The organism is Nodosilinea sp. FACHB-141 (assembly GCF_014696135.1).
Lineage (GTDB): Bacteria > Cyanobacteriota > Cyanobacteriia > Phormidesmidales > Phormidesmidaceae > Nodosilinea.
This window is the reverse complement of sequence record NZ_JACJPP010000011.1, coordinates 687,050-744,720: the sequence shown is the minus strand read 5'-3', so window position 1 is coordinate 744,720 and position 57,671 is coordinate 687,050. Positions and strand designations below refer to the sequence as shown.

At 54.7% G+C, this 57,671-nt stretch carries 42 protein-coding genes and 3 pseudogenes (1 of these 45 cut by a window edge); 26 read left to right on the top strand and 19 right to left on the bottom strand.

Features of this window, described 5'->3' with window-relative positions; translation table 11 throughout:
- Positions 1-105: 105 nt before the first annotated feature.
- Positions 106-957 (top strand): glycosyltransferase family 2 protein, encoded by an 852-nt coding sequence (locus tag H6F59_RS11825; protein WP_190699341.1) that lies wholly within the window; start codon positions 106-108, stop codon positions 955-957.
- Positions 958-1,003: 46 nt separating this feature from the next.
- On the opposite strand, the gene H6F59_RS26745 is transcribed toward H6F59_RS11825, so the two are convergent.
- A complete protein-coding gene (locus H6F59_RS26745; protein ID WP_277882414.1) occupies positions 1,004-1,138 on the bottom strand; it encodes a hypothetical protein in 135 nt (44 codons plus the stop codon).
- Between the two features lie 259 nt (positions 1,139-1,397).
- Between H6F59_RS26745 and H6F59_RS11820 the strand changes: the two genes are divergently transcribed.
- From H6F59_RS11820 to cphA, 4 genes are all read left to right on the top strand, one after another.
- Complete coding sequence (locus H6F59_RS11820; protein ID WP_190699338.1) at positions 1,398-2,306, top strand: glycosyltransferase family 2 protein; 909 nt, start codon at positions 1,398-1,400, stop codon at positions 2,304-2,306.
- Between the two features lie 123 nt (positions 2,307-2,429).
- Positions 2,430-3,596, top strand: a complete 1,167-nt coding sequence (locus tag H6F59_RS11815; RefSeq protein ID WP_190699335.1) for a cysteine desulfurase family protein — start codon at positions 2,430-2,432, stop codon at positions 3,594-3,596.
- Positions 3,597-3,616: 20 nt separating this feature from the next.
- On the top strand, positions 3,617-4,360 hold the full coding sequence (locus H6F59_RS11810; protein WP_190699332.1) for a DUF1995 family protein: 744 nt from the start codon (positions 3,617-3,619) through the stop codon (positions 4,358-4,360).
- Positions 4,361-4,556: 196 nt separating this feature from the next.
- A complete protein-coding gene (gene cphA, locus H6F59_RS11805) occupies positions 4,557-7,247 on the top strand; it encodes a cyanophycin synthetase (RefSeq protein ID WP_190699910.1) in 2,691 nt (896 codons plus the stop codon).
- Between the two features lie 85 nt (positions 7,248-7,332).
- Here the strand turns inward: cphA and H6F59_RS11800 are convergent, their stop codons facing one another.
- Together H6F59_RS11800 and H6F59_RS11795 are read right to left on the bottom strand one after the other, a co-directional pair.
- Positions 7,333-8,358 (bottom strand): lipopolysaccharide assembly protein LapB, encoded by a 1,026-nt coding sequence (locus H6F59_RS11800; protein ID WP_190699329.1) that lies wholly within the window; start codon positions 8,356-8,358, stop codon positions 7,333-7,335.
- Positions 8,359-8,398: 40 nt separating this feature from the next.
- On the bottom strand, positions 8,399-9,175 hold the full coding sequence (locus tag H6F59_RS11795; protein WP_190699326.1) for an RNA polymerase sigma factor: 777 nt from the start codon (positions 9,173-9,175) through the stop codon (positions 8,399-8,401).
- Positions 9,176-9,463: 288 nt separating this feature from the next.
- On the opposite strand from H6F59_RS11795, the gene H6F59_RS11790 reads away from it, so the two are divergent.
- Positions 9,464-10,039 carry a glyoxalase-like domain protein gene (locus tag H6F59_RS11790; RefSeq protein WP_190699324.1) on the top strand — a complete coding sequence of 192 codons (576 nt, stop codon included), beginning with the start codon at positions 9,464-9,466 and terminating at the stop codon, positions 10,037-10,039.
- A gap of 96 nt (positions 10,040-10,135) precedes the next feature.
- On the opposite strand, the gene H6F59_RS11785 is transcribed toward H6F59_RS11790, so the two are convergent.
- Entirely contained in the window at positions 10,136-11,197 is a 1,062-nt protein-coding gene (locus tag H6F59_RS11785) for a hypothetical protein (protein WP_190699321.1), read from the bottom strand.
- Between the two features lie 601 nt (positions 11,198-11,798).
- Here H6F59_RS11785 and H6F59_RS11780 point away from each other — a divergent pair.
- The 3 genes from H6F59_RS11780 (at position 11,799) to devC (H6F59_RS11770) (ending at position 15,316) form a co-directional block, all read left to right on the top strand.
- Positions 11,799-12,812, top strand: coding sequence for a FecR domain-containing protein (locus H6F59_RS11780; protein ID WP_190699318.1), 1,014 nt, complete (start codon positions 11,799-11,801; stop codon positions 12,810-12,812).
- Between the two features lie 158 nt (positions 12,813-12,970).
- The gene (locus H6F59_RS11775; RefSeq protein WP_242021393.1) at positions 12,971-14,143 is read left to right on the top strand and encodes an efflux RND transporter periplasmic adaptor subunit; all 1,173 of its coding nucleotides are present in this window, start codon (positions 12,971-12,973) and stop codon (positions 14,141-14,143) included.
- Positions 14,144-14,152: 9 nt separating this feature from the next.
- Positions 14,153-15,316 carry an ABC transporter permease DevC gene (gene devC / locus H6F59_RS11770; protein ID WP_190699315.1) on the top strand — a complete coding sequence of 388 codons (1,164 nt, stop codon included), beginning with the start codon at positions 14,153-14,155 and terminating at the stop codon, positions 15,314-15,316.
- A gap of 201 nt (positions 15,317-15,517) precedes the next feature.
- Here devC (H6F59_RS11770) and H6F59_RS11765 read toward each other — a convergent pair whose 3' ends face one another.
- The gene (locus H6F59_RS11765; protein WP_190699312.1) at positions 15,518-15,697 is read right to left on the bottom strand and encodes a hypothetical protein; all 180 of its coding nucleotides are present in this window, start codon (positions 15,695-15,697) and stop codon (positions 15,518-15,520) included.
- On the opposite strand from H6F59_RS11765, the gene devC (H6F59_RS11760) reads away from it, so the two are divergent.
- The 4 genes from devC (H6F59_RS11760) to H6F59_RS11745 all read left to right on the top strand — a co-directional run bounded on the left by devC (H6F59_RS11760) (position 15,696) and on the right by H6F59_RS11745 (position 19,915).
- Positions 15,696-16,868 carry an ABC transporter permease DevC gene (gene devC / locus H6F59_RS11760; protein ID WP_190699309.1) on the top strand — a complete coding sequence of 391 codons (1,173 nt, stop codon included), beginning with the start codon at positions 15,696-15,698 and terminating at the stop codon, positions 16,866-16,868. The two genes, H6F59_RS11765 and devC (H6F59_RS11760), sit on opposite strands and share 2 nt — an antisense overlap.
- The gene (locus H6F59_RS11755; RefSeq protein WP_190699307.1) at positions 16,865-17,647 is read left to right on the top strand and encodes a DevA family ABC transporter ATP-binding protein; all 783 of its coding nucleotides are present in this window, start codon (positions 16,865-16,867) and stop codon (positions 17,645-17,647) included. Before devC (H6F59_RS11760) ends, H6F59_RS11755 begins: the two co-directional genes overlap by 4 nt.
- Before the next feature lie 108 nt (positions 17,648-17,755).
- Positions 17,756-18,247 carry a T3SS (YopN, CesT) and YbjN peptide-binding chaperone 1 gene (locus H6F59_RS11750; RefSeq protein WP_190699304.1) on the top strand — a complete coding sequence of 164 codons (492 nt, stop codon included), beginning with the start codon at positions 17,756-17,758 and terminating at the stop codon, positions 18,245-18,247.
- Positions 18,248-18,862: 615 nt separating this feature from the next.
- Positions 18,863-19,915, top strand: a complete 1,053-nt coding sequence (locus tag H6F59_RS11745) for a glycosyltransferase 61 family protein (protein ID WP_190699302.1) — start codon at positions 18,863-18,865, stop codon at positions 19,913-19,915.
- Positions 19,916-20,162: 247 nt separating this feature from the next.
- On the opposite strand, the gene H6F59_RS11740 is transcribed toward H6F59_RS11745, so the two are convergent.
- A complete protein-coding gene (locus H6F59_RS11740; protein WP_190699299.1) occupies positions 20,163-21,419 on the bottom strand; it encodes an aldehyde dehydrogenase family protein in 1,257 nt (418 codons plus the stop codon).
- 4 nt (positions 21,420-21,423) lie between these two features.
- Positions 21,424-21,834: a hypothetical protein gene (locus H6F59_RS11735; RefSeq protein ID WP_190523664.1), complete on the bottom strand. Its 411-nt coding sequence runs from the start codon at positions 21,832-21,834 to the stop codon at positions 21,424-21,426.
- A gap of 244 nt (positions 21,835-22,078) precedes the next feature.
- Here H6F59_RS11735 and H6F59_RS11730 point away from each other — a divergent pair, with 244 nt between their 5' ends.
- Positions 22,079-22,732 carry a hypothetical protein gene (locus H6F59_RS11730; protein ID WP_190699297.1) on the top strand — a complete coding sequence of 218 codons (654 nt, stop codon included), beginning with the start codon at positions 22,079-22,081 and terminating at the stop codon, positions 22,730-22,732.
- A 33-nt stretch (positions 22,733-22,765) separates the two neighbouring features.
- Here the strand turns inward: H6F59_RS11730 and H6F59_RS11725 are convergent, their stop codons facing one another.
- A complete protein-coding gene (locus H6F59_RS11725) occupies positions 22,766-23,581 on the bottom strand; it encodes an FkbM family methyltransferase (RefSeq protein WP_190699295.1) in 816 nt (271 codons plus the stop codon).
- Positions 23,582-23,847: 266 nt separating this feature from the next.
- On the opposite strand from H6F59_RS11725, the gene H6F59_RS11720 reads away from it, so the two are divergent.
- Positions 23,848-24,594, top strand: coding sequence for a hypothetical protein (locus H6F59_RS11720; RefSeq protein ID WP_190699293.1), 747 nt, complete (start codon positions 23,848-23,850; stop codon positions 24,592-24,594).
- A 210-nt stretch (positions 24,595-24,804) separates the two neighbouring features.
- Positions 24,805-26,118 carry a hypothetical protein gene (locus H6F59_RS11715; protein WP_190699292.1) on the top strand — a complete coding sequence of 438 codons (1,314 nt, stop codon included), beginning with the start codon at positions 24,805-24,807 and terminating at the stop codon, positions 26,116-26,118.
- Between the two features lie 34 nt (positions 26,119-26,152).
- Here H6F59_RS11715 and H6F59_RS11710 read toward each other — a convergent pair whose 3' ends face one another.
- The 4 genes and pseudogenes from H6F59_RS11710 to H6F59_RS11695 form a co-directional block, all read right to left on the bottom strand.
- Positions 26,153-29,797 (bottom strand): CAAX protease, encoded by a 3,645-nt coding sequence (locus tag H6F59_RS11710; RefSeq protein ID WP_190699291.1) that lies wholly within the window; start codon positions 29,795-29,797, stop codon positions 26,153-26,155.
- A 210-nt stretch (positions 29,798-30,007) separates the two neighbouring features.
- Positions 30,008-30,538: pseudogene (locus tag H6F59_RS11705) on the bottom strand (Uma2 family endonuclease); the annotation flags it as partial.
- A 292-nt stretch (positions 30,539-30,830) separates the two neighbouring features.
- Positions 30,831-36,662, bottom strand: a complete 5,832-nt coding sequence (locus H6F59_RS11700; protein WP_190699290.1) for a non-ribosomal peptide synthetase — start codon at positions 36,660-36,662, stop codon at positions 30,831-30,833.
- On the bottom strand, positions 36,659-39,988 hold the full coding sequence (locus H6F59_RS11695) for a non-ribosomal peptide synthetase (RefSeq protein WP_190699289.1): 3,330 nt from the start codon (positions 39,986-39,988) through the stop codon (positions 36,659-36,661). The genes H6F59_RS11700 and H6F59_RS11695 overlap by 4 nt, the downstream gene beginning before the upstream one ends.
- Before the next feature lie 476 nt (positions 39,989-40,464).
- Here H6F59_RS11695 and H6F59_RS11690 point away from each other — a divergent pair, with 476 nt between their 5' ends.
- The 8 genes from H6F59_RS11690 (at position 40,465) to H6F59_RS11655 (ending at position 49,060) form a co-directional block, all read left to right on the top strand.
- Positions 40,465-40,692 carry a hypothetical protein gene (locus H6F59_RS11690; RefSeq protein WP_190699287.1) on the top strand — a complete coding sequence of 76 codons (228 nt, stop codon included), beginning with the start codon at positions 40,465-40,467 and terminating at the stop codon, positions 40,690-40,692.
- A 292-nt stretch (positions 40,693-40,984) separates the two neighbouring features.
- Positions 40,985-41,836, top strand: coding sequence for an STAS domain-containing protein (locus H6F59_RS11685; protein ID WP_190699284.1), 852 nt, complete (start codon positions 40,985-40,987; stop codon positions 41,834-41,836).
- 13 nt (positions 41,837-41,849) lie between these two features.
- On the top strand, positions 41,850-42,266 hold the full coding sequence (locus tag H6F59_RS11680) for an STAS domain-containing protein (RefSeq protein WP_190523641.1): 417 nt from the start codon (positions 41,850-41,852) through the stop codon (positions 42,264-42,266).
- Positions 42,253-42,651, top strand: a complete 399-nt coding sequence (locus H6F59_RS11675; protein ID WP_190699903.1) for an anti-sigma regulatory factor — start codon at positions 42,253-42,255, stop codon at positions 42,649-42,651. Before H6F59_RS11680 ends, H6F59_RS11675 begins: the two co-directional genes overlap by 14 nt.
- Positions 42,652-42,665: 14 nt before the next feature.
- Positions 42,666-43,673, top strand: coding sequence for an ATP-binding SpoIIE family protein phosphatase (locus H6F59_RS11670; protein ID WP_190699283.1), 1,008 nt, complete (start codon positions 42,666-42,668; stop codon positions 43,671-43,673).
- Entirely contained in the window at positions 43,670-45,799 is a 2,130-nt protein-coding gene (locus H6F59_RS11665) for an ATP-binding protein (protein WP_190699270.1), read from the top strand. The genes H6F59_RS11670 and H6F59_RS11665 overlap by 4 nt, the downstream gene beginning before the upstream one ends.
- A 9-nt stretch (positions 45,800-45,808) precedes the next feature.
- The gene (locus tag H6F59_RS11660) at positions 45,809-47,824 is read left to right on the top strand and encodes a response regulator (RefSeq protein WP_190699266.1); all 2,016 of its coding nucleotides are present in this window, start codon (positions 45,809-45,811) and stop codon (positions 47,822-47,824) included.
- Between the two features lie 429 nt (positions 47,825-48,253).
- The gene (locus H6F59_RS11655; RefSeq protein ID WP_242021392.1) at positions 48,254-49,060 is read left to right on the top strand and encodes a carbonic anhydrase; all 807 of its coding nucleotides are present in this window, start codon (positions 48,254-48,256) and stop codon (positions 49,058-49,060) included.
- 296 nt (positions 49,061-49,356) lie between these two features.
- On the opposite strand, the gene H6F59_RS11650 is transcribed toward H6F59_RS11655, so the two are convergent.
- Positions 49,357-51,057 (bottom strand): NAD(P)H-quinone oxidoreductase subunit 4, encoded by a 1,701-nt coding sequence (locus H6F59_RS11650; protein WP_199325733.1) that lies wholly within the window; start codon positions 51,055-51,057, stop codon positions 49,357-49,359.
- A gap of 152 nt (positions 51,058-51,209) precedes the next feature.
- Here H6F59_RS11650 and H6F59_RS27625 point away from each other — a divergent pair.
- Positions 51,210-51,326 (top strand): annotated as a pseudogene (locus H6F59_RS27625) (BrnT family toxin); the annotation flags it as partial.
- A 19-nt stretch (positions 51,327-51,345) separates the two neighbouring features.
- Positions 51,346-51,520: pseudogene (locus H6F59_RS27620) on the top strand (BrnA antitoxin family protein).
- Positions 51,521-51,859: 339 nt separating this feature from the next.
- Here H6F59_RS27620 and H6F59_RS11640 read toward each other — a convergent pair.
- The 6 genes from H6F59_RS11640 to H6F59_RS11615 form a co-directional block, all read right to left on the bottom strand.
- On the bottom strand, positions 51,860-52,018 hold the full coding sequence (locus H6F59_RS11640) for a hypothetical protein (RefSeq protein WP_190699941.1): 159 nt from the start codon (positions 52,016-52,018) through the stop codon (positions 51,860-51,862).
- A 128-nt stretch (positions 52,019-52,146) separates the two neighbouring features.
- On the bottom strand, positions 52,147-52,596 hold the full coding sequence (locus tag H6F59_RS11635) for a surface-adhesin E family protein (protein WP_199325732.1): 450 nt from the start codon (positions 52,594-52,596) through the stop codon (positions 52,147-52,149).
- Between the two features lie 3 nt (positions 52,597-52,599).
- Positions 52,600-53,319 (bottom strand): hypothetical protein, encoded by a 720-nt coding sequence (locus H6F59_RS11630; RefSeq protein ID WP_190699263.1) that lies wholly within the window; start codon positions 53,317-53,319, stop codon positions 52,600-52,602.
- A 147-nt stretch (positions 53,320-53,466) separates the two neighbouring features.
- Positions 53,467-55,086, bottom strand: coding sequence for a 2-isopropylmalate synthase (locus H6F59_RS11625; RefSeq protein ID WP_190699261.1), 1,620 nt, complete (start codon positions 55,084-55,086; stop codon positions 53,467-53,469).
- A gap of 330 nt (positions 55,087-55,416) precedes the next feature.
- The gene (locus H6F59_RS11620; RefSeq protein WP_190699257.1) at positions 55,417-56,355 is read right to left on the bottom strand and encodes a hypothetical protein; all 939 of its coding nucleotides are present in this window, start codon (positions 56,353-56,355) and stop codon (positions 55,417-55,419) included.
- Between the two features lie 621 nt (positions 56,356-56,976).
- On the bottom strand, positions 56,977-57,671 hold the 3' portion of the coding sequence (locus tag H6F59_RS11615; RefSeq protein WP_190699254.1) for an ArsB/NhaD family transporter. 643 nt of this gene lie beyond the right edge of the window; 695 of the gene's 1,338 nt are visible here — the last part of the coding sequence; its start codon lies beyond the right edge, outside the window — the gene reads right to left on this strand; the stop codon is at positions 56,977-56,979.

Sequence of the window (57,671 nt, the reverse complement as noted above, 5' to 3'; positions counted from 1 at the left end):
CAGACGGTTAACCGTTGTTCTTGGGTAAAAGACTTACAAAACGGCTTAAATACGTAACTACGGAGCACTGCGATCGCGGATTGTCCTCCCACCCTGAATCGTCCCATGAAAATAAGCGTTATCATTCCCTGCTTCAACGCCGCACCGTTTATTGGGCAGCAGCTAGAGGCTCTAACTAAGCAGACCGTTGCTCCCTATGAGGTGATCGTGGCCGACAACGGCTCTACCGACAACAGCCGCACTGTAGCTGAGGAATACCGCGATCGCCTACCGAACTTAAAAGTGATTGATGCGGCGGAGATGCAGGGCGCTTCCTACGCTCGCAACGCTGGAGCTAAGGCCGCCACCAGTGCCTACCTGGCCTTTTGCGATGCCGATGACATCGTCAGTGAGGGGTGGCTTGAGGCCCTGAGCCGAGCCTTCACCAGTCACGGCTTCTTAGCCTGTCGCCTCGACTACGAAAAACTCAACAACGATACAGCCAATACCTCACAAACCGACGGCCTGCAAAACTTTAGAACGCCCTTTTATCCCTTTGCCGGGGGTTGCGGGTTGGCCGTTCGCAAAGACATTCACGAGTTGGTGGGCGGGTTTGACGAAACCATTCCCCACCTAGAAGACGCCGATTACTGCATTCGGGTGCAGATGGCCGGTCATCCCCTGGTGTTTGTGCCTGACGCGGTGGTGCACTATCGCTACGCTACGGATGCCCAGCAGTCTTTTTTTGAGGCCCGCCAGGCGACCTACCGCAAGGCCTACAACTGGGGCTATGGGCTAGCTACGCTCTATCTGCGCTATCGCAATCAGGGCATGCAACTGTACGGGCTACCGCCGCGCTTAGTATTAATCCCGCTGTGGGGTCTGCGAGTTTTAGGGTCTGGGTTCAAGTCCCACAACAGCGTTTGGCGGTTGGGCTGGCACATGGGCGTGGTCAATCGGCTACTGGCTGGGTCGTAGCCCGTCTCAACGTTTGTTTTGATCGCCCTGGGCGCATAGCTTCGCGTTAGTGAGCCTTGCCGGGGCGATCGCCCTGGCAATTTTCATTTAGGATGTCTTGCCCAACCCCTGGTGCAACCGCTATAGGCAAGTGCACCGCCCCAATTTTTGCTAGCCGTGTCTTGGGCACAGTGGTCGCCATATCCACGTCCATTACTCTGGACGTTCTAGGCCATCGCTGTTCATTTAACTTTTTAACCAGCCGCTAAAGCCGCTAGTTGGGCATCTCTGTCTTCTAGCAGATGGGGTTCACGGAGGCGCGAAAGTAGGATTGCGAATTAAAGCCGGTTACTTATTGGCCCGGTGTTATGCCTGCCTAAGGCCAAATAAGGATGACCGAGGGACGTGGAGCACTATGATCGCGAGTCGCCTGCCTACCTAAATTATGGCTAACGAAAACTATGAAAATAAGCGTTATTGTTCCTTGCTTCAATGAGGCAGCGGTTATTGGGCAGCAGCTGGAGGCTCTGGCGAAGCAGACCGTTTCTCCTTATGAAGTGATCGTGGCCGACAACGGCTCCACCGACAGCAGCCTTGCCGTAATTGAGGAATACCGCGATCGCCTACCACGCCTAAAAGTGATTGATGCGGCGGGGGTAAAAGGCGCTTCTCACGCCCGCAACGCAGGGGCCAAGGTGGCCAACAGTAACTACCTGGCCTTCTGCGACGCCGATGATGTCGTCGATCAAGGGTGGCTTGAGGCGCTGGAACAAGCTTTCGCTAGCCACGGTTTTCTAGCCTGCCGACTTGACAACGAAATGCTCAATCCGGGCGCTGTCAACACTCCACAAAACCAGGGTCTGCAAAACTTTAGAACGCCCTTTTATCCCTTTGCTGGCGGCTGCGCGTTGGCCGTCCGCAAAGACATTCACGAATCGGTGGGCGGGTTCGATGAAGCGATTTCTCACCTAGAAGATGCCGACTACTGCATTCGTGTGCAGATGACAGGCCACGCCCTGACCTATGTGCCCGAGGCGGTGGTGCACTACCGTCACGGCGCGGGTACTAAGCAGTCGTTTGTGGAGGCCCGCCAGGCAACCTACCGCAAAGCCTATAACTGGGGCTATGGGCTAGCTACCCTTTACCTGCGCTACCGCGATCAGGGCATGCAACTGCACGGTCTGGCGCCACGCGCAGTGCTGATTCCGCTGTGGGGGTTGCGGGTTTTAGGGACTGGCTTCCGATCGCACAGCAGCCTCTGGCGGTTAGGCTGGCACATGGGCGTAGTCGACCGATTGCTCAGCACCGCCGAGGTACCCAGCCCCCCAGTATTCACCCCACCGGTGGCAGCACTAGCGGCCAGGTCGTAGGGCAGTGCTGCTTTAGGGCAAAGTGGCCGTAGTTCACGAAATTTTGTTTGCCCGTTGGGGATAGCGTCCCTGCTAGGATGGACTTTGTGCCCCTGGGGGCGCTGTTCTCTTGTCGAGCCCGCTATGCAGATTTATCTAGATTACAGCGCTACTACGCCCCCTCGTCAGGAGGCGATCGCCGCTATGCAGGCCGCCATGGCTGAGCAGTGGGGCAACCCCTCCAGCCTGCACCATTGGGGCAGCCAAGCCGCCACCGTTCTAGAGCAGGCGCGCTTGCAGGTGGCGTCGTTGCTCAACGCTGACGACAACTCGGTGATCTTTACAGCGGGAGGCACCGAGGCCGACAACTTGGCGGTGCTCGGGGTGGCTCAGCGCTACCGAGTGCCTCAGCACATGATTATTTCGTCGGTAGAGCATTCCGCCATTGAGCAGCCAGCTCAGTACCTTGAGCAGCTGGGCTGGCAGGTGACCCGGCTGCCAGTGGATGCCCAGGGGCAGGTGAGCCCGACCGATCTGCGCCAGGCCCTGCGCGACAACACCGTGCTGGTGTCGATTATTTATGGCCAGAGCGAGGTGGGCACGCTCCAGCCCATTGAGGTGCTGGGTCAGATGGCCCGTGACCACGGAGCGCTATTTCACACCGATGCGGTGCAGGTGGCAGGGCGGCTGCCCATTGATGTGCAAACCCTGCCGGTCGACCTGCTATCGCTTTCTAGCCACAAAATTTATGGTCCCCAGGGCGCTGGAGCACTGTATGTACGCCCCAGGGTTGAGCTAGAGCCGCTACTGGGGGGGGGCGGCCAGGAGTTTGGTCTGCGATCGGGTACCCAAGCGGTGCCGGTGTTAGCGGGGTTTGGGGTGGCGGCGGCCCTGGCGGCGGCGGAAATGCCCAGTGAGACCCTGCGTTTAATTGGGCTGCGCGATCGCCTCTTTGAGCAGCTGGCCGATGTAGCTGAGCTGGTGCCCACAGGCGATCGCCGCCACCGGCTGCCCCACCACGCTAGCTTTTGCATTGCCACCGCCGATGGCGATCGCGTCAGCGGTCGCACTCTGGTGCGCGAGATGAATCTAGCGGGCATTGGCATCAGCGCTGGCTCGGCCTGCCACAGTGGCCAGATCAGCCCCAGCCCAGTGCTGCTGGCTATGGGCTACAGCGATCGCGCAGCCCGCTGCGGCATTCGCCTTACCCTGGGGCGGCACACCACCGCTGCCGATGTTGACTGGACGGCGATGGTGCTGCGCCAGGTGCTCCAGCGTGCCCTCGTTCCTTTGACCTTATCTCCGGTATAGAGCCTGCTATGGATAGTGCGATGGATTCTGTAACAACTACGGGCGTTCCAGCCAGTCTCGAAGACGCGATCGCCCAGGCTCGGGAAGCTACCCAAGCGGCTATCCAGGCGGGGGTGCCTCGGATGGTGGTCGAGCTGGCCTACTCCGAGCTGAAGGGGATGCCCGTGGCCCAGCAGTTTTACCCCGCCCTGCAAGAACTGGGCCTGGTCTTCAAGGTTTATTTTCCCGATGCGGGGGCGGCGGCTCTGGCCCGCCGCGACTGGGGCAACCCCGACTTTGTCGTGCGGGCCATCGGTGAGCTCCACAGCGAGATGGAGCCGGGCGACCAGGCCTACCTGTTCGTGGAGCCCTCGTCGCTCGAGGTTAACCAGGTCGAAGAGATGTGTGCCCAAGCGGGCGATGCCTTTGTAATCATGCTCAATCCCAAGCTCGAAGACGTGGCCACCATTGGCATTGGTTACGCTGGACGGCAGCTGCGCGATCGCTTCCTCAGCACCCTAGAGCCGGTCTACTACCTGCGGCCCATGGAGGGTGCCGTGCTGTTGCGCTGCTACCCTAACCCCTGGCAGGTGTGGCAAGAGACCGACAGTGGCTATGAGCTGCGGGCCGAATTGCCCGAAAAACCCTCCGGTGAAGCAATCGATCGCATTTTGATGGGCGAGGCTACGGCCGACTCCAGCGAGTCCGGCGCAGCGGCTCCGAAGGGCAAACGAGGCGGCTTTCTCAGCGAGCTTCAGGAATTCATTCGCGCCCTGACTCAGTAATCAGCCCCAGAGAGCGGCCACAGAGGTCATTCTGGCTGGTTTTTTTCTCCTATTGAGGCCAAGATCGTGCCTCGGGGATACTGTCTTGGGTCCTGACCTGAGGTTATACTGCACTACACCCCTGCCCGATCATCCCTACCGATCGGCGCTGCTCTCGGGCCAACCCTGTTCTATGACTGGTGAGTTACGACAGCCCATGCGAATTCTCAAAACCCAGACTCTACGAGGGCCAAACTACTGGAGCATCCGCTATCCCAACCTGATTCTGATGCGGCTGGATTTAGAAGGCCTTGCCGACCGCCCCTCTGACCAGATTCTCGGGTTTTACGAAGCGCTGGTAGAAACGCTCCCTAGCCTGATTGAGCACTTCTGTTCTCCAGGGCACCGGGGGGGCTTCTTGAGTCGGGTGCGCCAGGGCACCTATATGGGCCATATCGTCGAACATGTCGCCCTCGAACTGCAAACCATGGCCGGCATGCCAGTTGGCTTTGGCCGCACCCGCAGCGTGGCCGAGGCCGGAGTGTATCAGGTGGTGTTTGAGTATCAGAACGAGCAGGCCGGACGCTACGCGGGCCGTGCGGCCGTGCGCCTGTGCAACAGTTTGGTCGAAACCGGTCACTACTCCAAGGAAGATCTGGAGCAAGATCTGGCCGACCTGACCGAGTTTCGCCTTGATGCCGCCCTGGGGCCCAGCACCGAAGCCATTGTGCGCGCCGCCGAAATCCAAGACATTCCCTGGATGCAGCTCTCCACCCGAGCGATGATTCAGCTCGGCTACGGTCGATACCAGCAGCGGGTGCAGGCCACCCTGAGCAGCAAAACCAGCATTCTGGCAGTAGAGCTGGCCTCTGACAAAGAGGGCACCAAGCAGATTTTGCGCAACGCTGGGGTGCCCGTGCCCCGGGGCACCGTCATTAACTATTTAGACGAACTCGAGAATGCGATCGAGGATGTGGGCGGCTACCCCATCGTGATCAAGCCCCTCGACGGCAACCACGGGCGCGGCATTACCATCGACATCGACACCTTCGAGGCGGCCGAGGAAGCCTACGAAGCGGCCAAAGAGGTGTCCCGGGGCGTGATTGTCGAACGCTTCTATCGGGGTCGCGACCACCGGGTGCTGGTGATCAATGGCCGGGTGATTGCGGTGGCTGAGCGAGTGCCGGCTCACGTGGTTGGCGACGGCAAATCGACTATTGAGCAGCTGATCGACATCACCAACCAAGACCCCCGCCGCGGGGTAGGCCACGACAACCTGTTGACCCGCATTGAGGTCGATCGCACCACCTGGCAGCTGCTCGATCGCAAGGGCTACACTCTCGACACCGTGCTGCCTGAGGGCGAAATGTGCTACCTGAGGGCCACCGCCAACCTCAGCACCGGCGGCATCGCCATCGATCGCACCGACGACATTCATCCCGACAACATCTGGGTGGCCCAGCGCATCGCCAAAACCATTGGCCTCGATATTGCCGGCATTGATGTGGTTACCACCGACATCTCCAAGCCCCTGCGTGAGGTGGATGGAGTGATTGTGGAAGTCAATGCCGCCCCCGGACTGCGCATGCACGTGTGCCCCAGCGTCGGCATCGCCCGCAACGTGGCCGAACCGATTTTGGCCATGCTGTTCCCGCCGGGGCAGCCCGCCCGTATTCCGGTGGTGGCGATTACTGGCACTAACGGCAAAACCACCACTACCCGTCTCACCGCCCACATTTTCAAGCAAACCGGGCAGATGGTGGGCTTCACCACCACCGACGGCATCTACATCGGCGACAACATGGTAGAGCCCGGTGACACCACCGGCCCTCAGAGCGCCCAGGTAATCTTGCAGGACCCAACCGTGGAGGTTGCCGTGCTGGAGACGGCGCGGGGCGGCATTCTGCGATCGGGCCTGGCCTTCAAAGACTGCGACATTGGCGTGGTGCTCAACGTCGCCGCCGACCATATGGGCTTGGGCGACATCAACACCCTCGAAGATATGGCCCACCTCAAGAGCGTGGTGGCCGAAGCGGTGCGGCCTAGCGGCTACGCGGTGCTCAACGCCGACGATCCGCTGGTGGCAGCCATGGCCCAGAAGGTGAAGAGCCAGGTGGCCTACTTCTCGATGGATCCCCACAACGAGCTGGTGCGTAAGCATTCCCAGCAGGGGGGGCTGGCCGCCGTCTACGAGCAGGGCTATCTCTCCATTCTCAAGGGCGACTGGCTGCTGCGCATTGAGCAGGCCGACAAGGTGCCCCTGACCATGGGCGGCAAGGCTCCCTTCCAGATTGCCAACGCCCTGGCAGCCAGTCTGGCGGCCTTTGCCCAGGGGGTTGACATTGGCTATATTCGCCAGGCTCTGCATACCTTTGAGGCCTCCACCGACCAGACCCCGGGCCGCATGAACCTGTTTAACCTGGGCCGGTTCCACGCCCTGGTTGACTACGCCCACAACCCCGCCAGCTACGAAGCCCTGGGCGGCTTTGTGAAGAACTGGCCGGGCAAGCGCATCGGCGTGGTCGGTGGCCCCGGCGATCGCCGCGACGATGACTTCATTACCCTCGGCAAGCTAGCGGCCCAGATGTTTGACGACATCGTGGTTAAAGAGGACGACGACACCCGCGGTCGAGGCCGGGGCGACGCCGCCAAGTGGATTATCCACGGCATTGAGGAGGGGGTTGGCCATGCCAGCTACCGCACCATTCTCGACGAAACCGAGGCGATCAACACGGCTCTAGATGGCGCTGAGGACGACAGCTTAGTGGTGATTTTGCCCGAGACCGTGACCCGAGCGATCGCCTTGATCAAAGCCCGCAATCCATTGCCTCCGGTGAAGCCAGGGTTAGAGGGTGCCGCTGAGCTAAAAACTGCACCCTTCGACCAATATGCCCAGGTGCATCCCTAGGCGACGAGCGGCTAGCCCCTTCAACTCAAAAGGGCTTCCCTAGAATCCCGGGGAAGCCCTTCTGAGTAACTGATGTATCAGCAGGCTAAAACTCCAGCAGCCGGTTGATGAACTCGGCTTCTAGGGACTTTTGCTGAAGATCGCGCGCGATCTGTAGACCCAAAGTAAAGGCTTGCTCGGCCCGAGCCCGATCGTCAACTAGCAGGTAATAGTCACCAAGCGATCGGTAGCTGAGGGCGGTCTGTAGATCCGGCGGCACAGTTCCCAAGGTGAGGGCGGCGCGCTGGTCAAGGTAGCCTTTGGCCTGAACCAAGTCGTCTCGCTCTAGGTAAATGCCAATCAGGCCATCGAGGGCGCGAATTTGCAGGTTGCGATCGCCCGCATCAACTCCCGCCCGTAGCCCTACCCGATAGGCGCCAATGGCGTTAGAATCGCGCCCCAGGGCCACATAAACATCGCCCAAGCTGTTGGACGAGTGGGCCTCACCCAGGTAGTCGCTGGCCAAAATGCGGTAGTTGGTAGCGGCTTCGAGCAGTTGCACGGCCACATCTAGGTCGCCCCGCTGGGTCGCCACCTGGCCCAGGTTGCTAAGGGAGACACCAATGGCCCGCGAATCCCCTGAGGTGCGAGCAATTTGCAGCGCCTCTTCAAAGTGAGCCTGCCCTTCGTTCAGTCGGCCCTGATTGATGTAGAGATTGCCCAAGTTGTTGAGGCCGTAGACTTGCCCGAGCAGGTCGTCGTTGTCGCGGGCGGTGCCGATGCGCAGCACAAACGCCCGCTCAGCTTCGGGGTAGCGGTCTAGGGTAGCAAAGGCCGCCCCCATAGAACCGTAGGCCCGACCCGCCGACTGACCATCACCCAACAGACGATAGATCTCGGCCGCCTCGGCCCAAGAATCTACGGCCTGGGTGAGATTGCCCTCGGCCAGCTGCTGGTTGCCTAGCTGCATCCAGCCGTCAGCCACATCTCGCGACTCTCCCTGAGTCGCGCTGCTGGGGCGCAGATCGAGCTGTTCTTCTAAGTTGGCAGCTGGGGCGGCCTGCCCAACCAGCAGCATGAGACCTAGCGCCAGGCCCAGTTTGCCGATGTGCTTCTTACCGATTTGATTCATTGCTATCGCCCCTCCCCAGGACTCCCGTTGTCGGTCAAAATTAGTTGGCCCATTCGTTGCCGAAGTCTCCGCCCAAGTCCCCCGTGGTGCCCACTAGGTTGGCATCTGCCAGACTGACTCCCTCCAGGTCGGGAACGGTTAGCAGGCCGTCGAGATCATCGGGCAGGGGCTCAGGGCGCAGCGATGCATCGCCCAGATAAATCTGGCGAATATCCTCGGGCAGGGCCGACTCTAGGTGCTGAAAGGCTAGCCCCAGCTTTTGGCGCACATCGGCCGCGGTCAGTGCTTCACCCTCGGCTTGGAGGTAGGCAGCAATGCGGTTCTCGCTCCAGCGAAAGGTCAGGGACATAACCGCCACCAGTCGCTCTACCGGAGGCAGGCAATCGAGGGCCTGCTCGACATAGCACCACAGCGGCGGCGTGGCCTGGTCGAGGGAATAGTGGATGGTCTCGACCTCGGGCACCACCGCCTGGTTAATGCACAGGGCGGTAATGTTGATCAGCCAGTTCTGTAAGGTAAACGCTCCGGGTCCCTCGCCTGCCACCGCCTCAGGGCATTCCACCCCACCCAGCTCGAGAAGAATGTGCCGCCAGGTCAGGGCAAACAGGTATTCGGCCTGCACGGGCGATCGCGCCGAATGGCGAATCAGGCTATAGACCATCGGGCTATAGCGACAAAAAATTGCCGTAAAGTAACGCCCTGCATCGCCATGGCGCTGAAATAGCTGCACCAGTTCGCGATCGCTCAAATGGTGCAGCGATTGCACCAACCTGTGGTCACACTCAGGAAAGTTAGGAATAGGCGCTGGGCTAGACATAGGTTGAGCCGTGGAGAACGTTGACCAAAGCCACCCCCAGATCTGCGATCGCTACTGACCCAGGCTGCGGGTTAAATCAGCCTTTAATATACCTACCATGGGGATTTTGGCGACGTATTTTTTGTGAAACTCACAGATTTTCCCAGGCCTGGGCTCAGGATGCCGCCGCCCCCTCAGCAAGTACCTCGCGACTGGGGAGTTGATGGCAGAATTGATACACTGGTTACGAGCCATTAGTATTGGGGCGAGTGCTACAACCGCCCTTGTCGTTACCTTGTGAGTGGGCCTATGCTGCTTGACTGCTCCCTAAACCTCCGCCTGGCTTCCCTACTGGGGCTGCCCCTCGACAGCATCATGTCGACCCAGGGGATTATGGTCTTGCTGCTAGTGGCCTACGCCGGGGCCATGTGGATGTTTCTCAAGGGTGCCCCCAAGGTTTACACGGTGATGGTGTCTGACCTGGAAGTAGCCCGTCGGTTTTATGAAGGCATGCTCAACCTGCCCGCCGCCGAGGTGCCCCTGCACTACTACTACAACTATGAGCAGACCCTGGGCACTGCTGGCCTTGACCCCATGTATTTGGGCGGTGCCACTAGCCTGGCTAGCCAGAACGTGATGAACAGCCCCGAAGGGCTGTGGTATCAGCTGCGCAAAAATACTCAGCTTCACGTGGTGGGTGGTGCTAGCCTAGGCCACCGTAATCAGCAGCGTCACGTCTGCTTTGACCACAACTGTCTGGAGTACATTTTGATGCGCGTGCAGTTAGGCGGCGTGCAGCACAAAATTCGCAACGAAAAGCCTCTCAACTTTTTGGTCAAAGACTACGACAACCAGGTGATTGAGCTAGCCGAAATCGACGATTAGCCGCCTAAAAACCATAGTTTGTTCCCCTGAAATATTCACCAGGAGGCTAAATCGCAAGAGCGGGTCACAATCCCGTCAAAAATCACGCTGATTTAGCTAGAACAAGGGGATTGTGGCATCGATCGCCGCGCCAAAAAAGGTATCGTTGAATCGCACCCGAGGCTCAGAGGATCGGCCAAAACTAACGCCGCCGTAGACGTTAAAACGCAGGTTGGGGGTAATGCGGTAAACCACCTGCCCTAGCACCTGCTGAAAAGTGTCGTAACGGTCTTGGGCAGTGTAGTCAATGAGGTTGAGCTGGTAGCTGAGACCCGCCTGTAGCCGAGGGGTAATGTCGTAGCCCAAGTAGCCTCCGGCCGACTGAAAGAAGCGGCTAAAGTCAGCGGCGGTGCCGCTGCTGGTGGACTGGGCACCGTTGAACTGAACCAGATAGTAGGTGTCCAGGGCCAGCTTTGGCGTAATGGGGTCGCGGCGACCCAAAGTGAGGCCCAGAGCCGTATTTTTGAAGAATCTTCCCCGGTTGCCGCCAGGCCGATACAGCTCTTGGTAAGTGAAAACCAGCTGCCCATAGCTACGAGGGGTTAACCCCTGGCGCAAACCCACCCGCAGCCGTAAATCGTCGTAGTTGAGAGATGATTGGGAGCCGTAGCGCTGTAGCCCGTAGTCAGCAGTGGCAATTAAGGCGGTTTGCGGCCCCAGGGCAGGGTAGACGCCAAAACCGATTGAGGGACGCAGAAAGGTATCGCCGGTCAGCCCGCCTACGTCGTTGACGGCCAGCAAAATATTGTCGCTGCTGGCGATCGCCAGGCGGGCCGAGAAAAACCCAATTTTTGCCGGGGGTCGCGGCGCCACGGGAATCTGGGGCTGATCGCGAATGCGCAAAATACCCAGGTCGTTGTCCTCTAGCGGGCTGCGCACCTGAATGACTCCTAGCTCTGGGTCTTGACCCGTGGGGTCAGCATTGGGGTCAGCCTGAGCCAGGGATGCTGGAGTCGAGGGTTGGGATGCCGGGATTGGTGGAGCCAGCGCGGCCGCAGTGGTTAGATAAGTCTCCGTAACAAGGGCCTGGTCGGGGGCGATCGCAGGCCCAGTAGCAGCTGAGTTGAGGCTCAGTTCGCGGACCAATGGCTCCTCCTCAGTAGATGGGGCCAGGGTCACAGTTGAGTTTCCTAACCCAGAGGGGAGGGGTGATAACGGAGATTGTAGAGGTGCCGCATCCTCGACCGCGACCGAGGTCATCACCTCAACACTGGCGGCAGGGGCCGCCGGAAGGCTCAACTGCTCTGCCTTGGCTCGGTCCGGCAGGACGCCGCTGCAGAGCAAGCCAAAGCTAACTAACGCCAGGGGGAGGGAGGGGTGCCGCTTAACCAATGGAGTCTGCTCGGATATAACGTGTGTTGTCCTGTCACCAGCAGAATCACTGATCTTGCTGCTGATTCCCGAAAAAAGGGCTCACATTCATTAAAGATTTAATTTGAAGCGGATACAAGATTTATGAATCCGCCCCAAATTGAATTGCTTGAACCCTACCATAGAGCTAAGGCTCCGCTTCAAGTCGCGCCTAGTTCGTTAGAACTCTGCCAAAACAGCGACGGCACTGCACCAATTTTGAGTTGATGGTGTTACCCCTGGCGATCAACTGCCACTGCTAGGGTACTCTACCCACAATCGCCCCAGCAATTTAGGGGCTAGGGCATTTGGCCGCATCTACCCTAAGGCCATGGGCCTGCTGTAATTAGTGGTCACTCTTCACCGAGCTATGGTTTTTCGTACCAATAAGTTTTCGGCAGTGCTGCTGGCGGTTGTAGGCAGTACTGCGATCGCGTCTCCGACCCTGGCAGAGGTGCCCTGGGCCTGGGCCAACTTGCGGACTAGCACCTATCAAGTGAGCCTGGTTTCCGCCAGCGGGAACACCCGACCGGCCACGGTAGCCGACTGCTTTTGCCCAGGGGAGATCCTAAATACCAGCGCTTCGGCTAGGGCCGAGGTGCTCTTTAATGATGGGTCGCTGACTCGGGTGGGCGAGCAGGCCAGCCTGCGTTTTTGGCCCGACACCCGGAAGCTGCTGCTGAACCAAGGTACGGTAGCCCTGTTTGTGCCCCCCAACCAGGGGCGGACGACGGTTCAAACCCCGAATGCCACCGTGGGGCTCAACAGCACTGCCGTGGTAGTGCGTTATGTGCCCTCTCGGCAGCTGACTCTAGTAATGGCCCTGGCCGATTTACCCACGGCCCCCGTGCTGGTGACGGCGGCCGAAACAGGCCAGGAGCTGGCGCTCTATGGAGGGCAAATGGCCTTTATTGGCGGCGGTAGCTGGCAGGTTGTAGAGTTTGACCTATTAGAGTTTTACCAAACCAGCGTTTTGATGGCGGACCTGCACTTAGATGACCCCGCCTATCGCCCTGACCTCCATGACCCCCTGGCCGCTATGCGACCCGATCTGCTCCGCACCTTAGAGCAGCAGACTCCTTTCAATACCGAGAACGCAATTTTAGACCCTACCTTAATTAACGACTTTGCTTCTGAAGCTAGCATTCAGGGTGTAGAAGACGTGCTGCTCACAACTCCTGCCACAGTGGAAGAGCTGAGGCGCCTCAACGATACGCCACCTGGAGTGGTCAACCCGCTTCCAGACATCCCGGCTACGGCTTCCCCACCTACGGCAAGTCCTCTCACGGTTGAGGCTCCACCCGCTGAGGCTCCACCCGTTGAAGGTGCAGCGGCGACACCTGCTAGCGCTGGTGGAACCCCAGCATTTAGCCCGCCCCCCTAAAGGCCGTTGGCGACAACTAAGTTCTGACCCTCGCCAGCCCAAGGGCTTGGCGAGAAATACCTGGCGCTCGCCTTGGGTCTCGCCCTAATTCAGTTGCCTGCGCCCATTGACTAAACTACACCGTTCAGTTAAATTCAGTGCAGTTGTCCTATGCGCCTATGTCTACCCACCCGATTCAGCCTTGGAGAAAGCCGAGTTTTTGGCTGTTGATTGGTGCCCTGCTGTTGGTGGGGGCAGGTTCCACCATAGCGGTGCGCAACGTCATGCAAAGCCGCCAGGCCGCTCGCGAGCAGGCCGAGCTGCCACCCCCGCAGCAGGTGAAGGTGGTCGCTCTGGGGCGAATTGAGCCTGCCAGCCGCGTCATCGACGTGGCCACGGCCGAAGCCGGTCGCATCGATCGCCTTGAGGTGGAGAAAGGCGACCAGGTGCAAGCGGGTCAGGTATTGGCCTATCTGGACACCTACGATGTGCGCCGAGCCGAGCGCGATGTGGCTGCCAGTGAGCTAGCCGAGGCCCGGGCCCAGCTGGCGGCCGAAACGACGTTAGGCAATTCCCAGGTGCAAGAGGCTAGCACTCGGGTCGGTCAGATCGACGGGCCGCAGCAGGCCGCGATTGCCGCCCAGCAATCCGCCGTTGAGAGCCTCCAGGCCGAGCTGAGCGTCGCTGAGATCGATCTGGCCCGCTTTCAAGCACTCAACGAATCGGGGGCGATCTCTCGCCAAGAGCTAGACCGTCAGCAGGCCACCGTCAATAGCTTGCGCGCCGATCTGGGCAATGCCCAGGCGACTAAACAGCGGCTAGAGCAGGCCCGCCTCAGCGACATCAGAAATGCCCAAGCTCAAGTGGTTTCGGCCCGGGCCATCACCACCCGCGACCAGGTGGCCAGCCGGGTCGACTCAGCCGCTCAGAACCTAGCCCTGGCCGAGGCCCAGCTGGCTCGCACCATTGTGCGATCGCCCCAGGCCGGTCAAGTGCTCGATGTCTTTGCCTACCCTGGGGAGGCCGTAGCTCCAGCCGACGGCCCTATTTTGGCTTTGGGCGACACCAGCCAGATGGTGGTGGTGGCGGAGGTTTATGAGACCGACATTGGTCTGGTTGAAGTCGGGCAGCCCGCCACCATTACCAGCCGCAACGGTGCCTTTAGCGAAACCCTAACCGGCACCGTTAGCGAGATTGGCCTACAAATTGCCAAAAACGACGTGCTCGACGATGACCCCGCCGCCAACGCCGACGCTCGCGTGGTCGAAGTGCGGGTGCAGGTTGACCAGAGTGATGCGGTAGCGGCGCTCACCAACCTTCAGGTTGACGTCGCCATCGACATTGAACCCTAGGAGGTGGCGATGAAATTTCCGTCCCTGCCCCGCATTCCCCTGGCCTGGTACAACCTGCGGCACGATCGCCCCCGCCTGCTGGTGGCCGTGGCTGGAGTTACCTTTGCGGTGCTGCTGATATTCATGAACCTAGGTTTCCTCGGTGCCTTGGTCAGCACCACCACCAACTTCTACGACCAGTTCAACGGCGATATTTTTCTGATTTCGCCCCAGTCCCTAGAGATTAGCTCTACCAAAGCGTTTCCCCGCGAGCGGCTGTACCAGGCGGCGGGCATTGAGGGCGTGCAGCAGGTGATGCCCCTCTATGCCGAATACGCCCTTTGGAAGAACCCCAAAACTAGCCTCAGTCGGGCGATGTTTGTCTATGCATTCAACCCCAGCGACCCAGTGTTTCTCATGCCCGAGCTGAACACAGCCGATGGCATTCGGGCGCTACAGCAGCCTAATGCGGCCTTTATCGACCGGCGATCGCGTCCCGAGTTTGGCCCCCAAACCCTCGGTCTCGAAACCGAAGCCGATCGCCGCCGCATTACTATCGCCGGCCAGTACGATTTGGGGGGGGGCTTTGCCGCCGATGGCACCCTGATTATGAGCGACCAAAACTTTCGCCGCTACTTTGACCCGCGCCCGCTCGACCAGGTCAACCTGGGGCTGATATTGCTAGAGCCCAATGCCGATGCTGAGCGGATCAAAGCCACCCTGCAAGCGGAGCTACCCGCCGATGTGGAGGTTTATACCAAGCCTGAAATCATTGCCAAAGAGAGCCGGTTCTGGATTCAAACCACCTCGATTGGCTTTATTTTTGGCCTAGGCGTGGTGGTCTCCTTCGTGGTGGGCACTGTGATTGTCTACCAAATTCTCTACACCGATATTCGCGACCACCTGCGGGAGTACGCCACTCTCAAGGCGATCGGCTACGGTGGCAGCTACCTGTTCAAAACTGTAATCCAGGAGGCGCTGCTGCTGGCCCTGATGGGCTATGTGCCGGGATTGATTTTGGCACTAGGGCTCTACCAGCTGGCCTACAACGCGACAGCGGGCACCCTGCCTATGCAGATGACGGTGTTTCGAGTCATTTTCGTGTTCTCCTTGACGGTGCTGATGTGTGCCCTGTCGGGGCTGATTTCGGTGCGCAAGGCCGTCACGGCTGACCCAGCGGAGGTATTTGCATGACCGCTTGCGCCAGAGAACCTAGAGTCTGGGGTTGGGACGCAACTGGTTTGGCTTGCAGCTGTCCAGCCTGCAACCACTGTCTAAAGCATCGCCCGACTCAAAAAAACACTCTATTCACCCAGCCGTTTAGGATCACCCGTATGACTCAACGTTTTCTGCCGCTGCTGTTTCCTGCCGTGGACCATCCGGTCTCAAAGGTTTCTAGCCACCTACTGTTTGATTGCCCCCGGCTAACGAGGGCAGGCTTTGCGCCTCTGAGGGGTGGTCTAACCGCAAAGAGCTTGGTAGGCGATCGCCCCCTATCCTGCCCGCCATCGCGCCGGTAACCGTAGCCTGAGCCGAAGATTCAAACTGCCCGTCCACAATTCCTAGCCGCGCCATGCAGCGTACCCCCCTCGCCCTCCTCAACCTGATTCACGATCGCAAGAAGTTTCTCACCTCCATGGCTGGGGTGGCCTTTGCGGTACTGCTGATGTTTCTGTTCACCGGCTTTAAAAATGCCCTCTACGACAGCCAAACCCAGCTGCTTGAAAAACTCAATGGCGAAATTGTGCTCATCAACCGGCTGAAGGAGAACATGTTTGTGCCTCGCTCCTTTGCCCGCCGCCGCCTCTACCAGGCCCAGGCCTTTGACGGGGTAGAAGGGGCCTATGCCATCTATCTCAGCGACGCCCGCTGGAAAAACCCCGACACCCGCAAAACCCGACCGGTGCGGGTAATCGCCTACAACCCCTCTGACCCAGTGCTGCCCATGCCCGAGGTGCTGGCCCGCCAGCAGGAGCTGCGGCTACCCAACACAGCGATGATTGACACTCGCTCTCGCGATGAGGTGGGACCGCGAGAAACCGGGGTAATCACTGAGCTGGCCGATCGCGAGATTCGGATTGTGGGCACCTTTAGCCTGGGCACTGACTTTGCCTCGGGCAACGGCAACTTGATCATGAGCGACCAGAATTTTCTGCGGTTTTTTGCCAATCGTGGCCCTCAGGAAGAGGAGCGCAGCTTTGCCACCGCCGACATTGGTCTGCTGCGGGTAACTCCCGGCACCAACATTGAGACTCTAGTGCAGGCCCTCAGTGAGGGGCTTCCCAAGGACGTGCTGGTCTTGCCCATGCAGGGGCCTGAGGGGTTCATCGCCCGCGAGCGCACCTACTGGGAAGTTAATACCACCATTGGGTTTATATTTTCGCTTCTAACCGCCATGGGGTTTGTGGTGGGCATTATTCTCGTTTACCAAATTCTCTACACCGACGTGGCCGACCACTGGTCGGAGTACGCCACCCTCAAGGCGATCGGCTACAACAATGCCTACCTGTTTGGGGTGGTGATTCAGGAGGCGATTATTCTCTCGGTGCTGGGATTTGTGCCGGGCTTTTTGATCAGCGCCCTGTTCTACAACCTGGGTGCCACCGTCACCGGCCTGTTGTTTAAGATGACCCTAGAGCGGGTGGTTAACCTGTATCTAGCGACTTTCATTATGTGTTTGATTTCTGGCGCTGTTGCCGTGCGTAAGGTACAGCGTACTGACCCCGCAGAGGTATTTGGCCTATGAGTGCTACGCCGTTGTCTACGTCATCCCCAACCTCCGAGGTCACCGCTAGCTCGGTGCAGGTGCGCCACCTCGACTATTTCTTTGGTCGAGGCGATTTGCGCAAGCAAGTACTCTTTGACATTAGCCTCGATCTGCACCCCGGCCAGATTGTGATTATGACCGGTCCTTCAGGTTCGGGAAAAACCACGCTGCTAACGCTGATTGGGGCGCTGCGATCGGCCAGTGAAGGCAGCCTCAAGGTGCTCAACCAGGAACTGGTGGGCATGGGCAACCGCAAGCTGGTCGAAATTCGCCGCAACATTGGCTTTATTTTTCAGGCCCACAACCTGTTTGAGTCGCTGACGGCCGCCCAAAATGTGGAGATGGCGGTGGAGCTAACCGGCAACTTTCGCGGCAAGCGGCGACTGGCGGTGGATATTCTCAGCCAAGTGGGGCTGGCGGAGCGGGCTGACTACAAACCTGCGGCCCTGAGCGGGGGGCAAAAGCAGCGGGTGGCGATCGCTCGCGCCCTAGTCAACCAGCCCAAGCTGATTTTGGCCGACGAGCCCACCGCTGCCCTCGACAAAAAGTCGGGCCGCGACGTGGTGACCCTGATGCAGCAGCTAGCAAGCGAAAAGGGCTGCACCATTCTCATGGTTACCCACGACAACCGCATTCTCGACGTGGCCGATCGCATCATCAACCTGGTGGACGGCCGGCTGGAGTCCGATGAGAGCCCCCAGCAGTTCATCGATTCCCACGTGCCCAAATCCCTCGATCAAAAGATGTTCATCATGTAGGGACTGGCTGAAAGCGGGTTGCTCTGCCTAGGGTTCATGGTGGGCAATACCCACCCTACGAAATGACTTGCCCATCCACCCTCCTACCCATCCACCCTCCCACTTCCCATGGCCATCTCCTTTGTCAGCAACGTTCAGGCGCTCACCTACACCAAGGTCGCCGACTATTTACAGTCCGCCGCTCTGTTTAAAGACAGCTTGCGGGCCTATCCCGATCAGCCTCAGTTTGATATCCTCTACGGCTCTACCCTGGTTGAAATCGAGGTGCTGCCGTGGGAAGTACACCCCTGGGAAAAGGCCGATCTGGCAACGGTGCGCGCCACCAGTTGCGTCACCGTCGGCAGCAACATCGACCATGAACTGATGCACTTTTTGCTCACCGAAAACCGCCGTATGCGCTTCGGTGCCTTTCAGCTAGATGAGGCCAACCAAGTGCTCTTCTCAGAAAGCGTCCTCGGCGGCGAAAACATGGACCTGATGGAGCTTCAAACCTGCATTCTCTCGGTGGTGACTATTGCCGACACCTATGACGACGTCATCGCCCAACGTTTTGGGGGGCGGCGCGCTATTGACCGATTGGCGGATGCGATCGCCTCTTAAGCCATGGCTTATTCAGCTGAACTCTCATCGTTCTATGGGGGGCGATCGCCTAAAGTGCTTCAAACTCGACAGCAGCAAAAACCTCAACCTATTGCCCGTGACAAGCTGAGTAAGACGGTTTTTCGAACAGCATCATCCACAGCATTCCAGCGGGTATCCGAAGCATCAAGGACTCCGCGGAGAGGGTGTTTTTGCCGCAAGTCTTAGCTGTGAACGGTGGGCGTGACTAGATAGCTTAGATTTTTTCCTTTCCAGCCGATTATAGCTATGCCTACTAGGCGCAACATGCAGACTCAAAGAAGCACACAAGGACAAGTGCCTATGCCTGTCTAAGCTGGTGTAGTTGAACGAGCATAGACGCTTCCTCGCGTGGTCTTCACTCTTCCTTAACACTTGAAGCGTTTCAAGCCCAAGGTCGGTGAAGTTAAGTAGAGGGTCGAAGTTGGCAGGATACAATTCTGGGCTTCTGCTCTTATATTAAGGCTGTCATTCTTAACTGCGCATCACTCGTAAGCATAAGTACTCATTTTTAATCTTACAACTCTGCTCATTTTGTAGTTGCTAGTATTTTTTCTAAATTCATTAATTAGCTTAAAACTTTTCGAAAGGTTTGAAATGGATATAACTCTAAAGCATAAAGTCCCAGGTCTTGAAGTTGCATCTTCAATGATGTACTGCTTTCCTACCGGTGCAATGGACGTATGGCGCCCAGCTGCTGAGCCAGTGATAATGCCAGCGCAATATCTTGAACCTTTTGAAGGAGAAGTTAGAGTAAATTCTGGTATAGCCACAACGAAATCGGCCGCCCTTAGCCGGAAGCGGAGAGCTCAATTATTTGTTTCCAGAGCGATCAAGGGGGAGAAAACTCTCGATTACTCAGGAAAATTCATCTTTGACGCTCGCTTCGATGTATTTACAAACATTGGTCACATTCTTGAGAATGTTGCAACTCGAGTTCTTCTGGCAAAAAAATTCTTGAGTGAACATTTTCAAAAAGACATTGAAATTCATGTTGTTCTAGGTTCTAGGGTGCCTAAATACAGCATGACTATGGAGGTATATCGATTACTCGGCTTCCCCCTTATTTTTACAGATGACAATGTCCGTGGTGAGATTGTTACCTGTCCAGAGCACAGGGTTTTTAGCATTAGACCTCAATTTTTTGGGTTCGATTTTCCAGGATATAAAGAAGAAACTCCTGAAAGAATCTTTATTCCTCGTAGGGGAAGCCGTAGCTTAATCAATAATGATGAAGTTACTAAATTTATGGAGGAGCGAGGGTTTAAAACGCTTTACTTTGAGGACCTAGCACTTGATGACGAATGGTCAATTGCTCGCAATGCCAAGGAGGTAGTAGTAGTTCATGGTGCTGCCAGCAGTAATTTCATTTTAAACCGTGTCGGCCTGCGGGACAACGCTGAGCCAGGCAGTGGGCTCAAATTAATTGAGTTGATGTCTCCTTCATGGAACTTCTACGAGAATCGATACATGACGAATGCCCTAAATGGCAAGTGGTGTTGTGTACGAGGTCAGATTACCCCTCAGATGCTTGAGGCACTAGATTTTGCCAAAATAACCCCTGATGCCCGAAAATCTCCCTTTAAAGATCCCTTTAAAGTAGATTGCGGAACTATTCAAATGGCACTTGATTATCTCGGTATGGGCTGATAAAAAGTACTGTGCTAAAGATGTATCCTTGCCAGATTGGTTCAGATCTTCTGCATCACCTTAGGCCGCGATGACTTAACGCCTGCGGCTTCTCGCTGAACAGAGGGTGGCATTGGAGAGTCCACATTCTATAGCCCCTCCTGATTTGATGTAACCAAATCAGGAGGGGCTATAGCTATGCAGTAGTGTTGGTGCGTGCGATCGCGACAGCTCTAAAAAAACTACCAACCCCCACAACAGACAGAAACTACTCAAGGCCCTGCAAAATGTGCTGAGTGGTGACGAATGCCCCGAGGCCCACAAAGCCATTGCAACGGCCGCGCTGGGCCGTCATCCCTAGGGCAATAGAGGACGCTTGGGCTGGGTTTCGCACAAATCGGGGTGAGGTATTGATATAGATTACGGAACTGGTGGCGAGCTGAGTAAAGCGGCTGCTTTCGGCATAGGTTTCAGTGGCGATCGCATTGGCGTGGCCGTTGCTGTAGCGATTGATCAGTGTTGCCGCTGTTTGCACGCTGTCTACCAATCGTAGAGCCACCGTCTTGCCCAAAAACGGACGCTTCCAGTCGGTCTCTGCTGCCAGTTTCACATTGGGCAGGTCGGGCAGTAGGTCCTCGTCGGCCAATACCTCAAAGTCTTGGTCCCACAAGGTATGGCATAGCTGCACCAGGGCAGAGGGATTGCCGCCTCGGTGAACCAGCACCTTTTCTACCGCATTGACCGCGTCAGGCTCCCCCCGGTGGCTGTCGAGCACCATGTGGGTGACGGTGTCGAGCTGTCCCGTGGGCGACCAGTAGAGATAGCAGTTACCCATCGCCGTGGGCAGCACCGGCACACCGGCCTGACGCACCACCTGCTGCACCAGGCTTGGCCGACCGTAGGGAATAATCAAGTCGATGCCGGGATCCTGCAGGAGCCAGCTTCGGGCGACGTCGCCCTGCTCCTCGGTCAGCGACAGAATGCAGTAAGGCGATAGCCCAACGGAGTCTAGGGCTTGGTGGAGAGCCTGCAAAATTGCCTGGTTGGTTTGACTAGCTTCGTTGCTGCCTTTGAGAATGAGGCCGTTACCCGTGCGCAGGCTCAACCCCGCAGCGATCGCCGCCAGTTCCGGAAATGCTTCATAAATCATGGCAATGACCCCCAAGGGCACCACCTGTCCATAGCCCGCCACAGCCTTGCTCAGGCGACTGGGAGCGGGGTGCAGCAGCCCTCGAGGGTCACCTAGATAAGCCAGCCGCCGCAGAATTTTAGCGGTGGTTTGCAGTCGTTCGGGGGTGAGCTTTAGCCAATCGAGCACCCGTTCGGGCACAGCCATTTCTAAACTGGCCTCGAGATCGAGGGTATTGGCTTCGAGAATGTCGTCAAAGCTGGCTTCAATGGCGGTGGCAACACCCTCTAGCAGGCGTGTTTGGGTGTCGAACCCGGCGGTGACTAGGTCGCGACCGGCCTGGCGCACCTGCTCGACTGCCGCGCTGAAGTCTGCTTGAGTAGTCAGGTTTACCATGGACCTAACGCCGAGAGGCCAGCCAAAACATGCCTACCACCGCCAGCGCCACCGCTAGGGTAGTCAGCAATCGCGCCACCGATTGGGCACCGTCGGGGGTTTGCAGGGTGGCCAGCAGCAAGAAGAACACCATCATGCCAAAGGCGGCCAGCACTACCAGGGGTAGGTAGCTCACGTTTAGGGAGGAGCGGTCAAGGCGCCATTGCTGCCCAGTCCAGCGCCAGAGACGCTTGTAGGGATAATGGGTAGACAGCTGCTCAATCACGTAGCCATCGTCTTGCACAACAAAAATTTGCTGACAGCGATCGCAGCCAAAGGCCTCAGTCAGGGTAATGGGCTTAATGCACCCATTGCGACGACAAGGGCAGGGGTAGTCGGCGTTCTGATCGATCTTTTGGCTTTTATAAGTACGCACAGCACTGCCGGGGTGGGGGCGAAGACGGGCTGAAATTACTCATCATTCTGACACATTAACCAAAACCTCTCCTGAAATACAACCTGCGGCCGGCCAAGAACCGACCGACAGCGACGAGGCTAGTTGGCAGAGCCTAACTTTGTCCTTAAGCTGTATCCCCCGTGGCTTGAATTCTTGAGGACAAACGTGATATGTAGGGCTGATAAACCCTGTTTCCACTCGCCCCTATGGGCAGGATGTTGCTATGGTTACCGATCGCCTGGAGACGGCAGTGAGAAACTTTCAGCACGTCAATCAGATGGTAGAGCGCTACACCCGGCTCTGTCGCGCTTATATCACGCTGTCTGAACGGTTTAACCAGCTCGATGTAGAGCACATGACCCTGAAAGGGCAAATGGTGCCGCTGCTGAAGTCGCTGAAGGCTCACCAGGCCAAACTACACACCGCTGAATCCGAGAAAGCAGCAATGCAAACCGCTTTAGAAGAACAGGAAGCGCGGCTGCAAGCTGCCCTCGATCAGCAAGAGGCCCAGCACCGGCAAGAACTTCAGCAGTTGACTACCGCTTACGAAGAGAGGCTACAAGCCCTTGCTAGCCACGTAGCCGAACTGCAACCCCTCGAGCAACTGCTCAACGCCGAGACCCATCACGAGCTCAGCGCCGCCGAAGCGCAGATGGAACTGATCGAAACTACCTTCGAAGAGATTGAGCAAGATAGCTCCCCCGATCTCTCCGCCGAAGAAAAGGCTCTGCTGGCTGCCTACCGATCTGATCCTGATGCCTTTCTGGTAGCTGCCGCTGATGCCCCTGTCGGTAGTGCGATCGAGGCAGAGGAACCCGTGGCTTCTCTGTGGCACTACTACTCCGACGAGCAGGTGCCTAAGGGGTTTAGGGCATAGGTTGGCTGGTTGAGACGTCTGGCCCCAGATCTCCTAAGACACCAGCTTACTGACCAGCCAGTTGGCCAAGCCCCCACCATAGGGTGCGCAGATCGATTGAATGCGCTCGGCAGAGAACTGATGCTGATAAAAACACAGCATGTTGCCGTAGACCCCATTGGGGTAAAAGGGTGCCTCTCGGGCCAGATCTAGGGCCTGGAGGTCAAACACCTTAGGCTGGGTGCCGGCAGCATAGTCGACCATGATGCTAAAGCCGTAGCCCCGCTGTTGCAGAGTCTGCAAGCAATCCATGGTGCCCGTCAAAAATTTAGGTGACCAACCCTTTTCACCCTGGTTACGGCTGCTGCCACCGCCATACTCAAACATCACCATTTGGGGCAGTCGTTCAGCAGGCAGCTCGGCAAACTGCTGAATCACTACCGACTCCCACCCTTCGATGTCTAGCTTAAAGGCGGTAATTTGGGTGGCAGCCACCTGTTTTAGCAGGGTCGCCAAATCGAGGGTGAGCACCTGGCGAGTGATGCTAGAAGCCCCAAACCAATCGGCCGCCAGAGAGCTAAAGTTGCTGTTGGCCAGGTTGGCAAACTGGCCCATATGTAGCGTTTGGGTGCCGACTCGGTCTGACAGACACTGCTCGACCAGTCGAATGGGGTACTGCTGGCAGACCGTCCGCAATTTGTCAGTGGGGGAAGGTTCCACAGCGACGGTGGTAAACCCCAAGCGGGCAAACAGCTCGCAATAAAAGGCAAAGGTGCCCACCCCGACATCGACACAGAGCCCCTGACGCTGTGGATCGATGTCAGGCAAGAGGTGCTCAAGCAGGGCCTGGCAGCAAGCTTCTACGCGCATTAGATCGGCTCTAGAGAAAAATAATGTTCTAAGCGTAGAGCATCTCGGTCCTAGGAGAGTTTGTGGACCTCATCAAGATTGTCATCAGCACCGCATATCCATCGCAGAGCAGACGCATTGAGATTAACCCATCGTTAAGGTGAAAGGCTCTAGTGCATGCGCTAAAGCAGCGGCAATAGGGCAACGACTTACTAGGGCAAACGCAGTTGCCTAAGCCATTGCTAGCTTGCGACATATTTCATTAATTGGGAACGGAGAGTCACACCATGCCTGCTAAGTCTGCTAAGAAGAAAAACATCAAAAAGAGTACTCAGGTTGATCAACCTGTTAATCAGCCCGAGGACAAGAAGCCCCTAATCGATACGACAATTTTGGGAATTAGTCCGCGAGAGCTTGGCTCCGTAGTGGCAGCGGCTGTGCTTGCTGAGGTTTCCCAGGTTGCTGCCAACAAAATCTCTGAGGCAGTAGCTCAATCAAACCCTAAAAAAACACTTCAAAATCAGCTCGACCCTATCAATCACTCGGTGAAGACTGTTGTGGGAGGAGTGAAAGACGCGATCGTCGATGCCGTTTCACCGGCCTCAGACGCGTCAGAGACGGTAGAAAACACCCTAGTTAACGGTCGAGCTGCCGCAGCCGATGAAATTGACCAGGGTGTGGAAAATGTTAAAGAGAAAACAGCCGTGACGGCAGGTATTGCCCAAGAGCGGGCTAGCGAGCTGATCGACGACACCAAACAGAAAGCGGATCAGACGCGAGAGTTTGTGGTTGCTCAGATTGAAAATGCGATCGCCGGAGCCCAAGGTAGAGCGGGTAAAACGCGACGGGCCTTAGGCAATCGCATTGACGCCACCCAGGATACCGCTAGTGCCACTCAAAAAGCTGTAGCTCAGGTCATTGACGAGGCCGTCCATCGGGTGAAGGTAATTCTTGCCACTAGCGCGCCCTCTGCTCAAAAGAGTGGAAAGCAAGAGAAGAAGGGGAAAAAAGCTAAGAAGAAGAAAGGTAAGTAATGGGATAGATGAACTGTGGGAACTGCATTGCTAACTGCCCTATTGATTGGTTTGCTAACAGCATTTGCATTCCATCTGTTACTTGCGTTTTTTGGTTTGGCTGTTGGTATGACAGCCCTAGGCTCGCGGCTTCCCTCACGGGCTGATGCAGAGCTTGCCAACAGTGGTGATCAGCAAAGCAACAGTGCCGAAAGCAGCTTAGCCAGCTCAATGACCAACGTAGTTTTCTGGGGTGGCTTAGGGCTGTTGCTGAGCACCAATGCAGTGCTTTTTAGCGCTTGTTTTTTGGCAGCAAAATTTAGTCAGCTGAATGACTCTGCACTGGGGGCGATCGCCGGGGTGGTGATTTGGTCAGCCTACTGGTTAGGTCTGACCTGGGTCAGTTCAACAGCGGTTAGTACGGCGGTGGGAGCAGTTTTTGGGGTAGCTACGGGTGGGTTGCGCCAATTAATAGCTACCTTGACGGCCGCCTTTGGCAACCAAGACAATACCTCAATATCTAACTCAATATCCCAAGAGGAGATAGCTGCCATAGTTCAACAGGAAATTCGGCAGGCACTGGACTTTGCTGCCCTCGATCCTTTACCTGAGCGTCCCATTGGCGATCGCCCCAATCAATCTGAAATTGACGACCTCCTGGAGGAATTGCCCTTAAGTTTGGAGGATGCAAATCTACACTTAGGGCAAGAGTTGGCGCTGTATTTGCGCCACACCCGCTTAAAGCGGCTGACGCCGAAGCGCATCCACAAAAAACTTCATGAGCTGCTGGAAGAGGCTCTGGAAAATGCTAGCTACGAAGCTCATCATCTGACCCTAGATCGAACTCAGTTGAAGGCGCTATTGAGAGAACGCCAGGATTTAGATAAGCAGCAGCGTCAGTACGTTCTGCAAGCAGTTGAGGCAGCCTGGCAGCAATTGATAGTTCAAGCGAATCTGGCATTTTCAGAAGACAGACAGCGAGATTCTCAACATTCCCTCCTAGATACTGTTCAGCCGATTGCGACGTACCTTACAGAGACTGTAGGTAAGCTAGATAATCAGTCAGACCCAGATCTTGAGTTAAAAACCAAGCTACAGAAGCATTTGTCTGAAGGACTAACGTTTTCTACAGCGGCTTCGCTAGTCGTTTTGCATCAGCTCAACCGAATCGATTGGGATGCATTGCTCGATCGCCTGCCGTTGGATAGCGTGATGGCTAACCCCGTTGAGCAAGTTGTGAGTAGTGTGCGATCAAATGCCCAGGATCTAATGGGTCAACCGCAGCAGTGGACCGAGGATTATTTGCTGCCGCAGGCCCAAGGTTTGAAGCATTTGGTGTTGCAGCAAGTAGAGCAATTTGAGCAAGGGCTACAGGCCAGAGTTGATAGCCTTAAAGCCCAAGCCCAAGAACGCTTAAACAAGACCCGCAAAACTGCTGCCGCCGCAGCCTGGTGGCTAGCAATTACAGCATTCACCACAGCAGGCTCAGCGGCGATCGCTGGTGCCCTAGCGACGGGAATGCACATTCCACCCTTGGGTTTTTAGGGCAACAATATTCTTACTGTCGTCAGCAGGAGCCCTAAAACGTCATCGGCGCGATCGGTTCAATATCGGGATCGTGACCACCCACCTGACTGGTCCGCAGTACCCAAGCCGACGCGCCGTATTTGAGAAACTTGTGCACCACCACATCACTAGCCTTGCGGGGAAACACCGTGCGCCAGCTGCCCAACCCCATCAGCAGGTTGCGCACGGGTTCGTCTTCGATCGAGCTGCCCAGGTTAAATTCGTTCTTTTCCCAGGTGGGGCGCAGACCACCTAAAGGTTGTAGGGTGTCTTTAAGGTCTTTGCCAAAGAGGGCAAGCTGGTACAGGGGCTCGGCCTGGTCGGGATGCTGATCGATCAGAGCGTCGGCGTGGCGGTAGAGGCTGAGGCCAGTACCCTGCAAGCTGGCAAATAGCGCCTGATTCGAGTCTTGAGAACAGTTGTTCGACGGGCCGACAAAGGTGCCGCCGGTGCCGTCGCCAATGCGATAGCGGGCGGTCATCGCTTGCAGGTGGGCCTCCATGCGGGTGAGGGGAGAGCGGCGCTCGTTATCAAAGTAGTACTGGCGGCTAAAGGCATCGAGCTTGACCAAGATGTCGCAGGTGGGGCGGGTGCCTAGCCAGCCCCGCTGGCGATCGCCCTGGTAGCGCGACCAGTGAATCGTACCCGCAATCAGCCCGTCGATGTTGTGGGCGTAGACCTGGTAATAGCGAATCTCAAACCGCCGTTCATCCGCTAGAGGGTCGTGCACTACCTCGGCCCGACCGTAGGCAAAGTGGCCAAAGAAAATGGGGGTGGCGGCGGCGGGTTCTTTGTGGTTGCCACCGATGCCGCCATAGGTGTGGAGGATAAGGGCGCGATTGCCCACCTGCCACTCATCGATGGCCGCTGCGATTGCCTCGGGCCGACCGTTGTCCTGCACCGTACAGAGCACCGAGCTGACCTTGCCCCTTTGGGCCACCACATCGGCCCATGACTCGTTGCGAATGTAGCGGTAGGCTGATTTTGCTCCGCCAAACAAGACGCGATCGGGCTGGAGCCGAAACAGTGCCCTAGGACCGAGGGATTGCACCACAAAGGTGCCGCTAGCATTTGACGAACCGTAAATGTACCAACCGGTCTCGTTGTAGGGCGATCGCTCCAGATCCTTGGTAGTAGAGGGACTGCTGCCGTAGACCGCCATCGGGGCCACCGCGGGCAGACTCACCACCTCCTCAGGGCCGTCAAAGGCGCGGCTGACTTTATTAAAATGCCGTACTCGCCAATAGTCGCCTGCCGTTGGCCCCACAAACTGCACCAGGCCGTAATAGCGCCCTGTCACCTCCATCGGCTGAGTTGCGATTAAGAGCGTTACCCCGTCCTTGTCGAGCACCACCTGAGGATTTTCTACCACCACAACCAGATCATCCTCCGGCAGCGACCCGGCCAGCGACTCTAACGGGTCGACCCGCAGCCAGTGGTTGAGCCGCACCGGATTAATTACCCCACCAAAGCGGCTGGCATATTCGGCATCGGCGCTAAAGTGCACATCGTGGGTGACGGCCTGCACCATCTGTTGGGTGAGAGGGTTGTCAGACCAGCGCAGCTTCACCACCTGGCCCAACAGCTTGCGGTGGTCATCGGGCGCGTGGTGAATTTCGTAGAAGACACCACCAAAGCGCTCAGCTTTGACAGGCAAAATTAGCCGGCCAATCCAGTCGGCGATGGGTACGTAGAGCGTTGGATTAGGGCACTGATTGAGCGGATAGCTCTGGTACTGCACCAGGGGGTTGGCGCGAAAGATGTCGTAGTTGTTTGCCTTGCCGCCCCGCTCTAGCCCGACCTCCAACATTTCGCCCCGCAGAATGGCGTTGATAGTGTCGATGGTCTGCTCGAGGGAACTGCGGCCATCGGGCAACACCAGCTTGGGGTCGAGAATGCCCCCCGGCACCTGATGGCCCACCGGCCCCAGGGAAATGAACGAGATTTTGCCCCGCCGCTTAGCCCGATTCCAAAACGACAGAGGATACAGCCGCCAGCGCCCCGGGAAAATCTTTGGCCCCAGCTTTTCCACCACATCCTTCTCGCCCGACAAGTGATAGAGATGCTCCAGTTGGAGCAGGTTGATGTTGGCGCTGATCACCCCGCCTAGGGAAATCACGTCGATGGGTGCACCCAAAGCCCGCTTGAGGTAGGGGGCACTGGCGCAGCACATCTGCCCGCCGCCGCTATACCCCATCAGCGTAATAGGGGTGCCGCTGCCCACCCGGTAGCCATTTTTGACTAGGCCGTTAAACACCACCTGAGCAATGCCCTGGTTGTAGAGCGGGCCGTAGCGCTTGTCGGCCGACACGCCGACAATCAGCACGTTACGAATGTTGACCAGCAGACCCAGCACGCTCATGGGGTTGGCAAATCGCAGCTTGTCGGCGTAGCGCCAGAGGAATGAGAGGGGCCGATCTTCATCCAGGGGCGCATTCATCACCGAGTAGGGCATGATGCCGCGAATCAGCGCCACGTCTTGGGGCAGAGTGGGAGCTAGGGTGTCGAGAAATTCTTTGATGTCGGGCAGGTACTCAAAACTGGAAATACCAATGCCGTCGAGGTAAACCATATAGCGGCTGATTTTGCCGCGATCGCCCACAGGTTCGGCCAGCTCTCCCGCGTTGACGGTGGTGTTGACCTCGTCGTCATACCAGCCGGCCCACCAGCCCAGGGTTTCGAGCGGAGCCAGCAGCCCTGCCACCACCAGGGCGACAATGCCAATCCAGACAAAGTTCAGCACCAGCAGCACCAGGCTCGGCAGGTCGCTCAACCAGCCAAACCACCAGACGCGAATGGGCCGCAGCAGCGCCAGCACCACCACCGTCAGCACCGCCATGGCAGCCAGACCGAGCAGGGTCTTGAAACTGTCAAGGCGATCACCGTTTGGGCCGGCATCAACAGAAACGGTCGAGCCCCCGGCTCCGGCCAGAGCGAGGGCCGAGGGCTCACTAGTGACAGCGGCGCTCGCATCGCCCTGGTTGAAGGCGCTAAATCGCTGGGTGAACTCTTCGTGCCAGCGGGTAGAGGTTTCAGCCAGCCCCGATTGAAACGACTCCGTCAAATCGCGGCGATTGGTGACGAGATCGACCCCCGCTGCCCCGTTGGCAATGCGCTTGCCCAGGTTGGCGATAGGTTGACCCACGGTGTTTTGCAAAACTTGCAGCAAAATCCAGCCCAGAGCGACGTAGCCGAAGGCGTGGCTGATGCCCAAATTGGCGATCGCCCCAAAACCCACCACCATGGCCAGCAAATGCCACACCGACAGCAGGTTGAGAATGGGCATCCCCAGGTAGGGCAGCGCTCCCAAAAAGCTGAACAGCAGCGGGGCGTAGGCCAACCCCAGCACCGTCACTAGCTGCCCAAAGGACATATTCTGCGCCCACGGCATCAGGGTCACCAACCAGGTGCTTAACACCAGGGCCAAGAAGCCTAAGACAAATAGCACTGCATTGATGCCCAGGCTGAGCACAAACCGGGCGGGCCGCACTTGGTTGACAAAGAGAATAATGCTCTGCCCAATGCCCTGGGATAGCCCCGCCAGCAGAACCACTAACAGCGCCAGGCTTCTGCCGGCTGGTACGGTAGTAGCAATGCGAAAAGCTTCATCGTTGAGAGCAAACACGTAGCCCAGCACTTCCCAGAAGCGATCTAGCATTGGCTCAGCCTCAACCTTGTGCCGAGATTTTACTTCAAGGTTCGAGGCAAAACTCCCACTGTTAGGTTAAATGAAGGATTTCGGAGCGATTTCGGGACGGACGCTTCGCGAATCGCAACGTTGGCTCAAACTAGGCACGAATTTGGCAGATAGAGAGTTGTTGACGCGGGTTGCCAAATGCAGCTTAGCCAACACAAGCTTTTCTCATAGCTAACCCACCGCCAGCATAGACTCAGCGGTCATTGCCCAGTCGGGAAATATAGGTGACTCAACCACAGCTTCTCCCTCAAATGTGGCTTCGCTATAGCCCTGTGGGGTCAAGCTCAGAACGGTCACCCGGCCTACCACTGGGTCAAGAATCCAACATTCACCAATGCCGCGCCACTCGTACTGGTTGCGCTTCTCTAAATAGACGCGGCGGCGATTCTTAGCCCCTGGGCTAACCACCTCTACCACTAGCAAAGGGGGAGCCATTTCTAACGTAAGGGCGACCTGCCCCAGTTCGCGCATCTGCTCAGGATGCTCAGGGCGTAACACTGTTAGATCCGGATACCGATTCTTGGGTTGCCCCGGCACAGCTATAGCCAAACCTTGGGGACAGACTTGAGCAGCATCTACCAGCACTTTCAATACGTCGTAAAGCTTTAGGGCACGACGCAAGTTGTCGTAAGACTCTGGCGGCATCTCAACCAGTTCTCCGTTAGTGAGTTCGTAGTAGCCTTCGACCTCCTGGGTGTAGGCGAGAAAGTCGCTAAAGGTTTTGAGCTGGGGTTGGGCTTATACCACGGGCGATCACCTACTGCTCGATGCCACTATTTTACCGGGTGTGCTTTTTGGCAGTGGATTGGGTATGGCTGGCCGCCCAGCCTATAGGGGCAGGCCTACTCCAAAAGACAGCGGAAAATTAGATGTTCTGCTGGCATCAGGTTAGTTATTCAAACATCTGAGCTCGGTGATTGCAATCGTTAAACTAATTGAGAGTAATGGGAAAAACTCAATATCGTAACTTTTTGAAGTTAGAGAAACACTGTATCTATGCCAAATAACGTCTGAGTTGTTCCGCCAGAACTTGCACATGAGGCTGTTTTAGCAACGATAAATGGTTGCCGGGGACTTCGTGCAGTTGAATGTCCTTCACTAATTCACTCCAGCCCAATGTTTCATCAGGTTGACTAGCATCTGATTGTTCTGCGGCCCTAAATAGCGCGATCGCGTGAGAGTAAGGCTGAGGCACATAATCGTTGGTCGCCTGACTATTCGCATAGACAATGGGCAGCATGGCGTTGATGGCGGATTCATTTAATAGACGCAATCGAGACTCTTCAGGAATTAATCGGGTGATGGCTGACCATTGCCAGCGAGAAAACCACGGCTTACCTTGCAGGCGGTGGGTCGCTAGAGCGCTAAAGTCTAGCAAAAATGGCAGGGTAGACCAGAGGGCAGTTTTCACTAGAAACTTAAAGCTCTGACAAAGAGAGGGTTTGGTGCAGGGAGCCGTAGTATCGAGAATTGCCAACAGTTCAACTGTTTCGCCTGCTTGAGTGAGTTGTTGCGCCATCTCATAGGCAACCAATCCCCCAAAAGACCAACCTCCTAGGTAATAAGGCCCATGAGGCTGAAGGGTTTGAATGGCTTGAATGTAATAGGCCGCGATTGCCTCCATTCGGTTTAGGGGCTGAGATTTGCCGTCTAACCCGAGGGGTTGTAACCCATAGAAACTGCGATCGCTTTGCAGGTGATGAGCGAGTTCCATATAGGGGAATACGACCCCAAACATAGGATGCACACAGAAGAAGGGAGGACTGCTGCCGCCCAAAGCCAGGGGAACCAGCGGCGAAGTAGGGGATGGGGTGACTGTGTTAAGTGCTGGCGCTTCCGGTTGGGGAGGAACGGGAGCAACCTGAGCCGGCTGGTTTAGCAAAGTCGAGGATTTGCGTCGGTAAGCGGTGCGATCGAGCCGAACGAGGGGAGGAGTGCTTGAGGTGGTATCGCGCAACGCGTCGAGAATGGGCGCTAGCTGGGCAATAGTGGGAGCGGCAAAAACGTTTTTGAGCGGGAGTTCTAACTCAAAGGTGTCGCGGATGCGAGAGGTCATTTGGGTCGCGAGTAGGGAATGCCCACCCAACTCAAAAAAGTTGTCGTGACGGTTGATATGCTTGATCTGTAAGAGTTCTTGCCAAATCTCAATGAGAGCGGTCTCGGTTGAGGTTTGGGGGGCGCTTGCCGTAGGTGAATCGTTGCTGTAGGTATGGTCGAGCGGAGGCAGGGCGCGCCGATCGACCTTACCACTGGAATTCAACGGCAGGGTGGCTAACGGCACAAAGGCAGCAGGAACCATGTAGTCGGGTAACGTCTGGCTGAGATGCTGCCGTAGTTCAGGAATGATGTGCCGAGCGACATTCGCCTGAAGTGGATGGTTGGTGTGCTGGGGCGAGCGCTTCCTAGGCCATAGTGCAGTATCCACTACATCAACCCCACGACGAATCAGCGCCACATCATAATCTCCAGTCTCGGGCGATGCTGACCACGTAATCTCTACTGTGTAGGGCAATGTTGTTTCTAAATTCCACCAGTCTTGCGGATCGATTGCTGAGTTTGCAGCGTCTTGCAATAGCTCGCGCATGCGGCCAACGGTCTTGGGCGCTTCTTTATTCTGAAGCCAGTTTGCTGTTGCCACAGCAGCATTCACTCGGCTATTGACCACATTCGTGATGGTCAAGATTTCTGGTTCGGTGGCCAGGAGTTGTTGCTGGATCTCTTGGACGGTCACTGGCTGATGCTTCCAGTTAAGTTGCTCCCCTTTGTTGTCTTTAATAACGGTTTTAGGTTGGGTTTCATGCTTCAGCCCAACCTCATGAGATTGCTCCATTCGCAGCAAAACGTTGTAGCGAAACTGAGTCATCTCATTTTGACTGCGCCCTCGAGTCAGGCGAATGTGAACCTGCTGAATTTGGGCGAACTGCTCTTGCAGCACATAAAAGAATGCCGGATCAATAGCCAATTCTGGTTCTTCAAACTGCGATCGCTCGACTTGATGCCAGAGCTGCGATCGCTCCATGCTGTCGTCTGCCTGAACAAATTTCATCCAGCTATGGAATGCCGATAACAAAGGTAGGTTTCGCACATCTCCAACGAATAAGGCACCGCCCACCGCAACGGCTTCAATCGCTTTTTTTAAGACCTGTATTAAGTAGGTCTCATCGGGAAAATACTGCACAACCGAATTCAAAATTACGACGTCAAACGACCCTAGATCAATCCCTTCAAAGTCGGTTGCCATGCGCTGCAACAGCTCAACGTGGGAGAGATTGAGCGAGTCTAGTTGATGTTGAACTGATGCCAGGGAGACAGCCGAAAAGTCTGTGCCTACATACTTTTGACAGTGCGGCGCAATTTGAAACAGCAGCAATCCTGTACCGCACCCAATTTCCAAAACGCGTTTAGGTTTTAGCGCGAGAATCTGCTGTACGCGATCGCCCACCCACTCCTGCATCTGCTCTAGCGGAATGGGCTCTCCGGTATAGCTGCTGTTCCAGCCGGTAATATCAAAGGGTTGGGGGTTGGAAGCTGGGGGCTGAGAGGGCGCTGGTGATTGGTAAGTTTGGTTGTAGAGGGTTTGCCACTGTTGCAGATGTTGAGTTTGGAGCGATCGCACACTCGCTTCTTGCAGATACTGAGGAGCAAGGCTGAAGTAGGCAATCAGAGACGAGGCAGCGGAGGGGATGACAACGGCATCTTGAATAGCAGAATGACGCTGTATCGTTGTTTCAATTTCACCCAACTCAACCCGAAAACCTCGGATCTTGATCTGGTGATCGACTCGACCAAGAAATTGAATAGTGCCGTCACGGTTGTAGAGGACGCGATCGCCAGTTTTATAGAGGGTTTGGCGCTGTTTATTGGCTGTAGAGAAGGCGCTTTTTAACTTAGCACTTAGTTCTAAGCAGTCAGCATTAACAAACCTTTCCGCCGTCAACTCCGGGCGGTTGAGATACCCTTGCGCCACCCCTACTCCGCCAATGTACAACTCCCCTGGAATGCCTGCCGGAACAGGATTTAAGTGAGCATCCAGAACGTAGACTTGAGTATTAAGAACGGGGCAACCAATCGTCAGGGGATTGTCGCCGGGATGGAGTTCGGCAACTGTTGCCCAGATGGTGGTTTCGGTGGGTCCGTAGGCGTTGAAGAAGCGGCGGTTGACAGCCCAGCGATCAATCACCTGGCTAGAGCAGGCTTCTCCCCCGGTGACCAACACCTGAAGGTCAGGCAGTTCCCCAGGAGGCAAAACGGCGAGTACGGCTGGCGTAATTAGGGCGTGAGTGATGGCATTTTCTTGCAGAAATTCTATTAGCGCTATACCCGGCAATTGGGCAGACCGAGGAGGAATATACAGCGTGCCGCCAGAGCCGAGGGCGAGGGCAATCTCGAAAATAGACGCATCAAAGCTGAGAGAGCTAAATTGCAAAACTCGACTAGTGCGAATGGGCTGAAAGAGCTGTTGTTGAGCCTGTACAACGTTACACAAGCCCCGATGAGAGAGCAAAACTCCTTTAGGAGTGCCCGTGGAGCCAGAGGTATAGATGACGTAGGCTAGATCGGAAGAGCCCTCACCCCCTGGCCCCCTCTCCCAGTGACGAGAGAGGGGGAACCGACCTGGAGGAGTTTCTTCTAGCTTCAGGCTATTCTCTTTCTCCCCTTCTCCCTGATTGGGAGAAGGGGTTGGGGGATGAGGGCACAACGGCTGATCTAAGCAAACAATGGTTGCCGAAGTCGCCGGTAGGGATTCGGTAAGCCAGGATTGTGTGAGCAGGATGGAAACTTGGGTGTCATTGAGAATGAATTGGAGGCGATCGCTCGGATAAGTCGGGTCTAGCGGCACATAAGCTCCTCCCGCTTTGAGAATGCCGAGAATGCTAATCACCATATCAGCAGAGCGATCGACACATAACCCCACTAGCGAATTGGGCTGAACCCCCATTTTTCGCAAAATTTCTGCTAACTGAGCGGCCTGACAATCGACTTCCTGGTAAGTAAGAGTTTGAGATTCGGTGACAAGGGCGATCGCGTTTGGACCTTGTTTCGTGTGGGCTTCAACAATGTGATGAAAGTAGAGTGGCTTCTCGCTGAGTTGCCCCTGATGAGAAACTTCAGCTGCACTTCCGATCCCTCCCTTATTGAGGGAGGCTAGGGGAGATCTCCCAAAGCTCCAGTCATACAGAATCTGCTGATGTTCCTCGGGCGTGAGCAACGGCAGGTCTGACAATCGGGTATCTGGATTCGCGACAATTCCTTCTAGCAGCGTTTGAAAATGACCCACTAGACGAGCAATTCTATCGCGATCGAATAGATCAGTGCTGTAGGAAATGAAGCCGCTCAAACCGTCTTGCGATCGCCACACACTTTTCAATCCGTGGGCAGGTTCCCACAGGTGAATCTCTAGATCAAAGCGGGTGCTGGCAGACTCCAGAGGGGCAGGTTCTAGCGTCAGTGCTGGTAGCTCCAGAGATTGCACAGGGGCATTTTGCAAGGCAAAAGCAACCTGAAACAAGGGATTGCGGCTCAGATCGCGATCGGGGTCTAATTCTTCAACCAGTTTCTCAAAGGGTAAGTCTTGATGCTCATATGCTCCCAGAGCAACTTGACGAACCTGCTCCAGCAATTCGCGAAAGGTGGGGTTACCCGACAAATCCGATCGCATCACCAAACTGTTCACAAAAAAGCCAATTAGCCCCTCTACCTCACTGCGATGACGGTTGGCAATGGGTGACCCGATCGCGATATCTTCTTGCCCTGTGTATCGGTAAAGCAAGGTTTGAAATGCTGCCAGCAGGGTCATGAACAGAGACGCTCCAGACTGCTGGCTGAATGTCTCTAATGCTTGGGAAAGGGTAGGAGAAATGTGTAAAGGATAAGTCGCGCCTCGATAGGTTTGAACAGCAGGACGGGGGCGATCGCTGGGTAACTTCAGCACAGGCAAATCTTGCAATTGTTGCCGCCAATAGCTCAATTGTTTCTCTAAAACCTCTCCCTGCAACCAGTTGTGCTGCCAGCACGCAAAGTCAGCGTATTGAATTGGCAAGGGAGGGAGAGTCGGCAAACGCTTTTCTACAAATGCCGTATAGAAATAACCCAATTCTCGAATCAATACCCCCAAAGACCACCCGTCGGCAACAATGTGATGCATGGTTAGCAACAACACTGATTCCGCTACATCAAAGTGCAGCAATGTCACACGCAACAGAGAATCGGTCGTCAGGTTAAAGGGGCGTTGGGCTTCAGCTGTCGCCAATTGTTGCCGAATGCGATCGCGTTCACCAATCGCAACCGACTGTAAATTCACCACAGCAAGCTCGACATTGGCGTTGGGTTCAACGACTTGAACGGGTTGCCCATCCACGATTGTAAATCGGGTGCGCAGGGCACCATGACGGCGCACAATTTCCTGAAGCGATCGCTCTAATGCCGAGCGATCGAGGGTTCCCGTTAAACGAATGGCGGCAGGCACGTTGTAGAAAGGGTTGTGGGGGGCGAGCTGGTAGAGGAACCAGAGTCGCTGTTGGGCGAAGGAAAGAGGAGCGGATGGGTGGGAGGGTGGATGGGTGGGAGGGTGGATGGGTGGGAGGGTGGATGGGAAACTGTTTTTTGACTGCGATTCTTGGATATTTGGGTTCGTTTGTAGGTAGATGATGAGTTCGGCTTTGTGGTCGGTGAGTTCTTGACGGAGGGTGGGGGTGAGAGTGCCTTCGGGGGCGTTGCAGCGGAGCCGGAATGGGTGGGGAGAAACAGCGGGGTCGGGTTCGAGGGAGAGCTTGATATCTAGGTGGTTGAGGTGAGAAATAAAGTCAGCGATCGCCCAGTTGGTCATAGATCTATTTCCTCACGTCGTTGAGAATTGGCTCCGCTTTGATCGCTGGTTGAAGCGGTTTCGGGTTGAAGCGTTGCCTGAATGGCGGTGATTTGTTGTGCTAGTTCAGCAATGGTGGGGGTTTCAAAGATGCTGCGCAGAGGCAACTCGACGTGTAAGCGATCGCGTACCCGTGAAACGAACTGAGTGGCCAACAAAGAATGTCCTCCCAGCTCAAAAAAGTTGTCGTGAATGCCCACGTGTTGTTGTCCCAATAGCTGCATCCAAAACTCTACTAGAGTCGTCTCTAAAGACGTTGTCGGAGCCGTCGTTGCGCTGAATGCTGCCCGATGCAGCGTTGGTGGGGGTAATGCTTTTTGGTCTACTTTACCGTTGGCGGTTAAGGGAAGCGAGTCCAGCACAACAAATGCCGCCGGAATCATGTAGGCAGGGAGCCGTTTTTTTAGCAGCGATCGTAGTTCTCGTTCGGTTGGGGCTTCCCCTGTACTGGGCACAATGTATGCAATCAACTGTCGATCTTGGTCGATCTCCCGTACAACGACAACGACAGATTGTACCGATGGATGTTGTGCGATCGCTTGCTCAATCTCGCTTAGCTCGACTCGAAACCCGCGAATTTTGACCTGATTGTCTACACGACCTAAAAATTCTAGATTGCCGTCGGCGTGATAAAGAGCGCGATCGCCTGTTCTATATAGGATTAAATTCTGGTGCTCGTTACAAGCTGGATTTAAGTTTGATAGCTTTGAGCAAACAAACTTTTCATCGGTCAACTCTGGATGGTTCAAATATTCGTTTGCCAATCCATCGGCGCCTAAGTATATCTCACCAACTACCCCAGCAGGAACAGGGTTTTGATGGGCATCCAGCACATAAACCTGAGTATTGGCAATCGCTTTGCCAATGGGGATGGTGGTAGCAGTTTCTGAAATCTCCTGGATCTCATACCAGGTGGAAAAGGTGGTGTTTTCTGTGGGACCATAAACGTGCAGCAAGTGTTGGGGCTTGCCTTGCTGCACTAGCGATCGCACCCGATCGACATTCACTGTCTCACCGCCAAAAAGCAAATACTTGAGCGATCGAAAGGCATCGGGAATCTGACTAACGGTTTGGTTCAACAGAGCAGTGGTGAGAAACAGAATGCTAATATTTTGCTGCTGTAAGTTAGCAGCAAAATCAGCGGGAGACAGCGTGATTTCTCGCTCAATGCCAATCAGGTGAGCGCCGTTTAACAAGGCACCCCACACTTCGAAGGTGGCGGCGTCAAAGGCAAGATTGGCCACCTGCGCCACGCGATCGTCACCTGTAATCTGCACATAATCGGTATTGCACACCAACCGATTTACCGCTCGATGGGGCACCACAACGCCTTTTGGGGTTCCTGTAGAGCCAGAGGTGTAGATGACGTAGGCGGGCTGATCGGCGGTACAGGAAGTGGATAGATTCTGGTCTGATTCCTGGGCGATCGCGTCCCACGATTGCTCCAAGCAAACCACCTTGGTGGTCGCCGTTTGCAATTCGTCTACCCAGTTTGCTTCCGAGAGAATGACAGTAATGCCCGCATCCTCCACCATAAAGCGCAGCCGTTCTGCCGGATAGCTGGGGTCGAGAGGTACGTAAACTCCCCCCGCTTTGAGAATTGCCAACATGGCAGCGATCGCCCCTATGCCCCGTTCCAAGCAGATACCGACGGGCATTTCCGAACCAATGCCCAATCGTTGCAAGTACCGCGCCAGTTGGTTGCTGCCCTGATTCAACTGCTGATAGGTGAATTGTTGGTTGCCAAACTGCAGGGCGATCGCATTGGGTCGTTCCCTCACCTGCGCTTCAAACAGATGATGAATGCACTCATTGCTAGGATATTTGGATTGATTGCTGCTCCAACGGCGGAGCAATGCTTGTTGGTCTTCAGTAGTTAGTAATGGCAGGGCAGAAAGAGGCGTATTTGGGTTGGCAACAATTCCTTCTAGCAACGTTTGAAAGTGCTCGAGAAGGGATGCGATCGCGCTTGCCTCAAACAGCTCAGTGTTGTAAATCACCATCCCCCGCAACCCGTCTGAGTTTTGCCAACCCTTACCCCACAAGTTTCTAAAGTTGTCGCCACAGGTCCAAAGGTAAAATTCCAGATCGAAGCGGGATGTCTTGATTCCCAAATCTACTGGACTGAGAATTAGCCCCGGCAGTTCTAGCTGCGTCATGGGTGTGTTTTGCAGAGCAAACACCACTTGAAACAGGGGATTTTGACCGAGGTTGCGAACAGGTTGCAGTTCCTCGACCAGTTTTTCAAACGGCAAATCTTGGTGATCGTAGGCGGCTAGGGTAACTTCTCGTACTCGCTCTAACAATTCCAAAAACGTCGGATCGCCCTCTACGCTAGTTCGTAGAACCAAACTATTTACAAAAAAGCCAATCAGCCCTTCCAATTCACTCTGGTGCCGATTGGCAATGGGAGTGCCGATCGCTAAATCGGTTTGTCCGGTGTAGCGGTGCAGCAGGGTTTGAAATGCTGCTAATAGGGTCATAAACAGCGTCACCTCCGCCTGTTGGCTCAGGTTTTCTAACGCCTCCAATAATCGCTGAGGCAGTTCTAGCAATTGACTTGCGCCCTGATGTTCTTGGGATAAGGGTTGCCCTAATGCGGGCGACAACGCACCCGGCAACTGCAGAACTGGGATATCCTTTAACTGCTGTTTCCAATAGCTCAACTGAGTATTCAACACATCACCCTGCAACCATTCCCGCTGCCAGTGAGCAAAATCCGCATATTGAATTGGCAATTCGGGTAGTGCGACGAATTTGTTTTCGACCGAAGCAGCATATCCCTCACCCAGTTCTCGAATCAAAACACCGCTCGACCATTCATCAAAAATGATGTGATGTAGCGCAATTAGCATTAGATGTTCGTCATCTTGCAATTGCCACAGTTGCACCCGAAAAAGTGGCCGTTGATTGAGGTGAAATGGGTGTTGAAGAGTTTCCCAAATGTCTTGTAACGCTATGGCTTCGCGCTGGTTGGCGGGGTGCGATCGCAGATCTATTAACGGCAGTGGCACATCCACCTGAGCGGCGACGACCTGCATTAACTGACCATCAACGACATCAAATGAGGTGCGCAAAATTTCGTGCCGCTGCGCGATCGCCTGCATACTGTGCTGGAGGTGCGATCGCTTTAAATGACCGCTAAGCCGAAACACCAGAGGACTCGTATAGAGAGCATCTCCCGGAAGTAGCTGGTCAATAAACCACAAACGCTGCTGGGCAAACGAGGCGGGAAAGACAAAAACATCTTCCTCGATGTGCGCCTGAGTCGGTTCATCTACAATCATTCACACCTGCACAGTTGAGCCCCACTCTGTTGTAGGGAAAAAGAAGGATCAAGAATTATGCTTTAAGGTAGATTTCGACTAAAATTTCTGTGTCTTTTTGTTGCGCATCCGTTAATAAAGGGCTTCGTGACGCTGAATGCACCTATTTACACGAAATATTTTCAACCTTCCTCTTAAAATCGCAGCGATTTTAGGCGGGCTAGTGGATACTATTAAGCTCAATCTGCAAGGTGCATTCGTTAAAGTCATGGTTTAGTCGAGGACAAGATGACTATGTCTAGCAATTTCACTGCACTAAAACAAAAGTAATTTGTCGTTGAGCGACAAAAGCCATGGTGTCCAGTAAGCGGACCATCAGCTGGCTTCTCATCAAGCGTCAATACCTAGACATGTACCTTGACGGATCCGTAAGCACTCGGAAGGCGATCGCCAATCTTCCCCAAACCCTTTTGGATTTTGCAGTGGCTGGTGATGGCATGGCTACGAAACAAGGATGGTGGATTCGACGGTTGTGGTTGAGTCTAGGGTATGTGGTTCTGCTGTGGTGCATAACCTTGGTGACTGGGTGCGATCACCCGCTCGCTCCAGAGTCATCACGCCACAGACCGGGCAACTATTGGGCGATCGCTGCGGCCTTATCGACCGGCTATCCCTGCCAGGCTGCCCTAGATCAGGTGGCAAGCTTTTTTGGGGTTTTGGGTTGAGTGCCTTGGTCGTTAGCGACAGAGGGCGGTAGATGAGCGCACTGGAGCGATCGCTCGGCGTCAACCGTGCATTAGGGTGCTCGCTGTTGGAACAGCGCCACCGTCGTGCGCTTTAGCCTGAGTGAACCTTAGCCTTCGCACTGCACAATTTTTCCCCAGGAAAAACCAACAGGCTGGAATAGCCATACACTGATATGAATGTTCCACATCTGCCATTGGAAGGACACCCTGTTCGCCCCTCAAAGCAGATTTAGAACGAAACTACACTGGTCTGGATGAAGGAAACTGCCTCATGGAAATGACTCACACCAGTAAGATACCGGAGATACTGAAAACTCATGAGGCAGAACTGCTGTCGGAGTGGAATCAGGAACTAATTGCTACAAACACCCGCAAAGGGTTGATTAAAGAAGCAGAGCTACAGGTAGAGTGCCGAGAATTTCTCAAGTTGCTCCGCGTCGCGGCTCAATCCGGTAACTTGAGCAATATTCAGGCGCTCGAATGGCGAGAGGTGCGGGAGCTGCTGACTAGCATCTCGCGATCGCGCTCCCACAAAGGCTTCACGCCCTCTGAAACGGCTACCTTTATCTTTTCATTCAAACGACCGCTCTTTGATTGTCTGCGGAAGCAGCTGCAAAACTCCGCTGAGCTAGGCGAAGAGATTTGGCAAGCCACTAACCTGCTCGATCGCCTCGGACTTCTGGTGGTAGAAGCCTATCAAAAATCGCGAGAAGAGGTGATTTTGCGGCAGCAGGAAGAAATGATGGAACTGTCTACGCCAGTAGTCAAACTTTGGGAAGGCATTTTGGCCTTGCCGATCATTGGTACCCTCGACAGCGCCCGTACTCAGGTCGTGATGGAGTCGCTATTGCAGAAGATTGTCGAAACCGGCTCAGAAGTTGCCATTATTGACATCACTGGGGTGCCGACCGTCGATACGCTGACCGCTCAACATTTGCTGAAGACGGTTACCGCCGCTCGCCTCATGGGCGCCGACTGCATTATTAGCGGCATTCGACCTCAAATTGCCCAAACGATCGTATATCTCGGCATCGATTTAGCTGATGTAACCACAAAAGCAACCTTAGCTGATGCCTTTCTCATGGCATTAAGGCGAAAGGGAACCACCATCACCCGCAAGTAGGTTAGAGGAAAGAATGGAACGGATTCCCATCCTTCAAATGGGCGAATTTCTGCTCGTCACCATTCAGGTCGACATGCACGATCGCCTCGCAATGACACTACAAGATGACCTGACCAATCGTATTAGTCAAACCAACGCCAGCGGGGTTTTAATTGACATTTCTGCGCTAGATATTGTCGATTCTTTCATCGGTAGAATTTTAGGCAACATTGCCAAAATGTCACAGGTCATGGATGCTGAAACGGTGGTTGTTGGCATGCAGCCTGCCGTCGCGATTACCTTGGTGGAGCTAGGGCTTTCCCTCACCGGCATTCGCACAGCATTGAATGTGGAAAAGGGGATGACACTGTTGCAGGCGACGGTCGCTAAATCCGCGAATGATCGATTCATTTCTACGGAATGGGACATGGAAGACGATGCAGAAGATTGAGGAGATAAAAATTCAATCTTCTGCGGATGTGGTTTTGGTTCGACAAGCCGTGCGCCAGTTTGCCATTGAGCTTGGCTTTGGTTTAGTAGACCAAACCAAAATTGTCACTGCTGCCAGCGAGCTCGCCCGCAACACCCTAGATTATGGAGGAGGGGGAACCGTTCAGTTAGAAACGCTTCAGGACGGCGGGCGGCGCGGTCTCAAGCTCACGTTTGAAGATCAGGGGCCGGGCATTCCAGATATTGAAATGGCGCTCAAGGATGGCTTCACCTCAGGGGGCGGGCTGGGGATGGGGTTAGGGGGTGCAAAACGGCTAGCCAACGAGTTTAAAATTGAGTCTGTGGTAGGAGAAGGAACGCGAATAATCGTCGTACGCTGGAAGTAATTCGAGGTTATCAATTGAATGAATCTACGGCGATCGCCATCACCGAGCAGAGTCAAACTGGGGAAGCACGGCGAGCCTCTCTAGCATTAGCCACTCGGCTTGGCTTTGAAGAGACCGAACGGGGCAAGGTTGGCCTTTTGGTAACAGAGGTGGCGAACAACCTCATCCGGCACGCAGGTCGCGGAGTGATTGTGCTGAGGGCGATCGCCCAAGATGACATCATCGGCATTGAAGTTTTGGGGCTAGACCAGGGTTCTGGCATGGTAGATGTGGAAGAATGCCTGCAAGATGGCTTTTCTACCGCCGGAACATCGGGCAATGGGCTAGGCGCAATTCGCCGCCTCTCTGACTTCTTTGAAATTTATTCGCAGCCCAATAAGGGAACGGCACTGCTCGCTCATATCTGGGCAAAAACGTCTCCCCATTCGTCACCCAAAATCATTGAAGTTGGTGTGGTCGCTTTACCCAAGCTGGGCGAGGAGGTTTCAGGGGATGCCTCGGCTTGGGTAGGGGATGAGCGCCGCAGCCTGTTTCTGGTGGTCGATGGTTTAGGCCATGGTCCTGCGGCGGCCAGCGCGGCGACCGCCGCTATCCGCGTGTTTCACGATTGTCATCACCAGTCGCCCCAGCGCATTGTCGAAGCGGCCCACGCGGCGTTACGCAGCACTAGAGGGGCAGCTCTGGCGATCGCCGAAATTAACTTTGAGCAGCAGACCGTTTGCTTTGCGGGCATTGGTAATATTGCGGCCAGCATTTCTTCCGCCACCGAACACCACAACATGATGTCTTACAACGGCACCGTGGGCCATGAGGTTCGTAAGATCAAGGAGTTTACCTACCCCTGGTATCTCAACGGGCTGCTGACTATGCACTCCGATGGCATCAGTACCCAGTGGAATCTCGATCGCTACCCCGGCCTAAGTCAAAAGCATCCCAGCTTAATCGCCGGTGTGTTACACCGTGATTTTCATCGTGAGCGGGATGATGTGACCATGCTGGTGGCGAAAGGAACGGGAGCATGACAACCCTTTTCACCCTAGAAATCCACTACGAACAGGATGTGGTGCAGGCGCGGCAGCGCACCCGCGAGCTAGCAGAACAGCTGGGGTTCGACGGGCAAGATCAGGCGCGGCTAGCCACGGCGGTTTCAGAAATTGCCCGCAATGCGTTTCAGTACGCCCAGGGTGGCACGGTGACATTTGACCTGGAGGAAAGCCCCCAAACCTTCCTCATTCAGGTGCAAGATCAGGGCGGGGGCATTCCGCATCTGAACGATATTTTAGAGGGACGCTACCAGTCTTCTACCGGCATGGGGTTAGGAATTACTGGCACGCGCCGGCTGATGGAGTCCTTCGAGATCGAATCGACCGAGCAGGGAACCACCGTGAAAATTAGCAAAGCCCTACCCAAGCGATCGCCCATTTTCACAGATTTAGAATTGCAGCAAATTCGGGAGGCCGTCGTGGGGCGATCGCCCCAAAACCCCTACGACGAAATTCAGCGGCAAAACCAGGAACTGCTGCGGGCGATGGCCGAACTTCGCAAGCGAGAGGAAGAGCTCACCTACCTCAACCGCGAGTTAGAAGACACCAATCGAGGCGTGATTGCCCTATACGCCGAATTAGACGAGAAAGCCAGCTCTCTGCAACAGGCAAACGAGCTCAAAACTCGCTTTCTTTCTAACATGAGCCACGAGTTTCGCACGCCGCTCAACTCAATTTTGTCCCTCTCTCGCATGCTGCTGACTCGGATGGATGGAGAGCTGTCCCTAGAGCAAGAAAAGCAAGTGACGTTTATTCAAAAGGCGGCCGATGGGTTGTCAGAGCTCGTCAACGATCTCCTGGACTTGGCCAAGGTAGAAGCCGGCAAAACCGAGGTGAATCCCAGTGTCTTTGAAGTGAGTGACCTGTTTGCCACCCTGCGGGGCATGCTGCGTCCGCTGCTGGTTCAGGGTTCCTCTGTGTCGCTCGTGTTTGATGAACCCGATGGTCTGCCCTCGCTCTATAGCGACGAGGGAAAAATTGCTCAAATCCTCAGAAACTTTATCTCAAACGCGCTTAAATTTACGAAGCAGGGAGAGGTGCGAGTCACCGCTGAGCAAGCCGGTCAGATGATTCAGCTCTCGGTGTCTGATACCGGCATCGGCATTTCACCGGACGACCAGGAGCGCATCTTTGAGGATTTTGTGCAAATTGAGTCTGAGCTGCAAAGGCAGGTAAAAGGAACAGGGCTAGGACTGCCGATATCCTCCAAGCTAGCCGAGCTCATGGGGGGCAACGTTTCCGTTCAAAGTGAACTGGGTCAAGGGTCTACCTTCTCAGTCTGCATTCCGATCGTCTACCCTAAAGTGACAGAGCTACCGGACTCACTACGACCAATCACTTCCCTAAACCCAGCTCGCCTGCCCGTTCTGGCGATCGAAGATCATATTGAGACGCTATTTATCTACGAGAAACACCTACAAGCGTCTAGATATCAGCTAATCGCTACCCGCACCTTGGCCCAAGCCAGACAGGCCCTACAGCAGCTTCAGCCAGCCGCGATCGTGCTAGACATCTTGCTAGAAGGGCAGAACGGCTGGACATTCCTGCGAGAGCTTAAAAGCGATGAGGCGACTCGCAACATTCCCGTGTTGGTGATTACGGTCGTAGATAACGAAAAGCAGGCCACTGCCCTAGGAGCTGATGGATTCTTGATTAAGCCTGTAGATCAATTGCCCTTACTCACCAAGCTCAATCGGCTAGTCGGCCAGGGCAAGGCTCAGAAACTCTTACTTATTGATGATGACCCAGCTTATCGATATGTGGTTAAACAGTTGTTGACCAATTTGCCGTTACAGTTTTTGGAGGCTGCCAATGGACGGGAAGGATTGTCCGTAGCAGAGAGTGAACAACCCTCAGCCATTCTGCTTGACCTTGAAATGCCCGAGCTGAGTGGCTTTGAAGCGCTTGAGCAGCTTCGGCATAACCCCGCTACTCAGTCCATCCCTGTGGTTATTCACTCATCGACCCAGTTAGATTTAGAAACCCGGAGCCGTTTAGCCCAACAAGGTGTCGCTATCCTATCTAAGGAGAAAACATCTCAAGCAGAAGCAGCCTCTCACCTTCGAGAAGCACTCGCTAAAGCCGGACTCGTCTTAGATGCTTGAGGATGCGTGATGTTTGTGCCCAGCGAAACCATTCTGCATATTGACGACAACGAAGCCAATCGTTACATCGTGAGGCGAATTTTGCAAAATGCAGGGTTCGCCGTCGTAGAAGCGGCGACGGGATTCGCAGGGTTAGAGGCGATCGGCTTACATCAACCAGCGCTGATCATTCTAGACGTGAAATTGCCCGATCTAAACGGCTTTGAAGTCTGTCGCCAGATCAAAGCCGACCCGCTAACTCGCTTTATTCCGGTGCTGCATCTCTCAGCCAGCTTTGTTAAAAGTCAAGATAAGGCAGAAGGATTAGACAGCGGTGCCGATGGTTATCTAGCCCAGCCGGTTGAGCCGATTGAACTCTTGGCGACGGTGCGATCGCTCTTCCGAATTCGACAGGCAGAAGAGTTAGCGCTAATTTCAGCGCGGGAATGGCAAACTACATTTGATGCTATTAACGACAGTGTTTACCTGCTCGATCAGCAGGGTGGAATTTTGCGCTGCAATCAAGCCGTGATGCGGCTTTTGGGTAAGCCGGCTGAAGATATTTTAGGGAAAATTCACTACGAGTTGATGAATGACACCTTGGGAGTAGGGGACGGCACCTGCTTTTACCGCGCTAAAGAAACACACCAGCGTCAAATATTAGAACTGCAAAGTCAAAAACGCTGGTTTGCCAAAACAATGGACCCGGTGCTAAATGAATTTGGCACCTTCACCGGTGCCGTGCTGACTTTGGTAGACATCACAAATCGCAAGCAGATTGAGGATGAACGCAAGCAGGCAGAAATTATTCTGCAAGAGCGCAATCTACGCCTAGATGCACTCTATGAAACGACTCGTGAGCAAGCGGATCAACTGCGGCAGGCCAATCGCATCAAGGACGAATTTCTGGCGGTCTTATCTCATGAGTTGCGATCGCCCTTGAACCCCATTCTCGGCTGGGCAAAAATACTACAAACGAAACAGCAAGATGCGGCAAAAACGCAGTACGCGCTGGAAACAATTGAGCGCAACGCTAGATTACAAGCTCAGCTAATCGAAGACTTGCTTGATGTTTCTCGTATCCTTCAGGGCAAGCTGAGCTTAAACACAGTTCCAGTAGATTTACCGTTCACAATTAAATCTGCCCTTGAGACTGTGCAACTCGCGGCTGAAGCAAAATCCATTCAAATCGAGACAACCTTTGAACCCAATGTTGGGCAAGTTCTAGGCGATTCTGGTCGCCTACAGCAGGTCATTTGGAATTTAATCTCCAATGCCGTTAAATTCACGCCCCAGGGTGGAAACGTGCAGGTGCGGTTAGAGCAAATTGAAGCCGTTGAAGAACACGTCACACCTCCCCACCGCCCCGTTACCTATGCTCAAATCACGGTCAGTGACACTGGTAAAGGCATTACCGCTAGCTTTTTACCCTATGTCTTTGACTATTTTCGGCAAGCCGACAGCACAACGACTCGCAGTTTTGGGGGCTTAGGGCTAGGGTTGGCGATCGTTAGCCACCTGGTTGAACTACACGGCGGAACCGTTCAAGCTGCGAGTTTAGGAGAAGGGCAAGGCTCAACCTTTATTGTGAGACTTCCCATTATTGCTGCCTCTAAACTCGACTCAAATCAATCTTTGTCTCACAACCGTTCAGAGTTACATTTCAACGGATTGCGAGTACTTTTTGTTGATGATGAAAGAGATTCACGAGAGCTAGTTAGTTTTTTGTTAGAACAGCAGGGGGCAACGGTTACCCAGGTAGGGACGGCCCATGAAGCGTTAAGTCATCTGCAGCAAGCAGAGTTTGATCTGCTCATCAGTGATATTGGGATGCCCGATATGGATGGTTACGGATTGATTCGCCATATCAGGGAACAATCGTCCGCTCAGAGCAGAGATATTTTGGCGATCGCCATCACTGCCTACGCTGGAGAAAGCAACCAGCAAAAAGTATTAGCAGCTGGATTTCAGCAGCACATTACTAAACCAATTGAGCCAGAAACACTGCTGAAAACGATTTGGACGCTAGTGCAGAAAGAGGGTTAATGTTGCTTGGTGGCTGTGTCGCCGGAATAGGTGAAAGGTAGGGTGGCTTCAGATCTCAACCTACGGATACCGATTACTGAAGGGTTGTTGATGCGATCGCTCTCCGTTGACCGTGTAACAGCACTTTACTTACCGATGCAAACTTTTATAGGTTGCAAGATCAGAAGTTACCAAATAAGCACTATTCAGAATGAATATCCATCGTAATTGACAAACAATACTCCTCCACCAGGGAGTTAGACATCAAAAGTAACAGATAAAGCCACCAAGCTAGGGGCTTATCTATACAATACCTAGCGTTTAATACATAGTTGGCCGCCTGTCTCATCAGAGTAAGCGCTTGAGTTTAAAGATTTGCTTCAACAGCAGTTTTTGTGTCACCTGTACATAGAAGATTCAGTTTAGGAGTGGGCTTTAACCCATTTTTGCTTGTCCAAAAATGCTTTCGTTGTTCAAGACACAATCATGAGAAAATCCTCGGATCAACAAAGGTTTTCGAGAAGAAACCTTCTTCAATTTGGTGCAGGGCTGGTTGGCACAGGTTCGGTAACAGCCTGGTTAGGAACGGGCGCATTAGCCCAAGCTGTTGAACATCGGTCATCCCGTACTAAGCAAGCCCAAGCCGCTAAGGCCGATCCTGGAAGTGCCCATTCCCAGGGTGCTTTGACTCCTGATCAGGCGCTGGCAAAACTTATGGAAGGAAACCAGCGATTTGTTGAAAGCAAGCGGCTCAACCCCAATCAAGATGCTGCCCGTCTAGCTGAAGTTGCGTCAGGACAAGCGCCCTTTGCTGCTATTTTGAGTTGTGCAGACTCACGAGTAGTGCCAGAGATTGTTTTTGATCAGGGAATTGGCGATCTCTTTGTCGTTCGTGTTGCTGGTAATATTGCCATCACTGAAGATATTGCTAGTGAAGAGTATGCGGTTGGTGTCTTGGGAACCCCCCTACTGGTGGTTCTAGGACACGAACGATGTGGTGCCGTGGCAGCGGCTCTGGAAGGGGGAGAATTACCAGGTGTCATTGAATCACTGGTGTTTGCAATTCGACCAGCCGTTCAAGCCTCGGAGGGAAAATCGGGCGATCGCCTCACAAACGCAATCAAGTCAAATGTGAGCTTACAAGTACAGCGACTACAAAACTCATCTGTAATTGCTTCAGCCCTACAAGAAGGTAAACTCAAAATTGTGGGCGCCTACTATGACCTGAATACAGGCGAAATCAGTTTAGTCGACTAAGGCACACAAAAGTAACTGCTGCAAAATGCGGTTGCAGCTAATAACCCGTTTGAACCCGACCGTTGAGGGTTGATCGATGAAGTGTTCAAGCCGTCTGCGGTGGGTCAAGCGGAACGTTATGATACTCAGTCGCTGATGTAAATTAAGGGGGCACACAGTGGAGCGCCCCCTTAATGTCAAAACCTACACCAGCGCTTTGCGCTTGAAGGTGTCTAGACCGGCGTACTTGGCCCTGGCGCCCAGCTCTTTCTCAATGCGCTGGGCTAACCCTGACTAGCGTGATTGACGGGCTTCGATTATTTGACAACACCCAAGACATCCGCAGATTGAGCGGCTGAGATCGCCGAACTCCATCGCCCCTGCGCCAAGCGCTGCAGCGTATCTGGATAGGTCTCATGATACGCCGTCAGCACCTGGGAGTTAACCGCCATCGACTTTACGTCATACATCTGGGTCGCCACTTTGGGATAACACCCGATCGCAATAATCAGCCCCAGAAAACAAGCCGCAATAAAAATCTCCCGAGAACTGGCATCCCTAAACTCTGCCTCCTCTGGCAAGATACAGTCCGTGCCAAAACAGTTTGCCTCTTGGTTACCCTGGGCCTTCAAATCTAGGTCATCCAGATCACAGGCAGGCACCAGGTCACACATTTGATCAGCACTGGCCCCATGAAACACCTGCCGCACCATCGACAGCAGGTAGATCGGTGTCAGAATCAACCCTACTGCTGCCAGAAAAAGGGCTACCGAGCGAAAGGCCGGACCATAGATGTCCGATGTGGCCAAGCCGACCAAGACCTCCAGCTCTCCGGCAAACCCACTCATTCCAGGCAAAGCTAAGGATGCCAGTGTCCCCATGGTGAACAGAGCAAACACGGTGGGCATGGCCTGCCCCAACCCACCCAACTGATTCATCATCATCGTGCGGGAGCGATCGTAGGTAACGCCTGCCAAGAAAAATAACACCGACGCAATCAGCCCGTGGGACAGCATTTGCAGCATCGCCCCACTCACACCCAAATCAGTGTAGGAAGCAATCCCTAGCAGGACAAACCCCATGTGAGAAATTGAGGAATAGGCCAACCGCCGCTTCATATTGGTTTGTGCAAAGGAGTTTAGCGCCCCATAGACAATGTTGACTACCCCTAAAATCACCAACGTCGGCGCAAAATACACATGGGCATGGGGTAATAGTTCCAAGTTCAACCGGATCAGCCCATACCCCCCCATTTTCAGTAATACTCCTGCCAAAATCATGGATACAGGAGAAGAAGCTTCGCCGTGGGTGTCCGGTAGCCAAGTATGAAAGGGGAAAATTGCCAATTTGACCCCAAAGGATACTAGCAGTCCAGCGTACAAAAACAATTCCAGTCCTAAAGGAAACTGCTTTCTCCCTAGTTCAGCCATATCAAAGGTGAGCGTATCGCCATAGAATCCCATTCCTAGAGCTGCCACTAAAATGAAGATCGAAGCCAGGGCCGTATACATCAAGAACTTCGTCGCTGCATAGTCCCGATTTTGCCCGCCCCAAATGCATACCAGCAAATAAACTGGCACCAGTTCCACTTCCCACATGATGAAGAACAGAATCAGATCTTGGGCCAGAAATACCCCCAACTGGGCAGCATACAGAATCAACATCAATGTATAAAACAGGCGCGATCGCCGATTTACCTGCCAGGCAGCAAACATCGACAGCGTCGTCACAAAGCCCGCTAACAGGACTAGCGGAGCCGAAATACCATCCACCGATAGCGCCCAACTCAAGCCCAACTGCGGTAACCAAACCACCTTTTCCGCCAGTTGGAAGGTCGCCTGGCTCGCATCGTAATGCCGCCAAAAGGTGTAAGACATTAGCGCAAAATCAGCCGTGCCAATCCCCAAGGCATACCAGCGGACTGTCTTGCCGCTTTTATCAGGTATCAAAGGAATGAATAACGCGGCTACCAACGGCAATAGCACGATCACGGTCAGCCAGGGGAACTGCTCTATCATAATGAGAATAAATACCTATCCATTGGGTTAGGAACATTTTACGCAACTGTGAGACTCGTTTTCTATCAATCCTTCGCTAATTTTCCATAGACTTAGCACTATGCATTTAGCGTGGAAATGGCTCACTCCCCTCTTTCTTGTGGCTCGCTTGCCGAGGGCGAGTGGTTGCCGTTGTTCATACAGAACGTGAGGATTGCACCCGTATTACTTCTACAAGAAAAGCGCCAAAATATGAACAACGAACCTATTTCGAGCAACTCTTAAACTGATTGGCAAGGATTAGATGCGATGAGCGATCAAGAAGTGACCCGTCAGATTGTCGAGAGATTACACCAGACATGTTTGCTAAGGCAGTAGCGCGGCGGGTTTACCTGCTACAAAAGCCAAGGCTCAAGTGACACTCCGCATTGATAGCGATGTATTGGAATGGTTTAAGTCTCAAGGGCGGGGCTATCAAACATAGATCAATCAATTGCTACGAGCATATATGGAAGCTCATCACTAACTGGCAGATTGGACGTTGCAGTTAGAGACGACGGTTGCTGTGGCATAACAATCCCAGTGCAGCAGATTGTTGGGAGAGGCTGATGGGACCCAAAGATTACTTGCAACCGCTGGCTGAGAACGTTATCACACCCAAACTACGCAGTCCCGATTCTCAAAGAGCCAAACCTTAGGGACGTTTGAGCAGCCTAGTCGTAGACTTCATAACCGTCGCTCTGCCCTGTCAAAATTGAGGGTGGGAGGCTGAAACAGTGCCATTAGGAACCTCTCACAACAGCTCCCATTTTTCCTGCGGCTTTTACAGCGCAGCCGTCACCATTTCTCGCTGAAGATGGACGGCTTGCCCGGTCTGCAACACCGTGTGCAGCCGGTTGAGGGCGTGCAGATAAGCGTGGGCCAAGGCCACCACAATATCGGTATTTGCCGCGTGACCCGAAAACACTCGGGGAGTGCTCACTGCGGGCACCTTAGGTATCCGAGATGTAGGTTTGTTGGAATCTGCGATCGCACAATCTCTAGGTGTATGAAGAACTTGAGCATTTATTAAGTCAAAGTTCTTTCATCTTGGGCTGCACTATAGCGCCCTCATGATGAGGCAGGTGGTGCTGCCTGGGGTTGGTCACAGACAAAGCGCAAGACGGCTGCTGCGCTACTGCCTGCCTGAGGTTGCGTCAACTGACCAGCATCCCCATAGTTAATGCGCTGAATTACCTGCCCATCCTTGTCACGAGCAATGATTTGCCTAATCCGAGAAACACTGCCTGCACAATCGGCAGAGCGATACAACATGACACTATGCACAGGTTGCTCCAGCTCAACCCCGACAAAGGCGTTGTTCGGTTCAGGGAAGTCGCGATGTTCCCAGTACCAAACAGCTCCATCCCTTAATTGAATAGAGTTACGCTCTACTAGGAAGCGATCGCCCACAGCATTTTGCGTCACCTCAACCCAGTCTACTGAACTAGACTGAGCCAGCGCACCAGAAGCACCGACAGCAGAAATGATCGCGGCCAAACCAACAATCAAAGTTTTCATAGGTTATTGGGGGTTAGGCTCAGGTTGACTACCAGACGCATCTTCAGAAGTGCCCGTGCGATACTTTTCAACATTTTGGATGGCTTGCTGGGCAAAGGAATTATTAGGACGTTCATCTAATGCCCTTTGAAAATAGAGCAGCGCGGTTTCATAATCGCGTTGCTCTGTGGCTTCATATCCTGCCGCCATATAGCGATCAAACTCGGATGACTGAGGCGGTCGTTGTGCCGAAGGCGGGGAGGATTGAGGCGCCGCTGCCGCTGCCGTTGTCTCCTGCTGCCCCTCATAGGCCGTCACGACCTTCTGAACATACTCTGCGATTTCAGAACTGTTGTACTGAGACGGGTCACCCCGCATCCACCAGGCAGCAGATCGCCGCACCGCTAGCATTTCATTGTTACCGCTGGCGCCATACTCCTCTGCCAGCACATCTCGCATCACACATGTCACAACCGAACGGGCAACGTCTGGGCTAGCCTCAAACTCGGTCGGTGAAAGCTCTCGACCAATGCATGACTTTGACCACCGGGGGATGTTTCCTGGCATAATCTGCCAGTCACTATAGAGCCCGTCATCGGCACGTCCCGTTTGAGGGGCTGCTTGACGAAGCGCCTCGACCAAGGCTACAACTTGACGCTCTGAAACTTGTGCCTGGGCTGGTAGCGTTCCAAATGCCAGGATGGCGCTAAGGCTGACGATTAGCTTGCCAATGGATACTCGCATAACTATCATCCATCCCAAACTGGTTCTCAGACTGGATCTTACATTTATTATTTGAGGATTGTCATTTGTCGTTTGTTAGTTGTTTTTTATACAGGAATAGGCATAACCCCCTTAGTAGCGAATCAGCTCCAACTTGCCCCGTAGTTTTTACAATGAAGCCGTCACCGTTTCCCGCTGAGGATGGATGGCTTGCCCAGTCTGCAACGCCGTGTACAGGCGGTTGAGGGCGTGCAGATAGGCGTGGGCCGAAGCCACCACAATGTCGGTATTCGCTGCGTGGCCCGAGAAGACGCGATCGCCGTGGCGAATGCGAATGGTAACTTCCCCAAGGGCGTCGATGCCCTCAGTCACCGACTGCACCGAAAACTCGATCAGCTGGTTGGGAATATCGACCACCCGGTTGATCGCTTTATAGACCGCATCCACTGGGCCGGTACCGATCGCAGCATCCATCAGCTCTTGGCCTTCGGGGGTGCGAATAGTGACAGTGGCGGTGGGCTTAGCGCTGTCGCCGCAGGAAACCTGCACCAGGTCGAGGTGAAAGTGCTCGGGGGTCTGCCGGCTTTCGTCGTTGACGATCGACTCAATATCCCAATCGGTAATTTCTTTTTTCTTATCGGCCAGCTCTTTGAACCGCAAAAAGGCGCGGTTGAGGGCCTGGTCATCTAGCTCATAGCCCAGCTCTTGCAGGCGGGTGCGAAAGGCGTTGCGGCCCGAGTGCTTGCCCAGCACGATCTGGTTGTCGGTGAGACCAATGGAGGTGGCATCCATGATTTCGTAGGTGAGCTTGTTTTTGAGCACACCGTCCTGGTGAATGCCCGACTCGTGGGCAAAAGCATTGGCCCCTACGATCGCCTTGTTGGGCTGCACAAACATGCCGGTCAGGTTCGATACCAAGCGCGAGGTCTTGTAGATCTGGCGAGTATCGATGTTAGTTAGGGGTTCCTCCGACTCGGCGGGGCGACCTAGGAAAGGGTTGTAGAAGGCGCGGCGCACGTGCATGGCCATTACCAGTTCTTCGAGGGCAGCATTCCCAGCCCGCTCGCCGATGCCATTGATGGTGCATTCGAGCTGGCGCGCCCCAGCCTTCACCGCCTCAAGAAAGTTGGCCACCGCCAGGCCTAAGTCGTTGTGGCCGTGGACGGAGATTACGGCCTGGTCAATGTTGGGCACGTTGGCTTTAATGCCGCGAATCAGGTCGCCAAATTCACTCGGCGTCAGGTAACCAACGGTGTCAGGGATATTGACGGTGGTGGCCCCAGCGGCGATCGCCGCCTCCAGCACCTGATACAAAAACTCGGGGTCAGAGCGGCCCGCGTCTTCGGGCGAAAACTCGACATCGTTGGTGAAGGTCTTGGCGTAGGCCACCATTTCGGGAGCGATCGCCAGCACCTCGGCGCGGCTCTTGCGCAGCTTGTACTCCATGTGGATGTCGGAGGTCGCGAGGAACGTGTGAATGCGCCCCTTCACGGCGGGCTTAATTGCTTCCCCGGCCCGCTCAATGTCGCCCTTGGTGGCACGGGCCAAGCCGCAGATGGTGGGGCCGTTTTCTGTACCAACTTCTCGGGCAATCTTCTGCACCGCCTCAAAATCGCCAGGGCTAGCAAAGGGGAACCCGGCTTCGATAATGTCAACTCCCAACCGCGCCAGCTGTTTCGCAATCACCAGCTTCTCTTCGACGTTGAGGGTGGCCCCAGGAGACTGCTCGCCGTCCCGCAGGGTGGTGTCGAAGATTAAGATGCGATCGTGGCTGGGCGGGTTGCTCATGGTGACTCCCACTGAGTAGACGACAAGTGCTAAATCGACGGTAGATTCTTTTCTGGAAGCTAGCCACCGACAAGTGATCCGGCTCCGGAGCAGATCAGGCAAATGTATCGGTTCTAACTATTCTACCGGCACAAAGTCGGAATCGCTACGACTTAGCCCTAAACTTTTTGAGCGATCGCTGACACAGCCGCTGCTTCTAGACATTTTTGCCAGAGGACTTCTACCCCCTCTAGAAACAGGACTCCCGTGCCGGTTCGATCGCGATCGAACCGGCACGGGAGTCCTATGTGAGTAACAGATTGGCCCTAGAGCCCTGCTAACTGGAGAGCGTTAGTCTCTCCAAGTCTCAGCTTGCATTCTCAGGATTTGGTTGACGCTGTTGATGTAGCCCTGGTCATCCATAAGGTCACTGCTGATGTAGCCCTGGTTGATCGCAGCTTCAACGATGTTTTGACCTTCGGCAGTGCCATGGCGCGCTTTGTAAACCGAGTAGCCTTCTTCGCTGCCTGCGTCTAGCTCGCCCCTAACGGCCATGTAAGCCAGCTGGAAAGGGCTCACAAGATCGCTGGAGAGAGATGCGCCCATGCCCATGCCCATGCTGTCAAACTCAGCGCTGGGCGCAGAGGTTTGCCCAGGAGTCCGCATCTGCCCAGAGTTCGGCGATTGTCTGGGGACTTGGTTGCCCGGAGTTTCGTTGGGGTAAGCTTCCGGACTCTGCCCAGGTACTCGCTCAGGCGCTTGGGTAGGAGCCTGTCCAGGATTTTGGCCCTGACGAGGAGTTTGCATCTGTCCAGGATTTTGGCCCTGCCCAGAGTTCGGAGACTGTCTGGGGACTTGGTTGCCCGGAGTTTCATTGGGGTAAGCTTCTGGACTTTGCCCAGGTACCCGCTCAGGCGCTTGGGTAGGAGCCTGTCCAGGATTTTGGCCCTGACGAGGAGTTTGCATTTGTCCAGGATTTTGGCCCTGGCGAGGAGTTTGCATCTGCCCAGGATTCTGGCCCTGGCGAGGGGTTTGAGTTTGTCTAGGAACTTGGTTACCCGGAGTTTCATTGGGGTAAGCTTCTGGACTTTGCCCAGGTACCCGCTCAGGCGCTTGGGTGGGAGCCTGTCCAGGATTTTGACCCTGGCGAGGAGTTTGCATTTGCCCAGGAGTTTGGCCCTGACTGGGGGTTTGAGACTGCAAGGTCCCGTGGGTATCGGCAAGGACAGCAGGAGCAACTGCCCCAGCTAGAAAGAGGGCTGAAATCGTTCCTATGGATAGTCTTTTCATGACGGACCTCAAATTTGGATCTTGTACAAGATTCGCGATGGCTTTTTAACGGCAAAAGAATCTTGGCTTGTGACCCAGAATTCTGCGCCTCTTGCTTTTTTGATGGTTCTTTCTAAGCTGAGAAGGTTTGAGCCTAGAAAGACAGATCGAAAAAGCGAGAGATTAAACTCTAAGCTTCACAAGCTCTCAATCCAACCTAAGGATAATTTTATAAAGTGAAGTCGCTCGCAAGGAAGAGATGATCCCCCTAAATTTGACAGATCTACACTTAGACTAAAAACCATAAAAAAATTATTCGCTTACTAAAAAATGTGGTCGCTGATAAGGGTCGTGCGATCGCCCCAAAAGCATCTACCCCTCGATAGGATCTTAGAATAACTGTTAGCTACTGTGGCCAAATTGGCTCTCCTGTAAATAATTCACACCCTCATAAGGAGAGGCTTTTGTTTTAAGCACAGATAAATTTTCTCGATAGGTTCTACCATTTGATACTTTTTAAAGCTGCAAAAGTAAGGGTGCATCACCCAGTGGGGTAACGCACCGTTAATACAGTTAGCTGCCTGTAGACGATCACTCGGCTCGGCTCTAGCCCACAGATGGAATTGCTCTGGGTCGAGCCACCTACAGCAGGAATCGCATGCCCACGTAGGCGCTGATAGTAATCAACTGTAGCGCCATGATCGGCAGGCCATAGTTCAAAAACTGTCGAAACGAAATCGGCTTACCGTGCTGTTCAGCAATCCCCGCCGCCACAATGTTTGACGATGCGCCGACTAGGGTGCCGTTGCCGCCCAGGGTCGCGCCAAACATCATGGCCGCAAACAAAGGCAAAATCTCGGGCGAAATCTGCCCGGCAAAGTCGGGCGACAGCAGCTCCGGCCCGGCCAAATTGACGTTGACCAAGTATTCCTTGAGCAGGGGCACCATCGCCACCACCAGGGGAATGTTGGGAATCAGGCTGGAGAGAATGCCAGTGACGAACAACAGCAGCATCGAGCCTAGGGCGATGTTCTTACCAATTACAACCCCCAGCAGCCCTGAGGCCGAGCTGATCACCCCAGTTTCTTGCAGGCCGCCAATCAGCACAAAGACGCTCATGAAAAAGATCAGCGTGCTCCAGTCGACATCGCGCAGAATGTTGTGCACGGTGTCGATGCCGCTGTGGTGGGTGAGCAGCAGGCAGAGAGCGGCCCCCAGCAGAGCGATCGTAGGGGGAGAGACTGGCACTGGCAGGCTTTCGCCCACTACAAAGAGCCCCAGCACCAGGGCCACAATCAGCCCACCCAGAGCCAGCATGCGGGGATGGTTGACGACCG

Bases quoted from the DNA above. Each gene is read 5' to 3' on its own strand.
- H6F59_RS11825 (WP_190699341.1), top strand. From the start codon at position 106: ATGAAAATAAGCGTTATCATTCCCTGCTTCAACGCCGCACCGTTTATT.
- H6F59_RS26745 (WP_277882414.1), bottom strand. From the start codon at position 1,138: ATGGCGACCACTGTGCCCAAGACACGGCTAGCAAAAATTGGGGCGGTG.
- H6F59_RS11820 (WP_190699338.1), top strand. From the start codon at position 1,398: ATGAAAATAAGCGTTATTGTTCCTTGCTTCAATGAGGCAGCGGTTATT.
- H6F59_RS11815 (WP_190699335.1), top strand. From the start codon at position 2,430: ATGCAGATTTATCTAGATTACAGCGCTACTACGCCCCCTCGTCAGGAG.
- H6F59_RS11810 (WP_190699332.1), top strand. From the start codon at position 3,617: ATGGATTCTGTAACAACTACGGGCGTTCCAGCCAGTCTCGAAGACGCG.
- cphA (WP_190699910.1), top strand. From the start codon at position 4,557: ATGCGAATTCTCAAAACCCAGACTCTACGAGGGCCAAACTACTGGAGC.
- H6F59_RS11800 (WP_190699329.1), bottom strand. From the start codon at position 8,358: ATGAATCAAATCGGTAAGAAGCACATCGGCAAACTGGGCCTGGCGCTA.
- H6F59_RS11795 (WP_190699326.1), bottom strand. From the start codon at position 9,175: ATGTCTAGCCCAGCGCCTATTCCTAACTTTCCTGAGTGTGACCACAGG.
- H6F59_RS11790 (WP_190699324.1), top strand. From the start codon at position 9,464: ATGCTGCTTGACTGCTCCCTAAACCTCCGCCTGGCTTCCCTACTGGGG.
- H6F59_RS11780 (WP_190699318.1), top strand. From the start codon at position 11,799: ATGGTTTTTCGTACCAATAAGTTTTCGGCAGTGCTGCTGGCGGTTGTA.
- H6F59_RS11775 (WP_242021393.1), top strand. From the start codon at position 12,971: ATGTCTACCCACCCGATTCAGCCTTGGAGAAAGCCGAGTTTTTGGCTG.
- devC (WP_190699315.1), top strand. From the start codon at position 14,153: ATGAAATTTCCGTCCCTGCCCCGCATTCCCCTGGCCTGGTACAACCTG.
- devC (WP_190699309.1), top strand. From the start codon at position 15,696: ATGCAGCGTACCCCCCTCGCCCTCCTCAACCTGATTCACGATCGCAAG.
- H6F59_RS11765 (WP_190699312.1), bottom strand. From the start codon at position 15,697: ATGGCGCGGCTAGGAATTGTGGACGGGCAGTTTGAATCTTCGGCTCAG.
- H6F59_RS11755 (WP_190699307.1), top strand. From the start codon at position 16,865: ATGAGTGCTACGCCGTTGTCTACGTCATCCCCAACCTCCGAGGTCACC.
- H6F59_RS11750 (WP_190699304.1), top strand. From the start codon at position 17,756: ATGGCCATCTCCTTTGTCAGCAACGTTCAGGCGCTCACCTACACCAAG.
- H6F59_RS11745 (WP_190699302.1), top strand. From the start codon at position 18,863: ATGGATATAACTCTAAAGCATAAAGTCCCAGGTCTTGAAGTTGCATCT.
- H6F59_RS11740 (WP_190699299.1), bottom strand. From the start codon at position 21,419: ATGGTAAACCTGACTACTCAAGCAGACTTCAGCGCGGCAGTCGAGCAG.
- H6F59_RS11730 (WP_190699297.1), top strand. From the start codon at position 22,079: ATGGTTACCGATCGCCTGGAGACGGCAGTGAGAAACTTTCAGCACGTC.
- H6F59_RS11725 (WP_190699295.1), bottom strand. From the start codon at position 23,581: ATGCGCGTAGAAGCTTGCTGCCAGGCCCTGCTTGAGCACCTCTTGCCT.
- H6F59_RS11720 (WP_190699293.1), top strand. From the start codon at position 23,848: ATGCCTGCTAAGTCTGCTAAGAAGAAAAACATCAAAAAGAGTACTCAG.
- H6F59_RS11715 (WP_190699292.1), top strand. From the start codon at position 24,805: ATGACCAACGTAGTTTTCTGGGGTGGCTTAGGGCTGTTGCTGAGCACC.
- H6F59_RS11710 (WP_190699291.1), bottom strand. From the start codon at position 29,797: ATGCTAGATCGCTTCTGGGAAGTGCTGGGCTACGTGTTTGCTCTCAAC.
- H6F59_RS11700 (WP_190699290.1), bottom strand. From the start codon at position 36,662: ATGACCAACTGGGCGATCGCTGACTTTATTTCTCACCTCAACCACCTA.
- H6F59_RS11695 (WP_190699289.1), bottom strand. From the start codon at position 39,988: ATGATTGTAGATGAACCGACTCAGGCGCACATCGAGGAAGATGTTTTT.
- H6F59_RS11690 (WP_190699287.1), top strand. From the start codon at position 40,465: ATGGCTACGAAACAAGGATGGTGGATTCGACGGTTGTGGTTGAGTCTA.
- H6F59_RS11685 (WP_190699284.1), top strand. From the start codon at position 40,985: ATGGAAATGACTCACACCAGTAAGATACCGGAGATACTGAAAACTCAT.
- H6F59_RS11680 (WP_190523641.1), top strand. From the start codon at position 41,850: ATGGAACGGATTCCCATCCTTCAAATGGGCGAATTTCTGCTCGTCACC.
- H6F59_RS11675 (WP_190699903.1), top strand. From the start codon at position 42,253: ATGCAGAAGATTGAGGAGATAAAAATTCAATCTTCTGCGGATGTGGTT.
- H6F59_RS11665 (WP_190699270.1), top strand. From the start codon at position 43,670: ATGACAACCCTTTTCACCCTAGAAATCCACTACGAACAGGATGTGGTG.
- H6F59_RS11660 (WP_190699266.1), top strand. From the start codon at position 45,809: ATGTTTGTGCCCAGCGAAACCATTCTGCATATTGACGACAACGAAGCC.
- H6F59_RS11650 (WP_199325733.1), bottom strand. From the start codon at position 51,057: ATGATAGAGCAGTTCCCCTGGCTGACCGTGATCGTGCTATTGCCGTTG.
- H6F59_RS11635 (WP_199325732.1), bottom strand. From the start codon at position 52,596: ATGAAAACTTTGATTGTTGGTTTGGCCGCGATCATTTCTGCTGTCGGT.
- H6F59_RS11630 (WP_190699263.1), bottom strand. From the start codon at position 53,319: ATGCGAGTATCCATTGGCAAGCTAATCGTCAGCCTTAGCGCCATCCTG.
- H6F59_RS11625 (WP_190699261.1), bottom strand. From the start codon at position 55,086: ATGAGCAACCCGCCCAGCCACGATCGCATCTTAATCTTCGACACCACC.
- H6F59_RS11620 (WP_190699257.1), bottom strand. From the start codon at position 56,355: ATGAAAAGACTATCCATAGGAACGATTTCAGCCCTCTTTCTAGCTGGG.